Annotated in this window: 44 protein-coding genes, 1 tRNA gene and 1 pseudogene (1 of these 46 cut by a window edge); 29 read left to right on the forward strand and 17 right to left on the reverse strand. The window is 65.9% G+C overall.

All coding sequences use genetic code 11. The features are described 5' to 3' along the window. On the forward strand, nt 1-292 hold a 292-nt coding region (locus tag J3489_RS37870; protein WP_242540295.1), incomplete at its 5' end, for an AAA-associated domain-containing protein. Nucleotides 293-360: 68 nt separating this feature from the next. On the opposite strand, the gene J3489_RS25620 is transcribed toward J3489_RS37870, so the two are convergent. Continuing rightward, on the reverse strand, nt 361-1422 hold the full coding sequence (locus J3489_RS25620; RefSeq protein ID WP_207002851.1) for a sigma-54 interaction domain-containing protein: 1062 nt from the start codon (nt 1420-1422) through the stop codon (nt 361-363). Nucleotides 1423-1830: 408 nt separating this feature from the next. Here J3489_RS25620 and J3489_RS25625 point away from each other — a divergent pair, with 408 nt between their 5' ends. From J3489_RS25625 to otsA, 4 genes are all read left to right on the forward strand, one after another. Continuing rightward, on the forward strand, nt 1831-2094 hold the full coding sequence (locus J3489_RS25625) for a hypothetical protein (RefSeq protein WP_207002853.1): 264 nt from the start codon (nt 1831-1833) through the stop codon (nt 2092-2094). Between the two features lie 167 nt (nt 2095-2261). Beyond that, nucleotides 2262-3683 carry a sigma-54-dependent transcriptional regulator gene (locus tag J3489_RS25630; protein ID WP_207002855.1) on the forward strand — a complete coding sequence of 474 codons (1422 nt, stop codon included), beginning with the start codon at nt 2262-2264 and terminating at the stop codon, nt 3681-3683. Between the two features lie 331 nt (nt 3684-4014). Further along, nucleotides 4015-4233, forward strand: coding sequence for a hypothetical protein (locus J3489_RS25635; RefSeq protein WP_207002856.1), 219 nt, complete (start codon nt 4015-4017; stop codon nt 4231-4233). 200 nt (nt 4234-4433) lie between these two features. Further along, the gene (otsA, locus tag J3489_RS25640; RefSeq protein ID WP_207002858.1) at nt 4434-5855 is read left to right on the forward strand and encodes an alpha,alpha-trehalose-phosphate synthase (UDP-forming); all 1422 of its coding nucleotides are present in this window, start codon (nt 4434-4436) and stop codon (nt 5853-5855) included. A gap of 137 nt (nt 5856-5992) precedes the next feature. Here otsA and J3489_RS25645 read toward each other — a convergent pair whose 3' ends face one another. From J3489_RS25645 to J3489_RS25665, 5 genes are all read right to left on the reverse strand, one after another. Next, complete coding sequence (locus tag J3489_RS25645) at nt 5993-7492, reverse strand: RNA polymerase factor sigma-54 (RefSeq protein WP_207002859.1); 1500 nt, start codon at nt 7490-7492, stop codon at nt 5993-5995. Between the two features lie 220 nt (nt 7493-7712). Next, nucleotides 7713-8165 (reverse strand): PA2169 family four-helix-bundle protein, encoded by a 453-nt coding sequence (locus tag J3489_RS25650; protein WP_207002861.1) that lies wholly within the window; start codon nt 8163-8165, stop codon nt 7713-7715. Nucleotides 8166-8301: 136 nt separating this feature from the next. Next, nucleotides 8302-8886 (reverse strand): hypothetical protein, encoded by a 585-nt coding sequence (locus tag J3489_RS25655; protein WP_207002863.1) that lies wholly within the window; start codon nt 8884-8886, stop codon nt 8302-8304. 417 nt (nt 8887-9303) lie between these two features. Beyond that, nucleotides 9304-10662: an MFS transporter gene (locus J3489_RS25660; RefSeq protein WP_207002865.1), complete on the reverse strand. Its 1359-nt coding sequence runs from the start codon at nt 10660-10662 to the stop codon at nt 9304-9306. Between the two features lie 243 nt (nt 10663-10905). Beyond that, nucleotides 10906-11415: a YbhB/YbcL family Raf kinase inhibitor-like protein gene (locus J3489_RS25665; protein WP_207002867.1), complete on the reverse strand. Its 510-nt coding sequence runs from the start codon at nt 11413-11415 to the stop codon at nt 10906-10908. 270 nt (nt 11416-11685) lie between these two features. Here J3489_RS25665 and J3489_RS25670 point away from each other — a divergent pair, with 270 nt between their 5' ends. Further along, on the forward strand, nt 11686-12018 hold the full coding sequence (locus tag J3489_RS25670) for a YnfA family protein (RefSeq protein ID WP_207002869.1): 333 nt from the start codon (nt 11686-11688) through the stop codon (nt 12016-12018). A 12-nt stretch (nt 12019-12030) separates the two neighbouring features. On the opposite strand, the gene J3489_RS25675 is transcribed toward J3489_RS25670, so the two are convergent. The 3 genes from J3489_RS25675 to tauA are packed head-to-tail and all read right to left on the reverse strand — an operon-like array spanning nt 12031 to nt 14861. Next, the gene (locus J3489_RS25675; RefSeq protein ID WP_207002871.1) at nt 12031-12957 is read right to left on the reverse strand and encodes an ABC transporter permease subunit; all 927 of its coding nucleotides are present in this window, start codon (nt 12955-12957) and stop codon (nt 12031-12033) included. Then, nucleotides 12950-13765 carry a taurine ABC transporter ATP-binding protein gene (locus tag J3489_RS25680; RefSeq protein WP_207002872.1) on the reverse strand — a complete coding sequence of 272 codons (816 nt, stop codon included), beginning with the start codon at nt 13763-13765 and terminating at the stop codon, nt 12950-12952. Before J3489_RS25680 ends, J3489_RS25675 begins: the two co-directional genes overlap by 8 nt. A 34-nt stretch (nt 13766-13799) precedes the next feature. After that, nucleotides 13800-14861, reverse strand: coding sequence for a taurine ABC transporter substrate-binding protein (tauA, locus tag J3489_RS25685; protein ID WP_242540298.1), 1062 nt, complete (start codon nt 14859-14861; stop codon nt 13800-13802). 208 nt (nt 14862-15069) lie between these two features. On the opposite strand from tauA, the gene pdxR reads away from it, so the two are divergent. The 3 genes from pdxR (at nt 15070) to J3489_RS25700 (ending at nt 18800) form a co-directional block, all read left to right on the forward strand. Continuing rightward, nucleotides 15070-16605 carry a MocR-like pyridoxine biosynthesis transcription factor PdxR gene (gene pdxR, locus J3489_RS25690; protein ID WP_207002875.1) on the forward strand — a complete coding sequence of 512 codons (1536 nt, stop codon included), beginning with the start codon at nt 15070-15072 and terminating at the stop codon, nt 16603-16605. 369 nt (nt 16606-16974) lie between these two features. Beyond that, complete coding sequence (locus tag J3489_RS25695) at nt 16975-17385, forward strand: nuclear transport factor 2 family protein (protein WP_207002877.1); 411 nt, start codon at nt 16975-16977, stop codon at nt 17383-17385. After that, on the forward strand, nt 17382-18800 hold the full coding sequence (locus tag J3489_RS25700; protein WP_207002879.1) for an NAD(P)/FAD-dependent oxidoreductase: 1419 nt from the start codon (nt 17382-17384) through the stop codon (nt 18798-18800). The genes J3489_RS25695 and J3489_RS25700 overlap by 4 nt, the downstream gene beginning before the upstream one ends. A gap of 28 nt (nt 18801-18828) precedes the next feature. Here J3489_RS25700 and J3489_RS25705 read toward each other — a convergent pair whose 3' ends face one another. The 3 genes and pseudogenes from J3489_RS25705 to J3489_RS25715 all read right to left on the reverse strand — a co-directional run bounded on the left by J3489_RS25705 (nt 18829) and on the right by J3489_RS25715 (nt 21566). Further along, complete coding sequence (locus tag J3489_RS25705; RefSeq protein ID WP_207002880.1) at nt 18829-19761, reverse strand: bifunctional enoyl-CoA hydratase/phosphate acetyltransferase; 933 nt, start codon at nt 19759-19761, stop codon at nt 18829-18831. A 59-nt stretch (nt 19762-19820) separates the two neighbouring features. Then, nucleotides 19821-20392 (reverse strand): annotated as a pseudogene (locus tag J3489_RS25710) (IclR family transcriptional regulator). Nucleotides 20393-20801: 409 nt separating this feature from the next. Then, entirely contained in the window at nt 20802-21566 is a 765-nt protein-coding gene (locus J3489_RS25715) for an IclR family transcriptional regulator (RefSeq protein ID WP_207002881.1), read from the reverse strand. Between the two features lie 200 nt (nt 21567-21766). Here J3489_RS25715 and sauS point away from each other — a divergent pair, with 200 nt between their 5' ends. The 3 genes from sauS (at nt 21767) to J3489_RS25730 (ending at nt 26336) form a co-directional block, all read left to right on the forward strand. After that, nucleotides 21767-23209 carry an acylating sulfoacetaldehyde dehydrogenase gene (sauS, locus tag J3489_RS25720; RefSeq protein WP_207002882.1) on the forward strand — a complete coding sequence of 481 codons (1443 nt, stop codon included), beginning with the start codon at nt 21767-21769 and terminating at the stop codon, nt 23207-23209. Then, entirely contained in the window at nt 23206-24855 is a 1650-nt protein-coding gene (locus J3489_RS25725) for an AMP-binding protein (RefSeq protein ID WP_207002883.1), read from the forward strand. The genes sauS and J3489_RS25725 overlap by 4 nt, the downstream gene beginning before the upstream one ends. Before the next feature lie 83 nt (nt 24856-24938). Next, nucleotides 24939-26336 carry an MFS transporter gene (locus tag J3489_RS25730; protein ID WP_374193489.1) on the forward strand — a complete coding sequence of 466 codons (1398 nt, stop codon included), beginning with the start codon at nt 24939-24941 and terminating at the stop codon, nt 26334-26336. Between the two features lie 45 nt (nt 26337-26381). Here J3489_RS25730 and J3489_RS25735 read toward each other — a convergent pair whose 3' ends face one another. Continuing rightward, complete coding sequence (locus tag J3489_RS25735) at nt 26382-27293, reverse strand: NAD(P)-dependent oxidoreductase (RefSeq protein ID WP_207002884.1); 912 nt, start codon at nt 27291-27293, stop codon at nt 26382-26384. 227 nt (nt 27294-27520) lie between these two features. On the opposite strand from J3489_RS25735, the gene J3489_RS25740 reads away from it, so the two are divergent. The 4 genes from J3489_RS25740 (at nt 27521) to J3489_RS25755 (ending at nt 32459) form a co-directional block, all read left to right on the forward strand. Beyond that, nucleotides 27521-30475 (forward strand): molybdopterin oxidoreductase family protein, encoded by a 2955-nt coding sequence (locus J3489_RS25740; RefSeq protein WP_207002885.1) that lies wholly within the window; start codon nt 27521-27523, stop codon nt 30473-30475. Further along, the gene (locus J3489_RS25745) at nt 30472-31236 is read left to right on the forward strand and encodes a 4Fe-4S dicluster domain-containing protein (RefSeq protein WP_207002886.1); all 765 of its coding nucleotides are present in this window, start codon (nt 30472-30474) and stop codon (nt 31234-31236) included. The genes J3489_RS25740 and J3489_RS25745 overlap by 4 nt, the downstream gene beginning before the upstream one ends. Before the next feature lie 18 nt (nt 31237-31254). Further along, a complete protein-coding gene (locus J3489_RS25750; protein WP_207002888.1) occupies nt 31255-32217 on the forward strand; it encodes a dimethyl sulfoxide reductase anchor subunit family protein in 963 nt (320 codons plus the stop codon). Between the two features lie 86 nt (nt 32218-32303). Next, nucleotides 32304-32459 carry a hypothetical protein gene (locus J3489_RS25755; protein WP_207002890.1) on the forward strand — a complete coding sequence of 52 codons (156 nt, stop codon included), beginning with the start codon at nt 32304-32306 and terminating at the stop codon, nt 32457-32459. Between the two features lie 63 nt (nt 32460-32522). On the opposite strand, the gene J3489_RS25760 is transcribed toward J3489_RS25755, so the two are convergent. From J3489_RS25760 to J3489_RS25775, 4 genes are all read right to left on the reverse strand, one after another. Further along, nucleotides 32523-32906 (reverse strand): DUF5594 family protein, encoded by a 384-nt coding sequence (locus J3489_RS25760; protein WP_207002892.1) that lies wholly within the window; start codon nt 32904-32906, stop codon nt 32523-32525. Between the two features lie 137 nt (nt 32907-33043). Beyond that, the gene (locus tag J3489_RS25765) at nt 33044-33412 is read right to left on the reverse strand and encodes a hypothetical protein (protein WP_207002894.1); all 369 of its coding nucleotides are present in this window, start codon (nt 33410-33412) and stop codon (nt 33044-33046) included. A gap of 249 nt (nt 33413-33661) precedes the next feature. Continuing rightward, nucleotides 33662-33736, reverse strand: a tRNA-Arg gene (locus J3489_RS25770). Nucleotides 33737-33895: 159 nt separating this feature from the next. Next, entirely contained in the window at nt 33896-34078 is a 183-nt protein-coding gene (locus J3489_RS25775; protein WP_309491427.1) for a rubredoxin, read from the reverse strand. Nucleotides 34079-34288: 210 nt separating this feature from the next. Here J3489_RS25775 and J3489_RS25780 point away from each other — a divergent pair, with 210 nt between their 5' ends. The 13 genes from J3489_RS25780 to J3489_RS25840 all read left to right on the forward strand — a co-directional run. Next, entirely contained in the window at nt 34289-34693 is a 405-nt protein-coding gene (locus J3489_RS25780; protein WP_207002897.1) for a DUF4399 domain-containing protein, read from the forward strand. Between the two features lie 69 nt (nt 34694-34762). After that, nucleotides 34763-36700, forward strand: a complete 1938-nt coding sequence (locus tag J3489_RS25785; RefSeq protein WP_207002899.1) for an ATP-binding cassette domain-containing protein — start codon at nt 34763-34765, stop codon at nt 36698-36700. Nucleotides 36701-37608: 908 nt separating this feature from the next. After that, nucleotides 37609-39648, forward strand: coding sequence for a poly-beta-1,6 N-acetyl-D-glucosamine export porin PgaA (gene pgaA / locus J3489_RS25790; RefSeq protein WP_207002902.1), 2040 nt, complete (start codon nt 37609-37611; stop codon nt 39646-39648). A gap of 18 nt (nt 39649-39666) precedes the next feature. Then, nucleotides 39667-41742, forward strand: a complete 2076-nt coding sequence (gene pgaB, locus J3489_RS25795) for a poly-beta-1,6-N-acetyl-D-glucosamine N-deacetylase PgaB (RefSeq protein WP_207002903.1) — start codon at nt 39667-39669, stop codon at nt 41740-41742. Between the two features lie 51 nt (nt 41743-41793). After that, nucleotides 41794-43170, forward strand: a complete 1377-nt coding sequence (gene pgaC, locus J3489_RS25800) for a poly-beta-1,6-N-acetyl-D-glucosamine synthase (protein WP_207002906.1) — start codon at nt 41794-41796, stop codon at nt 43168-43170. A gap of 16 nt (nt 43171-43186) precedes the next feature. Continuing rightward, on the forward strand, nt 43187-43642 hold the full coding sequence (locus J3489_RS25805) for a hypothetical protein (protein WP_207002907.1): 456 nt from the start codon (nt 43187-43189) through the stop codon (nt 43640-43642). A 27-nt stretch (nt 43643-43669) separates the two neighbouring features. Beyond that, complete coding sequence (gene glmS, locus J3489_RS25810; protein WP_207002910.1) at nt 43670-45499, forward strand: glutamine--fructose-6-phosphate transaminase (isomerizing); 1830 nt, start codon at nt 43670-43672, stop codon at nt 45497-45499. 8 nt (nt 45500-45507) lie between these two features. Then, nucleotides 45508-46767 (forward strand): hypothetical protein, encoded by a 1260-nt coding sequence (locus J3489_RS25815; protein WP_242540301.1) that lies wholly within the window; start codon nt 45508-45510, stop codon nt 46765-46767. A 790-nt stretch (nt 46768-47557) separates the two neighbouring features. Then, nucleotides 47558-50341: a UPF0182 family membrane protein gene (locus tag J3489_RS25820; RefSeq protein ID WP_207002914.1), complete on the forward strand. Its 2784-nt coding sequence runs from the start codon at nt 47558-47560 to the stop codon at nt 50339-50341. A gap of 304 nt (nt 50342-50645) precedes the next feature. Beyond that, nucleotides 50646-52631 carry a DNA topoisomerase IV subunit B gene (locus J3489_RS25825; RefSeq protein WP_207002916.1) on the forward strand — a complete coding sequence of 662 codons (1986 nt, stop codon included), beginning with the start codon at nt 50646-50648 and terminating at the stop codon, nt 52629-52631. 67 nt (nt 52632-52698) lie between these two features. Next, nucleotides 52699-55017 (forward strand): DNA topoisomerase IV subunit A, encoded by a 2319-nt coding sequence (parC, locus tag J3489_RS25830; RefSeq protein ID WP_207002918.1) that lies wholly within the window; start codon nt 52699-52701, stop codon nt 55015-55017. A 169-nt stretch (nt 55018-55186) separates the two neighbouring features. Continuing rightward, nucleotides 55187-55645 carry a CopD family protein gene (locus J3489_RS25835; protein ID WP_207002920.1) on the forward strand — a complete coding sequence of 153 codons (459 nt, stop codon included), beginning with the start codon at nt 55187-55189 and terminating at the stop codon, nt 55643-55645. 772 nt (nt 55646-56417) lie between these two features. Next, nucleotides 56418-57671, forward strand: the 5' portion of a protein-coding gene (locus tag J3489_RS25840) for a lytic polysaccharide monooxygenase (RefSeq protein ID WP_207002922.1). Its footprint extends 324 nt past the window's final position; 1254 of the gene's 1578 nt are visible here — the first part of the coding sequence; the start codon lies at nt 56418-56420; its stop codon lies off the right edge, out of view.

Here is a 57671-nt window from a genome sequence, read left to right on the forward strand (position 1 = left end):
CACGCCGCCGGCGCGCGTGTTCGCCGAGTTCGGCACGCAGGAGCGCAAGATGATGTTCGCCGAGCATCTGCTGCGGCACGTGCCGCTCGCCGCGCGGATCAAGAAGGTGCTCAACGAGCGTCCGGGGCATCGCGCGCCGCGCGTGCGTTTCGAGCAGGAGCTGGAAGACTTCCTGTCGGACCAGGCCGCCGAAGAGACGCTCGACGCGGTCATCAACTGGGGCCGTTACGGCGAGATCTTCTCGTACAACGACCAGACCGAAATCTTCAGTCTCGAAGACGTGGAGTCCTGATGGCAAACGGGGCCGGGGCTTGCACGCGGTCCAGTTTGACGGCATGCCTCGCGGGACATTCTTGTACGCTATTCGTCGCCGGCAGGGGTGTCTTCTTCGTTCTCGTACGAACCGAGGCGGTTGTACAACGTCTTGAGACTCACGCCGAGCGCCTTGGCTGCACGCCGCTTATCGCCGCCGCAAAACTTCAGCGTGCCGAGGATGATCTGCTTTTGCGCGTCGGCGAGCGGCGTGCCGACCCAGATGCTCATCGCGTCGCCCTGCGTCACGGCCTTCTTCGCGCGCGACGCGAGCCGCGGATGTTCGATCTCGATCGTCTTCTCCGCGAGAATGAACGCGCGATAAACGGCGTTCTTCATCTCGCGTACGTTGCCCGGCCACGAGTACGTGCGCAGCGTATCCAGCGCGCGCTTGCTGAAGACCTTGCTCGTGTTTTCCTGCGCGTTCATCTCGTCGAGAAAATGCTGGGCGAGCAGTTCGCGGTCGCCTTCGCGTTCGCGCAAGGGCGGGGCGCGCAACGGAAACACGGCGAGCCGATACATCAAGTCTTCGCGCAAGCCGTTTTCCTTCACGGCGGCCAGCGGATCGCGATTGGTTGCGGCGATCACGCGCACGTCGCTTTGCAATTCGTCGGTGCTGCCGACGCGATAGAACGTGCCCGTCTCGAGCGCGCGCAACAGCTTCACCTGCCGGATCGGCGCCATCTCGGTCACTTCGTCGAGAAACAACGTGCCGCCGTTCGCGTGCTCGAAGTAGCCCGCGCGGCCCTGCACGGCGCCGGTAAAGCTGCCGCGCTCGTGGCCGAACAGTTCCGCTTCGATCAGGTTGTCGGGGATCGCGCCGCAATTCACCGCGACGAACGGCGCATCCTTGCGCGCGCTGCGCTCGTGGATTGTGCGCGCGATCAGTTCCTTGCCCGTGCCGGATTCGCCGACGATCAGCGCCGTGGCGTCGGTGGCCGCAACGCGTTCGATCTGCTCATAGAGTTCCAGCATGGCTGGCGACGAGCCGTAAAGGCTGCCGTAGCACTCGAGGCCTGACGTCTTGCGCGCCGCGCGCTTCTCGGCAGGTTGCGCGCCGCTGTCGCCGGGCGTCTCCCCCGTGGTGTCGAGATCGCTTGAAGCCGCCATGAGAGTAGTCCCGCAGAGGTGAGTCCGAGTTTCAAAGGGCGCTCAGAGCAAGGGTGAACGCATCGTCTCGATCTCAATCTGCCATCGCAAAATGGTTATTTAACCATGCGCGGCGCGGCGCGCTATGTAATTTATGCAGGCATGAAACGTGCTGCTTGTCGAGATTGCAATTTTTTCGGAACTCATCGCGGCCGCAGCACTCCGATTTCGAGATGGGGCGGGAAGGGGGCTTCGCGGCGGCCGGAATATCGGCTGAATCGGTCCTCTTGCGGTTTTCGCCTGGGCCGGGCCGCTATGCTGTGAAAACGATGAAACGCCTCGATGGTCTTGTCCGATGAATGCGGCGCGCCTGCCTCGCTTGGACATCCATGGTCCATGTATCCGCAAAAACAGATCAGGGGGACTCCTATGGCTCGCCCCAGAATCGGCATTTTCGGTGCGCTCGTCGCCGTGGGCGGCATGCTCGCGTGGCACTGGTCGCAGAAGCACCGCGCCTCGCAAACGCGCCTCGTGCAGGACCTGAGCCGCTGGGAAAACGAAGGCGGCGCGGTGGCGGCGTCGACCCAGACGGCGCCTTTGCCGGTGTCCCCGAAACCGGAAAAGTCCCGGCAGGCAAACGGCACGGCAGACGGCGGCAGCGAGCCCGGCGTCTGGCATTTCCCGCACGGCTGAACGGCAAGGCTTGAGCCCTGCTCCGCGTGCGCGGCGGCGCGCCGTGCTGCGCGCAAAATGTTTCATATCGGTGCATTTGGCGTAGACATGCAACAATGGCGCTCAAAAGCGGTACTCGCCGCGCGCATTGTTGTGAAGATAAACCTGCAGACAGCATTCGACCCACTATGCCCCATGTTCTGATTGTCGACGACGACCCGAACACCCGCGATGCGCTCGCGGAGATCATCGGCGCGGACGGTCTGACGACGGCTACCGCGGGCGACCTGCGCGAAGCCCGCATCCAGCTCGTGCGGCAGACGCCGGATGTCGTGTTCACCGATCTGAAGCTGCCGGACGGCAGCGGCGTCGATCTGTTCGAGGACCTCGATCCGCGCTCGGGCGTCGAGATCATCGTCATTACCGGCCACGCGACGGTCGAGTCCGCGGTCAGCGCGCTCAAGATGGGCGCCGCCGACTACCTCGTCAAGCCGGTCAACCTGCAGCGTGTGAAGGCGATTCTCGATCGTCTGCCGCGCCCGGGCGACCTGAAGGCGCAGATCGGCACGCTGCGCGGCGAGCTGCGCAGGATGGGGCGCTTCGGCCTGATGTTCGGCAACTCCCCTGCGATACAGGAGGTCTACGACCAGATCGGCCGCGTCGCGCCGACGGCGGCGTCGGTGCTGCTCGTCGGCGAATCGGGCACCGGCAAGGAGGTCGCCGCGCAGACGCTGCACGAGCTGAGCCTGCGCCGCAAGCACGCGTTCCTCGCGGTCAATTGCGGCGCGATCTCGCCGAACCTGATCGAATCGGAAATGTTCGGCCACGAGCGCGGCTCGTTCACCGGCGCGGACCGCCAGCACAAGGGCTATTTCGAGCGCGCGAACGGCGGCACGCTCTTTCTCGACGAAATCACCGAGATGCCGGCCGAGCTGCAGGTCAAGCTGTTGCGCGTGCTCGAAACCGGCTGCTTCATGCGCGTGGGCACGACCAAGGAGATCGAGACCGACGTGCGCGTGATCGCCGCGACCAACCGCGACCCGGAAGAGGCCGTGCTCGAAGGCAAGCTGCGTCTCGATCTCTATCACCGGCTCAACGTGTTTCCGATCAGCCTGCCGCCGCTGCGCGATCGCGGCAGCGATGTCGGCTTGCTCGCGCAGGCCTTCCTCGACGAACTCAATGACCGCCACGGCACGAAGAAGCACTTTCCCTCGGCCGTGAGGGAGATGATGACGTCGTATCCGTGGCCGGGGAACGTGCGCGAGCTGAAGAACTACGTGCAGCGCGCGTACATCATGGCGAGCCCCGGTTCCGACAGCACGGCGACGGTGCCGCTGCAGATATCGCTGTCGAAGCCGTCGACGGGCACCTCGGTCACGATTCCGTTCGGCACGTCGCTCGCGGAAGCGGACCGGCAACTGATTCTCGCGACGCTCGGGCAGTGCGGCGGCGTGAAGACGCGCGCGGCGGAGATTCTCGGCATCAGCTTGAAGACGCTCTACAACCGGCTCGTCGAATACGGCGACGACGCGAACAAGGCGACATCGGGAGAGGCCGGCGAGGCATCGGCTGCAGAAGGCGAGGCGGGTACGCCGGGTGCATCGCTGTAAGCAGAGAAGTCGAAGGCGGCCGGGTGGCCATGCGGCGATCGCCATGCGGCCGCCCAGCGACTAACCGAGGAGATTGCAATGCGTGCGTTTGAATTCGATGCTTTGCGCCTGCACACGCCCGAGCCGGAGCCGCCGCATCCGGAAGATCCGCCCGAGCCGCCCGCGCCGCCGATCGGCGATCCCCCGGGCGAGGCTTCGCCGCCGCGCGCCGCAATGTACAGGTTACAAATATCGCGCAATTGTTACCTCACGAACTTGCCGCAAGCGTCTAGACTAACTTGTTGATATCCCCCGCTTGGGGCGCTCGGCTTCCTTTCGTTGGAGGCATCACATGAGACACCCAGCCTTGCGGCGCTCCGCGCGCCATGCTCAGAAGCGCGAAATGCGCAGCAGTTCGGGCGGCAGCGCGCCGCCGCAGCCATCCCACGATCCCGCCTCGCAGAACCGGCCGGCACCCAATGCACCGCCAGACGGGGATCACAACCAGGGCGGGGTGCGCCAGGAAGGCCTCGATTATCAGCGTGACCTCGGTTCCGAGCAGGACGCCTAAGTTTTTTTGCAGCCTGGTTTTCGAAGCCTATATTTCCGCATGACGCCGCGCGGCGCCGTGCGGCCCGCCTTCGCGCGTTGCATTTTCATACAACTTTTTCGACCGGCTCAGAGACGTGAGGCACGGGGCTTGCGTAGGCTTTCCATCGAACGAAGTGAAAGCTTCCTTCATGCCATGACAACCGAAGAGGTAAAGCCGTAATGAGCAGACTAATCGTGGTATCGAACCGCGTTGCGCCGACGCAGGAGGGTCGTCCCGCCGCAGGAGGTTTGGCCATTGGCGTTCTCGATGCGCTGAAGGAAACCGGTGGGGTCTGGTTCGGATGGAGCGGCGAGATCGTCGGCGAGGCGGGCGAACCCGTCGTCGAAAAACAAGGCAACGTGACATACGCGACGGTCGGGCTCTCGCGCCGCGACTACGATCAGTACTATCGCGGCTTCTCGAACGCGACGCTCTGGCCGGCGTTCCACTATCGCACCGACCTGTCGCGCTACGACCGGCAGGAATACGCGGGCTATCTGCGCGTCAACGCCATGCTCGCGAAGCAGTTGAAGGCGCTGCTCTTGCCCGACGACATCATCTGGGTCCACGACTATCACTTGCTGCCGTTTGCCAAGTGCCTGCGCGAGCTGAACGTCGCCAATCCGATCGGCTTCTTCCTGCACATTCCGTTTCCGGTTCCGGAGATGCTGCGCACGGTGCCGCCTCATGAAGAGCTCGTGAAGAGCATGTGCAGCTACGACGTGATCGGTTTCCAGACCGAGTCGGACCGGCAGTCGTTCGTCGACTACGTCGAACGCGGGCAGTTCGGCCATGTGAGCGAGGGCGGCATGGTCCACGCGCATGGCCATATGTTCAAGGTCGCTGCCTATCCGATCGGCATCTATCCCGATGCGATCGCCAAGGCCGCGGAACAGTTCTCGGACCGCAAGCCTGTGAAGGTGCTGCGCGATGCGATGCGGGGCCGGCGGCTCATCATGAGCGTCGACCGGCTCGATTACTCGAAGGGTCTCGTCGAGCGCTTCCAGGCGTTCGAGCGGTTCCTGCTCAATGCGCCGGGCTGGCATGGACGTGTGTCGCTCGTGCAGATCGCGCCGCCGACGCGCTCGGACGTGCAGACCTATCAGCGCATCCGGCAGAACCTCGAAGGCGAGGCGGGGCGCATCAACGGCCGCTTCGCGCAGCTCGACTGGACGCCGATCCAATACCTGAACCGCAAGTACGAGCGCAATCTGCTGATGGCGCTCTTCAGGATGTCGCAGGTCGGCTACGTGACGCCGCTGCGCGACGGCATGAATCTCGTTGCGAAGGAGTACGTGGCGTCGCAGGATCCGGCCGACCCGGGCGTCCTGGTGCTGTCGCAATTCGCGGGGGCGGCGGAGCAATTGCCGGGCGCGCTCGTGGTGAATCCGTTCGATCTCTCGCAAACGGCCGAGGCGCTCGAACGGGCGCTGTCGATGCCGCTCGAGGAGCGCCAGGCGCGTCACGCGGACATGATGGCGCCGTTGCGCGAGATGGATTTGTCGAAGTGGCGCGATGCGTTCCTGGCCGATCTCGGGCGCGTCGCGACGGCGGCGACGGTGACGCGCAACGCGGTGAAGTTCGCGAATATCGCCGCTTGAGCTTGACTCGGTGGCGGGCGGACTCGCTCCGGGTCCGCGCTTCGGCGATTCGATTTGAAAGGGGGCGCCGCTTTCGGGCAGCGCCCCCGCTCTTTGCCTGCGGTTCTATCGCCGCATAACGGCTGACTAACTGCAGACTAACGCTGCCGCAGCTGCGCAGGCGGCACCTTCATCAGATTCCGATACTTCGCGACCGTGCGCCGCGCGACGATCATGCCTTCCTGCGCGAGCAGCTTCGCGAGGCTGACGTCCGACAGCGGATCGCGCGCGTCCTCTTGCGCGATCAGCTCCTTGATCAGCGCACGCACCGCCGCGGCCGAGCAGCGCCCGCCGGTTTCGGTCGCGAGCTTGCGCGGGAAGAAGTGCCGGAACTCGAAGATGCCGCGCGGCGTCGCCATGTACTTGTTGCTCGACGCGCGCGAGACCGTCGATTCGTGCAGGCCGAGCTCGTCGGCCACCTCGCGCAGCACGAGCGGCTTCAGCGCAATTTCGCCGTAGTCGAAGAACGCCTTCTGATGCGCGACGATGCACTCCGCGACGCGCTGGATCGTCGTGAAGCGCTGCTCGGCGTTGCGCAGCAGCCAGCGCGCTTCCTGCAGCTGCTGTCCGAGCGGCGAAGCGTTCGTACCGGTCGCCTGCGCGAACATCTCGGCGTACAGGCGGTGAATGCGCGCGCGCGGCAGCACGGCCGGATTGATCGCGACGAGCCACTGGTGCTTCACCTGGCGCACGATCACGTCCGGCACGACGTAGTTGTCGGCGGGATGCACGTACGCTTCGCCGGGCTTCGGGTCGAGCCGCCGCACGAGCGTGCACGCGACGCGCAGCGCGTCGGCCGTGCAGCCGGTCTGCTTTTGCAGCTCGGCGTGCTCGCGGCGCGCGAGGCGTTCGAGGTGGTGTTCCGCGATTTCCAGGGCGAGTGCGCGGCCCGGCGTGTCCTCGGGCAGGGCCTGCAGTTCCAGGCTCAGGCACTCGGACAGCGAGCGGGCGCCGACGCCCGGCTTGTCGAGCGTCTGCACGAGCCGCAGCGCGACGCGCAGCTCGTCTTCGGTCAGCGGAGGTTCGGCTTCGCAGACCTCGGTGAGTTCGGTCAGCGGATCGCGCAGATAGCCGTCGTCGTCGAGCGCTTCGATGATGATCTGCGCGGCGACGCGGTCGCGGTCGTTCAACGGATACACGTTCAAGAGGCTATGCAGCTGCTCGTGCATCGTCGGCTGCGAATGCGCCCAGGTGCCGGGGTCGACGTCGTCCGCGTCGCCGTTGTGCCGCGCGCCGGCGCGCGTCGACCAGTCGTTGGCGAACTCGCCCACGGGTTCGTCCGCATGCGGGTCCGCGTGTTCGTCCAATGAGCCGGCGCTCGCGGCGTCGGCGACGTCAGGCGGCGATTGCGCCGTGGCCTGCGCCGCCGCCGTTGCCTCGGCTTCGTACGCGGGGTGGAACGCCGTGTCGGCGTCGGCGGCGGGCTCGGCGTCTTCCGTCGAGGGTTCGTCGATTTCGAGGAACGGATTCGTGTCGAGCGCTTGCCGCAGTTCGCGCTCGAATTCGAGCGAAGACAACTGCAAGAGGCGCACCGATTGTTGCAGGCGCGGTGTCAGCGCGACGTGCTGCTTGTGATTGAGTTCGAGAATAGGCGGCATCGTGGGCGTCCCGTCGGTAGCAAGGTTCGCTCCTGTCCTGCAATGACCGTACCAGTTTGCGCAACCGCTGATGGGCAGGGACTTTGGATTTCAGCAAACGCGTGAGAAGCGCACTTTTTACAACGCGCCCGGCAAATGTGCGGCGAATGGACTTAAGAAAAGCGGCCGCTCGAATCGGAGCGGCCGCCTCGTCGAGAATGCGCTCGACGGCAGTCGAGCGTTACGGCTTCATCCCGCCATGGTCGGTGCGCAGTGCGCGAATGCGGTCGTGGTTTTGCCGCACGCCCTGATACTGCCGTTCGACGACTTGCCTGACGTCGGCCGGCAGCTCCGCATCGAGCGCCATCCGGTAGTGGTGCTCCGCCATGTCCTCGCCGCGCTCGCATTCGTTGAGGATGGCTTGATCGCTGTGTCCGGAGACGATCGTCTTCACGCCGAACCAGCCGCGATGCAGCGCGCCGCCCATCGACCCATGGTTCTCCGGCTTGCCGCCCATCCCCCGCACGAGGTCCTGCAATTCGCGCGCGGCCCGCGTGCAGTCGTTCGCGCGGCTCGAGAACAGCAGCTTGAGCTGCTGATCGTGCGTGGCTTCGGCGGCTTTGTGAAATTCGCGTTCACCGTCTTTCGACGTCTCCGTGAGATCGTTCAGCACCGCAATAACGTCTGTCGACATGGGGACCTCCACAATCGTGACGACGCGAGACGCGCGTCGGGGGCGGATGTGCTTACACGCATAGGCTGTGCCAGCGACGGGGCTGACGCGCGCCGAGCGCCGAAGCGTTCCGCGCGCATGCCGAAGCCGCCCGCCGCTACGCTTCGCGCTGGTCCATTTCGGCTATCGGCGTCGGCGTCCTGGTCGGATCGAAGTCGGACCAGCGGCCTTGCTGCCAGCGTCCCGTCGCGCGCTCGATCGCCATGCCGCCGGCTTCGCGCAACACCGTCGCGGCTTCGAGCTGGTTTTCCGGGCAGACGTGCACGGCGACGAGCACGCCGGAATCGCGCAATTCGTGGTGCACGGCATGCGCAACCGAGTCGTGGAGCGGCGGGGCGGTGCTCGCCCTGTCGTGCAGCGCCGCGCCGATCATCGACCCGACGTACGCGCCGACGCCCGCGGCGATCACCGCGATCAAGAGCGACGTCGAGATCGTCATGAAGATCGCGACGCCGACGATCGCGCCCGCCACCGCGCCGATCGTGGCGCCGCGGCTCGGGCCCTTGGTGCCGTGCAGCATGGCGGCCGTCGGATGTTCGGACGATTTTCGCGCATGCTGCCCGCGCGGATTCACGAAAAACAGATTGACGTCTTCTTCGACGAAGCCGCGAGTGAACAACTGCTGTGCAGCGGCTTCGGCAGCGGGGAAGGTGGTGAAGCGTCCAGCGACGATTAGTGACATGATGCCTCCCGTCCCCCAAGGGGACTTCCTTCGGGGCGCCGGGCCGCCCCAAGGGAGGCATCGGCCCCCTTGGGGGGAGCTTTGCATGGGACCGGAGTAAGCGCTAAAGCGCTAACTCCGGTCGACAGCGAACGATAGTGAGCGTGGGGGTAGTACATGTTTCCTCCTTGGCATCGTTAAAAAAACTATGCGTAGAGGCCCGGCGCCGCGCCGCAACGTCGCGTGACGAGGGCACAACCTTAGACTGGCGCGCAGCGGGCGAGTGCGGGAAGTGCGGGTTTTTGCGGAGAAAAAAGAGGCTCGCGGTATGGGTATGTGGGACACGGTGCACGACGTGTCTGTCGCGGTGCGCCGTGCCCGCATTCGGCGGACACGTGACTAAGCGACGTGCCTAAGCGACATGCCTAAGCGACATGCCTAAGCGACGTGCGGTTGCATCACACGCAGCGTGCTCACTACCGCTGCCACCGCGGCAAACGCCGCGCCCACATAGAGCGACACTGTCGGCCCGCCGACCGGCGCGATGCCGAAGATCAGCGCGACCAGCGCGGCGCCGAGCGTTTGCCCCGTGAGGCGCGCGGTGCCGAGCATGCCGCTTGCGCCGCCGCTGCGCTCGCGCGGCGCCGACGACAGCAGCGTCCGGTTGTTCGGCGATTGAAAGATGCCGAAGCCGGCGCCGCATAGCGCCATGCGCCAGGCGATGTCGATCGGCGCGGGATGCGGGCCGAGCGCGGCGAGCAGGAGGAGCCCCGCGGTCAGCGCGACGAGCCCGACCCCGCCGAGGAGTCCGGACGAATAGCGGTCCGACAGCACGCCCGAGAGCGGCGCCGCGAAAACGATCGCGAACGGCCAGGGCGTGATCAGCAGCCCCGTTTGCACCTGCGAAAGCCCGAGCGTGTTCTGAAACAGGAACGGCAACGACACGAATGCGAGCATCTGCGCGCAGAACGAACAGATCGACGTGCAGATCGAGAGTGCGAACACCGGGATCTTCAAGAGATCGACGGGCAGGAGCGGCGCGGCCTGCGTCAGTTGCCGGCGCACGAAGAAGTAGCCGATGACCGCTGCCGAGAGCAGCTGCGCGGCCGCGTAGCTCGCATTTTCGCCGTGACCGAGGCCGTCGATCGCGAAGATCACGAGCCCGAACACGAACGCGTTCATGACCGCACTCAGGTAGTCGTAGGGTGACTTGTGGCCGGGATTGGTCGGCAGCGCCTTGACGGCGCCCAGCATCGCCGCGACGCCGATCGGCACGTTGATCGCGAAGAGCCACGGCCAGGTGGCGACCGACAGCACCGCCGAGGCCACCGTCGGCCCCACCGCCGACGACACCGCCACCACCATCGCGTTGATCGCGATGCCGCGCCCGAGCTGCGCGCGCGGATAGATCATGCGCACGAGCGCGGTGTTGACGCTCATGATGCCCGCCGCGCCGAAGCCTTGAATCACGCGCGCAATCGCGAGCATGGTGAGCGACCCGGAGAGCGCGCAGCCGAGCGAGGCGACGGTGAACAGCACGAGCCCCGCGGTGTACACGCGCCGGTAGCCGATGCGGTCGCCGAGCGAGGCGAGCGGCAGCAGTGAGATCGTGATCGACAGCTGGTAGGCGTTGACGACCCAGATCGAGGCAGCGTCGCTTGCGTGCAGGTTGCGCGCGATGGTCGGAAGCGCGACGTTGGCGATGGCGCTGTCGAGCACCGCAAGCGTGATGCCGAGGGCAACGACGACGATGGCCCCATAGCGTTGCGGCAGGGGCAGACCTTGTTCGTGGTCCATCTTGACGGAGGGTTTGGGAAGTGAAAGAAAGCGCCGGATGCCCGGCGGCGGCTTTTGCGAGCGTGCCGCAGAATCGTTGTGCGTGCAACTAAGGCCGGCGAGCGCGGTGCGCTTACAGTCCGCTTTTAAGCGAGTCGGCCGCTGGTGTAGCGGGTCGAACGGGTTGAGCGGGTTGAGCCGGCGAAGCCGATGCGGCGGGTCTCGCGTTTTGCCGCGCAGCCCGCCGCATCGCGCTTGCCGTGCTTATTTGAGTTCGTAAAGACCGATGTAGGTCGTCGAGTCGATTTCGTTCAGATGCGTCATGAAGCGCGCCACCGCGTTGGTCGTTTCGGCCGTAATCGGCAAATTCGCGACCTTCAGCGCGTGCAGACGGTAGATGTAGCGATGCGTCCGGTCGCCGCGCGGGGGCGCCGCGCCGCCGAAGCCCGGCGTGCCGTAATCATTGCGCACCTGCAGCGCGCCGGCCGGCAAGAGGCTGCCGTCCGCGCTGCCCGCGTTGCGCGGCAGCGAGCGCACGTCCGCCGGGAGATTGACCACCACCCAATGCCAGAAGCCGCTGCCTGTCGGCGCATCCGGATCGTGGATCGTGAGCGCGAAGCTTTCCGTGCCTTCCGGCGGCGATTCCCACTGCAGCGCCGGAGAGGTGTTGCCGCCCTCGCCGTCGACGCCGAACGTCTTGTCGTTCATTTCCTGCGCTTTCGTCATGAAGCCGTTGGCGGGAAAGTCGTCGGACCAGATTCTGAAATCTGCCATGGGATGCCTCCTTTAAACAGGGGTTCGAGATGAGGTCGACGCGCGCTTGGGGGGAGACGGAATATGACACGCTGTGTGACACATCGTGACGGGCCTGGCGAACGCGCCGGTGAGCGAATCGAGTGTAGCACCGGTCGTCGCGGCAACGCAGGCCTTGCTCTACCATTAGGCCCGTTCGATTCGAGGGAGGAGGGAGCGCTTGATGACGCCTGTGGTCACTGCCCGGTTCGCCCGGCTACGCAATCACGCAACGATTCTGAGGGGTGTTCGATGAGCACGATCCCGCTGTTTGTGCTCACCGCCGTCGCCGAAATACTCGGCTGCTATCTGCCGTACCGCTGGCTTCGCGAAGGCGCGAGTGCATGGCTCTTGGTGCCCGCGGCGATGAGCCTTGCCGCGTTCGCGTGGCTGCTGACGCTGCATCCGCAAGCGGCGGGGCGCACGTATGCGGCTTACGGAGGCGTTTATATCGCGGTGGCGGTGCTGTGGCTGTGGGCCGTCGACGGCATCCGCCCGACGCCGTGGGACTGGGCCGGCGTCGCGCTGACGCTGTCCGGGATGGCCGTCATCGCGTTTCAGCCCGCCGCCGGCGGAGCGGGCTGATCCGGCGAGGGCTCAAACCTTCCCCTTCCACGGCACGAGGATCTTCTCGACGTAGCGCATCAACATGTCGAAGCACAGCGCGAAGAAGCCGATCACGATGATGCCCATGATCACGACGTCGCTTGCGAGAAACTCGGCGCCGTTGAGCACCATGAAGCCGAGGCCGCTCGTCGAGGCGACCATCTCGGCCGCGACGAGTGTCGTCCAGCCGACGCCGATGCCGATGCGCATGCCCGTGAAGATCTCCGGCAGCGCCGACTTCAGGATCACGTGGAAGATCACCTGCGTGCGCGTCGCGCCCATCGAGTACGCGGCGTGGATCTGCTCCATCGAGACCGAGCGCACCCCGGCGCGCGCGGCGATCGCGAGCGGCGCGAAGATCGCGAGATAGATCAGGAAGATCTTCGAGAACTCGCCGATGCCGAACCAGATGATGATGAGCGGCAGGTAGGCGAGCGGCGGCAGCGGCCGGTAGAACTCGATCGGCGGATCGAAGATGCCGCGCATGAAGCGCGAGACTCCCATCAGCACGCCGATCGGAATCGCGGTCGCGCAGGCGAGCGCGAATGCGCCGAACACGCGCATCAGGCTCACCGCGGTGTGCTGCGCGAGCGTGGAGTTCGCGAAGCCGTCGGTGGCGACCGAGATGAACTTCGCGTACACCGCCTGGGGCGACGGCAGGAAGAGCGGCTTGATCCAGTGCAGGTTGGTCGCGGCGAACCACAGGCCGAGGATGACCGCGACCGTCACGAGGCTCGTCGCGGCGCTGCTGCCCTGGCCGGGCGCGCCGAACGCGTCGCCGGCCTTGACCGGCTTTTTCGCCAGGATGGGCGGCCGGCGGCCCGGCTTGCGCGGCGGCCTCACCTCCGTGCCGGATTCGACTGTTGCGCCGTGATGCAGTGCCGCGTGGCCCCATTGACTCAGTTTCGAACTAAACATGCGCCACCTCTTTATCGGCGTCGTGCATGCGCTCGTCGCCGTAGATGATGCTGAGCACGCGCTCGCGCATCGCGATGAAATCGGGACTCGACTTGACGGCCCGCGCATCGCGGGTCGCGAGAAAACGCTGGTTGAAGTCGAGCTCGTACGTGTGCGTGATCCGTCCCGGGCGCGGCGACATCACGATCAGGCGGCTCGCGAGGAACAGGGCTTCCTCGACGCTGTGCGTGATGAAGAAGAACATCTTGTTGGTCTTCTTCCACACGTCGAGCAACAGCTCCTGGATCGTCTCGCGCGTGAGCGCATCGAGCGCGGCCATCGGCTCGTCCATCAGGAGCATGGCGGGGTCGCAAGTCAGCGCGCGGGCGATGCCGACGCGCTGCTGCATGCCGCCCGAGAGCTGGTAGATCATGTGCCGGTGAAAATCCTGCAGGCCGACGAGCGCGAGATTGCGCTCGGCGATCGCGCGGCGTTCCGCGCGCGGCACGCCTTGCAGCTTGAGGCCGAACTGAGCGTTGTCGATCACGTTGAGCCACGGCAGCAGCGCGTGCTTCTGGAACACGACGCCGCGATCGGCGCCGGGCCCGGCGATCGGCTCGCCGCCGAGCAGCAGCTCGCCCTGGGTCGGCGCGATGAAGCCGGCCATCAGCGAGAGCAGCGTGGTCTTCCCGCAGCCGGATGCGCCCAGCGCCACGACGAAGTCTCCCTGGTCGATCTGCAGGTTGATGTTGTCGAGCGCGTGTACCGCTTCCCCGGCGCGACGGCCCGGGAACATCACGCTCACGTCCTTGACGGTCATGCTTTCCATCTGGTTGCCTCCTCGTTGAACGGCGGCGGTGCGCTCACTTGAGATTCATGGCGGCCTCGGCATAAGCCGGGGTTACGAATTTCGCATAGTCGGGCAAGACCGCGCCGATCTGCTTCTGGTCCTTCAGGAAGGTCGACGTGTCCTTGAGCGCGAACGCGGCGCGGCTCGTTTGGCCGCCGCCGAGCCATTGCGCCGAGGCCTGCTCCGAGAGCGTCGGGAACGCGTACAGCGCGAGCGACCCCGGCACGTCGGAGGGCGAGCCGCCGATCATCTTCGCGATCGCGGCCGCCTGCGGCGAGCTCGCGTTCCATTGCGCGGGTGCACTGCGGTATTGCGCGTCGGCATCGGCGATCGCCTTCACGAATTTCGCCATGAAGTCCCTATGATCCTCGCCCCATTTGCGGTCGACCGCAATGCCGTCGAAGGTCGGCTTGCCGAGCTTCGACAGCTCGCCCGAGGTGATCAGCACCTTGCCCGTCTTCTTGAGTTCGGCGAGTGCCGGATCCCACACGTAGGCCGCGTCGATGTCGCCGCGCTCCCACGCTGCCACGATCTGGTTCGGCTGCATGTTGAGGATCTTTACGTCTGACGGATTGATGCCCCAGTGCTGGAGCGCGAACATCGTGTGGTAGTGCGTCGTGGAGACGAACGGCACGCCGAGGGTCTTGCCCTTGAGGTCAGCCGGCTTGGCGATGCCCGAACCGTTGCGCACCACCATCGCTTCGGCCTGGTTGATGTTGTCGAGAATCCAGAAGAGCTGCAGATCGACGCCCTGGCTCACCGCGGCCGCGAGCGGGCTCGAGCCGATCACGCCGATCTTCACGTCGCCGGACGCCATCGCGGTCGCGACCTTGGCGCCCGATTCGAATTGCCGCCAATTGATTTTGTATCCGGTGGCCTTTTCGATCGAGCCGTTGGCAATGGCGACGACCCACGGGTCGACGATCTGCTGGTAGGCGATCGTCACTTCCTTGTCGTCCGCGTAGGCCGGGCGCAGCACGAGCGAGGCCAGCACGCCGAACAGCGCGGCCAGGGCGCCGATCGACAGCGCAAGGCGGCGCCAGCATGCGGGTTGGGGGTGGGCGAAACGGGTCATGGCAGGTCTCCTCTCGTGGGGCGCGCGATGGTTTACAAGGGCCGGCTCTGGGCGCATACGACGGGCATGTACCAGTCGCGCAGGCCGGTGTGATTCGAGTATCGTCATTAAAAAATGCCGTGGGTTAGTGCCAGACGCGGCCGATCGCTGAGTCCACATCCGCGGGTGCCGGGGCGGTTCCAGCCAGGGAGAATCAAGGAGATAGCGCATGGCAAGCAGGGTCTCGTCGGCGTTGTGGGCGCAGCGTTTCCAGCGCACGTCCGGCACGAACATGAGCCTGCAAGGCCAGATCCGGCAGATGCTGGTGGCCGCGATTCTCGATGGCCAATTGCCGCCGGATGCCGCGCTGCCGTCGAGCCGCGAGCTTGCCGATCAGCTGAGCGTCGCGCGCAATACGGTCGTGCTCGCGTACCAGCAGCTCGTCGAGGAGGGCTATCTGACCTCGCGCGAGCGCAGCGGGCACTTCGTGAATCCGGCGATGCTGGAGGGGCAGAGCACGTTCGCCGCGCCGCGCGAGGAAGGCGGCGTCGCGGCGATCGAGGAGCGCGCGCGGCGCGCGGTGCCCGATTGGGGCGCGCGCATTGCACGGCGGCCATCGTCGCAGCGCAACATCGTGAAGCCGGCGAATTGGCAGAACTACGAATATCCGTTCATCTACGGGCAGTTCGACCAGGACCTCTTTCCGACCAACGACTGGCGCGAGTGCTGCATGAAGGCGCTATCGGTGCTGGAGATCCGCAACTGGGCGCCCGATCTGATCGGCGGCGACGACGATTCGCTGATCCAGCAGATCCGCACCCGCGTGCTGCCGCGGCGCGGCGTGTTCGCGATGCCGGACGAACTCGTCGTGACGATCGGCGCGCAGCAGGCGCTGTACCTCGTCGCCGATTTGCTCGCGAACGAGCGCACGGCGATCGGCTTCGAGAACCCCGGCTATCCCGACGCGCGCAACGCATTCGCGCAGCGCCGTGCGCGGCTCGTGCCGCTGGCGGTCGATGCGGGCGGCGTGCGTGCCGAAGAGGATGCCGGCGTGCTCGCGCAATGCGACTACGTGTACGTGACGCCGAGCCATCAATGCCCGACCACCGCGACGATGCCGCTCGCGCGGCGCCATGCGCTGCTCGCGCTCGCGCAGGCGCACGATTTCGTGCTGATCGAGGACGACTACGAGAGCGAGAACAACTTCTCGGGCACGCCGACGCCGGCCTTGAAGAGCCTCGACGAAGCGGACCGCGTGATCTACATCGGCAGCCTCTCGAAGACTTTCGCGCCGGGCCTGCGGCTCGGCTATGTCGTCGGGCCGCGCGAACTCGTGCAGGAACTGCGCGCGCTGCGGCGGCTCATGATCCGGCATCCGGCGGCCTACATTCAGCGCGCGTTTGCGAGCTTCCTGTCGCTCGGGCACTACGACGCGCTGCTGCGGCGGCTCGCGCATGCGTACAAGGAGCGCGCCCGCGCGCTCGCGGCCGCGCTCGACGCGCACCTGCCCGAAGTGCGCTACGTGCCGATCATGGGCGGCGCATCGTGCTGGGTCGAAGGGCCCGCCTGGCTCGACGCGACGCTGCTTGCAGCCGACGCCCAGGCGCACGGCGTGCTGATCGAGCCCGGCGATGTGTTCTTCATCGCGGGCGAGGAGCGCCGCAACTGCTTCCGCATGGGCTACTCGTCGATCAAGCTCGAGAAAATCGAGGCCGGCGTGCGCGTGCTTGCCGAACTCGTGCGCGCGCAGCGGCCCGCGTCCTGAATGCCGGGCGGCCGGGCCCATGCGCCGCTGGCCCAAGCGAATCCCGCCCTCTGGAACTACCGAAGACTCCTCGCGTTATCTAACGTGTCAATCAGAGTCGACGCGCGAGCGCAGCCATGCCTTTGCTGCCTCACGCGTCGCGCCGATCAGCAACGAGGAGACAGAGATGAACGACCCCCACGCTCACATACGTTCGCTGTCGACCGGAGTTAGCGCTTTAGCGCTTACTCCGGTCCCATGCAAAGCGCCCCCCGAGGGGGCCGATGCCGTCCACGGCCGGCTTTGCGAAGCCGGCCGGCTGCGCAGGCGCGGAGCGGTGCTCCGCGAATTCCCTGCTACGCCCCTCGGGGCGGCCCAGCGGGAGGCATCATGACAAACACGCTAGACGAAGCCGCCGGGGTCACCGCCGATACGCTCGCCGCGTTTTCCGACGCCTTCAATCGCCACGACGCCGATGCGCTGATGCGCTTCATGACCGAAGACTGCGTGTTCGACGCGGCTGCGGGACCCGAGGTCCACGGCACGCGCTTTGCCGGCCGCGAGGCGGTGCGCGCCGCGTTCGAAGCCGTCTTCGCAACCTTTCCCGACGCGCGCTGGAGTCAAGGCCGGCATTACGTCGCGGGCGCGCGCGGCGTATCCGAGTGGGTGTTTACGGGCACGCACCGCGAGGGCTGGCGCATCGAGGCCGAAGGGTGCGACCTGTTCGAGTTTCGCGACGGCCTGATCGCGGTGAAACGGGCGTTTCGCAAGGAGCGTCCGCGGCTTGGGGAGGCATCATGAAACACGGGGCGATCCATCTGGAACGGACAAGCACGTTCGCCCGCTCGCCGGCCGGCGACACCCGCTACGACCCGACCTACGATCCGCTCGTGGCGAACGGCCCGGGCCAAGGCAAGCAATACGCGCCGACCTACTGGGCGGCGAGCGCCGGCGCGCCGCCGCCCGACGACGGCCCGGTGACGCAGGACATGGACGTCGACGTCGCGATCATCGGCGGCGGCTACACGGGGCTTGCGACGGCGCTCTTTCTCGCGCGCGAACACGGCATCCGTGCGGTCGTGCTGGAGGCGAACCGCGTGAGCTGGGGCTGCAGCAGCCGCAACGGCGGGCAGGGGCAGAACGCGTCGGGGCGCTTGACGCGCTCGCAATGGGTCGAGCGCTGGGGCAAGGACGTCGCGCTGAAAATGCACGACGAGATCCGCGAGGGCTTCGACACGTTCAAGTCGCTCGTCGCGAGCATCGACTGCGACCCGCAGCCGGGCGGCCACTTCCTGATTGCGCACCGGCCGCGCATCATGGAGCACCTGGCCGCCGAAGCGAAGGTCTGGAAGGACGTGTTCGGTTATCCGTCGCAAATCGTCGATGCGGACACCTTGCGCCGCGAGTACGTCAACGATGCGGAGGCGGCCGGCGCGCTGCATGAGCCGGAGGGCATCGGCGTCCATCCGCTGAAGCTCGCCTATGGCTATGTGCGCCTCGCACGCGAGGCGGGCGCCAGCGTGCACCCCGGCAGCCCCGTGGTCGGCTGGCAGACCGTCGACGGCGTTCATCATCTGCGCACGCCGGGCGGCACGGTGCGCGCCCGCGCGGTCGGCATCGCGACAGGCGCCTATACGGCGCCGGGGCTGCATCCGTCGCTCACGAGCCGCGTCATGCCGATCCTCTCGAACTCGATGGTGACGCGGCCGCTCACCGAAGCCGAGCTGGCCGCGTGCAACTTCCGCACGACGCAAGTGCTGACCGATACGCGCACGCTGCGCTTCTATTACCGGCGCTTGCCGGACAACCGTGTGCAGATCGGCAGCCGCAGCGCGATCACGGGGCGCGACGCGCCGAATCCGCGGCATTTCGAACTGCTCGTGAACGGCTTGCAGCGCAAGTTTCCGGCGCTCGAGGGCATTGCGATCGATTACTCGTGGTGGGGCTGGGTCGACGTGAGCCACGACATGATGCCGCGCGTGTTCCAGCCGGACCCGAAAGAGACGGTCTACTACGCGCTCGGCTATGGCGGCAACGGCGTGTCGTATTCGGCGCAGGCGGGGCGCCGGATGGCTGAAAGGATTGCGGGCAAGGGCGCGCGGCAGGAACTGCCGATCTTCGCCTCGCCGCTGCCTGGGCATCTGTTCGCGCCGTTCCGGCGGCTCGGGCAGCGGATGCTGTATCACTGGTACTACCTGCGCGACGAGAAGCCCTGATTTCGCGTTGATTCGAGCGCGGCCTGCCTCAGGCCGCCACCGCTTGCGGCTTGCGCACGGCGAGCACGCCGAGCGCCACCGACGCCAGCCGCGAAAACTCCGAATCCGCCCGGCTCGTGAGCACGACCGGCACCTGCGTGCCGAGCACGAGCCCCGCGCACTGCGCGTGTCCGAGGTAGACGAAGGACTTGTAGAGCGTGTTGCCGGTTTCGAGATTCGGTACGAGCAGGATATCGGGGCTGCCCGCGACCGGCGACGCGATCTTCTTGATGCGCGCCGATTCCGCGGAGATGGCGTTGTCGAACGCGAGCGGCCCGTCGAGTTCGCCGCCGGTGATCTGGCCGCGATCGGCCATCTTGCAGAGCGCGGCCGCATCGACGGTGCCGCGTATCGCCGGGTTCACCGATTCGGTCGCCGACAGAATTCCCACGCGCGGATGCCCGATGCCGATCGCGTGCGCGAGATCGATCGCGTTCTGCACGATGTCGCGCTTCACGAGCAGGTCCGGTTCGATATTGACGACGCAGTCGGTCATCATCAGCGGATGGTCGACATCGGGCATGTCGAATACGAACGCATGCGAGATGCGCCGCGCGGTGCGCAGGCCGGCCTCGCGGCTCACGAGCACGCTCATCAGCGCGTCGGTATGGAGGCTCCCCTTCATCAGCATATCGGCACGGCCCGCCGCGACGAGCGCCGCCGCCGCGTGCGCGGCGGCGGCCGGATCGTCGGGCGTGTCGACGATCTCGGCGTGCGCGAGGTCGAGGCCGCCTTCTTCCGCTATCTGCGCGATCCGCGCCTTCGGCCCCACGAGCACGATCTGCGCGAGTTTGCGCTCGGCCACTTCGAGGCTCGCGTGCAGCGCGTGGATCTCGCACGGATAGATGACGGCGAGCACGGCGTGCGCGCAACGCGCCGCTTCCTCGATCAGCTGATTCAGATATCGGTAGTCGTGGGCCATCTCGGTTCCCGCTTGGGACGCCAGGGCGCTTTCTCGCGCTAAAAAAGCGCGAACAGACCCTAGAACGTCGTCGCCAGTTCCTGCGCCGCTTCCTGCAGGCGCGGAACGAATTCCAGCGCACGCGACAGCGGCGTGCGCGCCACCGGCGCATGAATCGCGATCGCCGCGATGCAAGTGCCGTTCGCGTCCATCAGCGGCGGCGCCACGCAGGCGATGCCGGCCACAAACTCTTCGTTGTCGATCGCGATGCGTTTGTGCGCGGTGCGGTCGAGCTCGGCCTCGAGCAACTCGGGGTCGGTGATCGTGTTCGCCGTGAAGCGCTCGAGCTTCATCGCACGCACGAGCGGCGTGCGCTGCTCGTGCGGCAGCATGGCGAGCAGCAGCTTGCCGCTCGCGCTGCAATGCGCGGGCACGTGCGAGCCCGGCTTCAGGTCGAGCCGCAGCGGCCACGGCGCTTCCATGCGGTCCAGATACAGCACTTCGGTGTCGTGCAGCATCGTCAGATTGCAGGTCTCGCCGAGGTCCGCGAGGAGTCCTGCGCGATATCCGCGAGCGACACGGGGCCTGCCGCATTGACGAGATGTTCGAGCAACGCGAAGGCGCGCAGCGTCGGAGTGTCCGCCTTGTTCATGTCTGCCGTTCCGAAAAATGGATCGACGACATTGCACCGGGCGGCCCCGCCAAGGCTTGCCGCTGCAGCTACCTGGCCTGTGCTCGCGAAATTCCGTTCCAATGCATTCCATTTTTCAGAATGCCCGGAAGTGCTGCGCGAAGTGGCAGGAACCGCATTAGCATCGGGCTCTTCGCGTGGAATCGACGATGTGTGCAGCGTGTCCATGGCGTGAACTATGGTTAAGGTTTTTATTTTTGTCAATAAAATGTACCGATAAATTGTTTGCGGTTTTCGAGCCGTCCTCGTAGACTACGAAAAAACAATAAGCAGAACGTTTTGTTCCAAATTTACGGGGTCGATGCCGGTGCGCAAGCTCGCGAAGTACAAGGACTACGTCTGGGCGTTGTGCTCAACCGCGGCCGGCGCGTCACGCGGCGAACGTCTTCGCCGTTTCCTCGGCCGCGTGGCGCAAATCCGGCTCGAACGCGAGCAGGTCGTCGAGCGACAGGCGCCCGACTGGCGCCTGCACCGCGATCGCCGCGCACGCGCGATTGCGTCCGAGCATCACCGGCACCGCGATCGCGATGAGCCCTTGCAGGTGCTCCTGATCGTTGATCGACAGCAGGCGCCGGCGCGTGACCGCGAGCTCGCGGCGTAGCACGTCGCGATCGGTGATCGTTCGCTCCGAGTACGCGCGCAGCGGCAGGGTCTCGATCATCCGCTCGCGCCGGTCCTTCGGCAGAAAGCTGAGCAGCAGCTTGCCGCTTGCCGAGCAGTGCAGCGGCACGTGCGAGCCGGGCTGCAGATGCATGCGCAGCGGCCATTCCGTCTCCACGCGGTCGACATAGACGACGTCGTTGCCCGAGAGCATCGTCAGATTGCAGGTTTCGCCGATTTTCTCGACCAGCTGCTCCAAGAGCGCATGGCGCGCAGCCGCGGGCCCGGCGTGCATCAGCACGTTGACCGCGAGCGCGCGCACGCGCGGCGAGCATTCGTAGAGACGGTCGCCCGCCCCGCGCGTGATGAGCCACGCATCCATCAATTGCACGAGGATGCGGTGCACGGTCTGCTTCGGCAGCCCTAGCGCCTGCACGAGTTCCGTCAATGCGAGCGGGCGCTGCGCTCCGGCGAGCGTTTCCAGCACGCGAAAGGCGCGCACTGCGGCCGCGTTCGATTGATTCGACGTCGACATACCTGCTTCCCCTCGTAGTTCACCGAGATTCGATTCTGCATCGGAAAACGCATTTTTCGGGACTATGAAAAGTCCCGAAAAACGAACTTTCCGATTCTGGCGCGCACCCAGCGAGCGAACCTTCGAAAAACGGGACACGCAGCCGCGTGCGCTTCACTAGATTCTCTTCAACGTCAGTCTTCTTTAGCGGAGCAAAACAGATGAACACCAGAGATCGCCACGCAAGCGTGGAGGGGGAACCGGCCGCGGCGGCGCAGGACATCGTGACGGCGCTCGTCGCGCGCTCGCGTGCGGCGCAGCGCAGGTTCGAAGGCGCGGGGCAAGACGCGCTCGATACGGCTGCCGCGGCGGCCGCGTGGGCCATCATGGAGCCCGGCCGCAACCGCCGGCTCGCGGAGCTTGCGGTGCGCGACACGGGCCTCGGCAATGCCGACGACAAGTTCCGCAAGAACTATCGCAAGACGCTTGGCCTCCTGCGCGATCTGCGCGGGCAAAAGACCACGGGCGTGATCGCACGCGACAGCGAAAACGGCATCGTCGAGATCGCGCGCGCGGCAGGGGTGGTCGCCGCGGTCACGCCGTCGACGAACCCCGCCGCGACGCCCGCCAACAAGATCGTCAACGCGCTCAAATGCGGCAACGCGGTGATCGTCGCGCCGTCGCCGAAGGGGTATTCGGCCTGTGCGCTGCTGCTCGAATTCGTTCATGAGCAGCTTGCCAAGGCCGGACTCTCCGCCGATCTCGTCCAGATGCTGCCCGCGCCGATCAGCAAGGAGGCCACCGCCGAGCTGATGCGGCAGGCGGATCTCGTCGTCGCGACCGGCTCGCAGGCCAACGTGCGGATGGCCTACGCGAGCGGCACGCCCGCGTTCGGCGTGGGGGCGGGCAACGTGGCGTCGATCGTCGCGGCGTCGGCGAACCTCGATGACGCGGCGCGCAAGATCGCGATCTCCAAGACGTTCGATAACGCGACAAGCTGCTCGTCCGAGAACAGCGTCGTGATCGAGGACGCCGTGTACGAGCCGATGCTGCGCGCGCTTGCCGAAAACGGCGGCGTGCTGCTCGACGGCGCGCAAAAGGCGCGGCTGCAAGCGGCGATGTGGCAGGGCGGCAAGTTGTCGGCTCACTGCACGGCGAAGTCGGCCGAGGAGATCGCGCGCATTGCGGGGCTCGGCGCGATCGCCGAAAAAACGCCCGCATTCCTGATGGTGACCGAAGCGGGGTGCGGCGCCGACTACCCGTTCTCCGGCGAAAAGCTCGCGCCGGTGCTGACCGTGTATCGCGCGAGCGACTTCGACAGCGCGTGCAGCATCGTCCGCGAAATCTACGCTTACATGGGCGCGGGGCATTCGGTCGGACTGCATTCGGCCGATCCCGATCAAGCCGTGCGGCTCGGCATGACGCTGCCGGTCGCGCGCGTGATCGTCAATCAAGCGCATTGCCTCGCCACCGGCGGCAACTTCGACAACGGCTTGCCGTTTTCGCTGTCGATGGGCTGCGGCACCTGGGGGCGCAACAGCTTTTCGTCGAACCTGAACTTCCGCCATTACCTGAACGTCACGCGCGTCGCGTATCCGATCGAGGAGCGCGTGCCCGAGCTCGACGACCTGCTCGGCGATTTCTTCGCGAGGTTCGGCAAATGAGCACGACCGTCACCCCGATCGCCACCCCGGTTGCAGCGACCCCTGCGGCCGGCGCGGCCGCCACGGTCCGCGAGCTGATCGACGAGCGCGCCGCACAGTGTCCCGCGAAGCCGTTCCTGCTCGCGTGCCGCGACGACGGCGGCGCAAGCGTCGAGGACGGGACTGAGACGCGCGCGCCTGCCGCCGCGCTCACGTTCGGCGAGCTGCGCGAACACTGCCGCGCGCTCGAAGCGCAGTTCCACGCCGCGGGACTGCGCCCCGGCGACGCCGTCTCGGTCTTCATGGGCAACGGCATCCAGACCGCGCGCCTGTTGCTCGCGGCCATGTACAGCGGGCTCGTCGCGAATCCGCTGAACCTGCTGTGCCAGCCGTCGCAGTTGCGCTATATCGTCGAGCATTCGGATACGCGCGCGATCTTCGTCGCGCCCGACACGCGCGAGGCCGCGGCGAACGCACTCGCGCAGTTGCGTGCGGAAGGGGTCGCGCGCGAGATCGCGCTGATCGAGACGCAGGCCGACGCCGAGGCGCTGCCGGTGTTCGCGCCGGCGGAGCGCGATGGCGCATGCCGCGCTCTGCCGCTCGATCGCGCCGCCGAGCCGGCCGCTGCCGACGTCGCGCTGCTCATGTACACGTCCGGCACGACCGGCGCGCCCAAGGGCGTGCTGCTCACGCACCGCAACCTGCTCGCGAACGCGCGCAACATCACGGCCGAGCACCGCCTCACCGCCGGCGACCGCGTCCTCGCCTCGCTGCCGCTCTATCACATCAACGGCCTCGTCGTGACGCTCCTCGCGCCGCTCTATCACGGCGGCTCGGTCGTGATGGCGCCGCGCTTTTCGGCGCGCACGTTCTGGCGCGACGCCGCGCGCCACGGCTGCACGTGGATCAACGTGGTGCCGACGATCGTCGCGTATCTGCTCAACGGCGGCGAGGAGGGCGCGTCCGATCTGCGCTCGCTCAGGTTCTGCCGCAGCGCGTCGGCTGCGCTGCCCGCCGAGCATCACCGCGCGTTCGAGGCGCGCTTCGGCATCGGTCTCATCGAAACCATGGGCCTCACCGAGACCGCCGCACCCGCGTTCAGTAATCCGTACGACCCGTCGCGGCGGCGCATCGGCAGCATCGGCCTGCCGGCCGGATGCGAGGCGAAGGTGATCGACCTGAACGGCAGCGAGTGCGCGGCCCACGCGTGCGGAGAGATCGTGCTGCGCGGCGAGCAGGTGATGCGCGGCTACTACAAGCGTCCCGAAGAAACGCGCGCCGCGTTCACCGCCGACGGGTGGCTGCGCACCGGCGACCTCGGCTACCGCGACGCCGACGGCTACTTCTACATCAACGGCCGTGCGAAGGAACTGATCATCAAGGGCGGCGAAAACATCGCGCCGCGCGAGATCGACGAGGCGCTGCTCAAACATCCCGGCGTGCTGGAGGCGGCGGCGGTCGGGGTGCCGGACGCGGCGTACGGCCAGGAGATCGTCGCCTTCGTCGTGCCGCGCGACCGTTCCCGCCCGCTCGATATCGACGAGCTGCGCGCGCACTGCCTGCGCGAGCTCGGCCGCTACAAGACGCCGAAGGAGTTCCGTTTCGTCGACGACCTGCCGCGCGGGCCGTCGGGGAAGGTGCAGCGGCTCAAGCTGCTGCAGACCTGATCCGCGATTGATGCGGTACTGATACACGGCAGACGCAGGCAACGAACGTCATCGAAGACGTCGAAACAGGAGACACCATGCAAATGCAGACCCATCCGCGCAGTCCGCGGCGCGTGAAGACGCGCCACATCATCCTCGGCGTCATGTGCCTGATGTATTTCATCACGTACATCGACCGCGTCAACATCGCGGTGGCCGGTCCGCTGATCCGGCACGAGATGGGTCTCACGTCGGTCGAGCTCGGCCTCGTGTTCTCCGCGTTCGCGTATCCGTACGCGGTGATGCAGATCGTCGGCGGCTGGCTGTCGGACAAGTTCGGGCCGAAGCTCGTGCTCACCGTGCTCTCGGTGATCTGGGGCGCCGCGACGTTCGCGACGGGCTTCGCCGGCAGCGTGACGATGCTCGTCGCGCTGCGTTTCGCACTCGGCATCGGCGAAGGCGGCGCGTTCCCGACCGCCACGCGCGCGTTCACCTACTGGATGCCGGTGGCCGAGCGCGGCTTTGCGCAGGGCATCACGCACAGCTTCGCGCGCTTGGGCGGCGCGGTGACGCCGCCGCTCGTGCTCGCGGTGGTCGCCGTGGGCGGCTGGCGCGACGCGTTCCTGCTGCTCGGCGTCGCGAGCCTCGCATGGACCGTGCTCTATCTCTGCGTGTTTACGAACTCGCCCGAGCAGAATCGCCGCTGCACGCCCGAGGAAACGGCCGAGATCGGTTATCGCAAAGGTGACTGCGACCGCGCGAAGCACACCGCGACGCCGTGGCGCAAGCTCGTGCGCCGCATGTGGCTCGTGACCTTCGTCGACTTCTGCTATGGCTGGATGCTGTGGGTGTACCTGACCTGGCTGCCGTCGTACCTGAAGGAGTCGCGCGGCTTCGATCTGAAGCAACTCGCACTCTTTACCGCGCTGCCGCTGCTCGCGGGCGTGATCGGCGACACGCTGGGCGGCGTCGTCTCGGACAAGATCTTCAAGGCCACCGGCAAGCTGCGCTTCGCGCGCTGCGTGGTGCTCGTGACCGGCCTCGGCGGGTCGCTCGCGTTTTTGCTGCCGATGGTTTCCGCCGCCGATCCGATCATGGCCGTGGTGTTTCTGTCGGCATCGTTCTTCTTCCTCGAAATCACCAACCCCGTGCTGTGGACGCTGCCGCTCGACATCGCCGGCAAGTACGCGGGCACCGCGGGCGGGATGATGAACACGGGCTTCGGCGTCGCCGGGATGCTGTCGCCGGTCGTGTTCGGCTACCTGATCGAGCGGACCGGCAGCTACAACGTGCCGTTCACGATCTCGGCGGGGCTGCTGGCGGTCGGGCTCGTCGCGGCGCTCTTCATCGATACGAGCAAGACCGTCGATGCCGACGAAGCGCGCGAAGAGGAGGCGGGCGTCGCGCTCCCCGGCGCCATCGGCGGCGTGTTGAATGCGGCGGGGCCGGCGGTGCCGCTCGAGCGGCACCCGTTGCGGCGGCCGCTGCGGTGGTGGAAATGAAAGCGGCGCCGCGCGCGCAGCTTCGAGGCAGGCGCGGTCTCGCGCTCAACCGCCCAGCTTGCGCAGCCGCCAGATCAAGCTGGACGTATCGAGCCGGTTTCCGCCGAGTGCCTGCACGTCGCCATAGAACTGATCGATGAGTGCCGTGACGGGCAGCGGCGCGCCATTGCGCTTCGCTTCGTCGAGACAGATGCCGAGGTCCTTCCTCATCCAGTCGACCGCGAAGCCGAAATCGAACTGGCCTTCGATCATCGTCTTGCCGCGGTTTTCCATCTGCCAGCTCGTGGCCGCGCCTTTGCCGATCACGTCGAGCACGCGCGTCATGTCGAGGCCCGCGCATTCGCCGAAACGGATCGCTTCGGCGAGACCCTGAACGACGCCCGCCACGGCGATCTGGTTGACCATCTTCGTGAGCTGGCCCGCGCCCGCGGGCCCGAGCAGCGTCACGGCGACCGCGTAGTGCGCAAGCGTCGCGGCGACGCGCTCGAACGCGGCGGCATCGTCGCTGCCGCACATGATCGTGAGCTTGCCGTTCTTCGCGCCGGCTTCGCCGCCCGATACCGGGGCGTCGATGAAGGCGATGCCGCGCGCTTGCGCCAGCGCCGACAGTTCGCGCGCGACGTTGGCCGAGGCCGTCGTGTGGTCGGTGAACACCGTGCCTTGCGCCATGCCCGCAAATGCGCCGTCGTCGCCGAGGGTGACGCTTCGAAGGTCGTTGTCGTTGCCGACGCAGGCGAGCACGAGATCGGCGCCGCTCGCGGCTTCGCGCGGCGTACGGGCAGCTGCGCCGCCGAATTCGGCCACCCATTGGCCGGCTTTCGCGGCAGTGCGGTTGTAGACGGTCACGTCGAGACCGGCACGGGCGAGATGCCCGGCCATCGGATAGCCCATCACGCCCAGGCCGAGAAACGCGACGCGCCGGACGGCGGCGCGGGAGGAAGTGGTCGGATCGCTCACGAGCGGCTCCTTCAAATGGACAGAGGAAGGCGCCAATTATGTCAGCGCGCGGGAACGCTCGCAGACGCTGGCGGGTCGGCTTACGGTTCCCAAACTATCGCCTCAGCCGATGATTTGAATTTGAAATAGTGATTTTTCTTTTGCCGAATGGCCTAATAAGATTCGCTCATATGCTTATACCGTTGCTCCGTCTGGCGAAGCGCGGTACGGCGCTAGAAGGAGGTCAGATGGAACACCGAGCCCGAACGCAGAACGAAAAGCTCGAGGTCAAGACCACGACGTGCTACATGTGCGCGTGCCGCTGCGGAATCCGCGTGCATCTTCGCGATGGCGAAGTGCGCTACATCGACGGCAATCCGGAGCATCCGCTCAATCAAGGCGTGATCTGCGCGAAGGGCTCGTCGGGGATCATGAAGCAGTACTCGCCCGCGCGCCTCACGCAACCGTTGAGGCGCAAGCCCGGCGCCGAGCGCGGCACGGCGCAGTTCGAACCGGTCTCGTGGGAGGTGGCATTCGAGACCCTCGAAAAGCGCCTCGCCCATCTGCGGGCCACCGATCCGAAAAAATTCGCGCTCTTCACCGGCCGCGATCAGATGCAGGCGCTCACCGGCCTCTTCGCGAAGCAGTTCGGCACGCCCAACTACGCGGCGCACGGGGGCTTCTGCTCGGTCAACATGGCGGCCGGGATGATCTACACGATGGGCGGCTCGTTCTGGGAGTTCGGCGGCCCCGACCTCGACCGCGCGAAGCTGTTCTTCATGATCGGCACCGCGGAAGACCATCACTCGAACCCGCTCAAGATCGCGCTTTCGAAATTCAAGCGCGCGGGCGGGCGCTTCATCGCGATCAACCCCGTACGCACGGGCTACGCCGCGATCGCGGACGAATGGGTGCCGATCCGTCCCGGCACCGACGGCGCGCTCTTCATGGCGCTGATCCGCGAGCTGATCGAGACCGAGTCGTATGACCGCGAGTTCGTCACGCGCTACACCAACGCCGCCGAACTGCTCGACATGGACGCCGAGCGCAACACATTCGGCCTCTTCGTGCAGGACCCCGAGACGCCCGTCGGCAATCCGCTCTTTCCGCAGAATCGCATGTGGTGGGACCCGGCGGCCGAGCGCGCAGTGGTGCATCACGCGCCCGGTGTCGCGCCCGCGCTCGACGGCCGCTATGCGCTTGCCGACGGCACGCCGGTCGTGCCGTCGTTCGCGTTGTTGCGCGAGCAAGTGGCCGAGTGCACGCCCGAGTGGGCGGCCGAGATCACCGGCATTCCCGCCGGCACGATCCGCCGCCTCGCGAAGGAGATGGCCGACACCGCCCGCGACCACAAGATCACGCTGCCGATCCAATGGACCGACGCGTGGGGCGAAACGCACGACACCGTCACCGGCAATCCGATCGCGTTCCACGCGATGCGCGGGCTCGCCGCGCATTCGAACGGCTTCCAGTCGATCCGCGCGCTGTCGATCCTGATGTCGATCATGGGCACGATCGACCGGCCCGGCGGGTTCCGGCACAAATCGCCGTATCCTCGTGCGGTGCCGCCGTCGGCGAAACCGCCGAACCATCCGGACATGGTCAAGCCGGACACACCGCTTTCGACCGGCCCGCTCGGCTGGCCCGCCGCGCCCGAGGATCTCTTCATCGACGACGCCGGCCGCCCCGGCCGCATCGACAAGGCGTTCTCGTGGGAGTACCCGCTCGCGGTCCACGGGCTCATGCACAGCGTCATCACGAACGCGTGGCGCGGCGACCCTTACCCGATCGACACGCTTTTCATCTTCATGGCGAACATGGCGTGGAACTCGTCGATGAATACGGTCGAGGTCCGCAAGATGCTCACCGACAAGCAAGCGAACGGCGAGCACAAGATTCCGTTCATCGTGGTCTGCGATGCGTTCCAGTCCGAGATGACCGCGTTCGCCGATCTGATCCTGCCGGATACGACCTACCTCGAGCGCTATGACGCGATGTCGTTGCTCGATCGGCCGATCTCCGAATTCGACGGCCCCGTCGATTCGGTGCGCGTGCCGGTCGTGCCGCCGACGGGCGAATGCAAGCCGTTCCAGGAAGTGCTGATCGAACTCGCGAGCCGGCTGAAGCTCCCTGCGTTCACGACGGCCGGTGGCGGGCGCAAATTTCGCGACTATCCGGACTTCGTCGTCAACTTTCAGACCGCGCCCGATTCGGGCATCGGCTTCCTCACCGGCTGGCGCGGCAAGGACGGCGACAAGGCGCTCGTCGGCGAGCCGAATCCGAACCAGTGGGAGCAGTACGCGAAGAACAATTGCGTGTTCCATTTCACGCTGCCTGAAACGATGCAGTACATGCGCAACTGCAACGGGCCGTACTTGAAGTTCGCGGTCGAGCATGGCTTTCGCAAGTTCGGCGAGCCGATCGTGATCCAGCTCTACTCGGACGTGCTGCAGAAATTCCGGCTCGCAGCGCTTGGCAAGACGGAAGGCCGCCAGCCGCCCGATCACTTGCGTGCGCGCATCCAGCGCTATTTCGATCCGCTGCCGTTCTGGTATCCGCCGCTCGAAAACGCAGCGACCGACACGGATCGCTATCCGCTTGCCGCGATCACGCAGCGGCCGATGGCGATGTACCACTCGTGGGATTCGCAAAACGCGTGGCTGCGGCAGATCCACGGCGAGAACTACCTGTTCATGAATCCGCGCATGGCGCAGGAGAACGGCATCGAGGACGGCGGCTGGATCTACGTCGAATCGCAGTGGGGCAAGGTGCGCTGCATGGCGCGCTATAGCGAAGCGGTCGAGCCCGGCACGGTGTGGACCTGGAACGCGATCGGCAAGGCGGCGGGCGCGTGGAACCTCGGTCCCGACGCGAACGAATCGAAGCGCGGCTTTCTGTTGAATCACTTGATTACGGACGAACTGCCCGATCAAGCGACGGACGCGGCAGCCGGGGCGAGGATGTCGAATTCCGATCCGGTCACGGGGCAGGCGGCATGGTACGACGTGCGCGTGCGCGTCTATCCGGCCGAGGCCGACGCCGACCACACGCTGCCGCAATTCGCACCGATGACGGCGCTGCCGGGCTCGACGGGCGCGAACGTCGTAGAGCGCGTCGTGCAGTCGTACTTCGCGGGACGCGGCGAATTTGCCAAGCGCTTGATGCGGGCGGTGAAGCCTGCCAAGCAGGGGGACGCATCATGACTCAAATGGCCCTCGTGATCGACTTGAACGTGTGCGTGGGATGCCACGCGTGCGTGACGAGCTGCAAGGAATGGAACACGTCGGGCGAGGCGGGCAGTCTCGCGGATTTCCGGCCGTACGACGAAGATCCGTCGGGGACGTTCTTCAACCGCGTCCAGACCTACGAAACCGGCGAGTTTCCGCTAACCGACACGATTCATTTTCCGAAGTCGTGCCTGCACTGCGAAGACCCGCCGTGCGTGCCCGTTTGCCCGACCGGCGCGAGCTACAAGCGCAAGGAGGACGGGCTCGTGCTCGTCGATTACGACCGCTGCATCGGCTGCAAGTACTGCTCGTGGGCGTGCCCGTACGGCGCGCGCGAGATCGACGAGGAGCGCCGCGAGATGACGAAGTGCACGCTGTGCGCCGACCGCATCAACAACGAGGCGCTGCCCGAGCGCGACCGCAAGCCCGCGTGCGTGCTCGCGTGTCCGACTTCGGCGCGGCTCTTCGGCGACATCCACGATCCGGAGTCGGTCGTGTCGAAGGCGATCCGCGAGCGCGGCGGTTATCAGTTGATGCCCGAGTGGGACACGCGGCCGTCGAATCACTACTTGCCGAGACAGAAGACCGAGTCGACGTCGTGCGGCGGCGGATCGTGCTCGTGCAAATCGGCGAGCGATATGCAGGATGAGCAGGATGCGTCGATCGACGCGCAGCTCGAACGAGGGCAATTGCATCTGGCCGCGGCGGCGACGCGTGTGATGGCGGCTGGTCAATAGAGGTTGGGAGTGACGTAGATGAGACCTGCATTTTCGGTGGTGTTCCTGACGACGCTGTGCGGCGCGGCGCAGGGGCTGTTGATCGCGTTAGTCGGCGTGGAAGTCGCCGGGCGGCTCGGCTGGACGGCGGCGAGTGCGATGACGTCGCAGCATTTTTATGTCGCGGGCGCGGCGCTCTCGGTCGTGCTCGGCGCGCTGGGCTTGCTCGCATCGTTCTTCCATCTCGGGCATCCGGAACGCGCGTGGCGTGCGATCGCGATGTGGCGGACGTCGTGGCTGTCGCGCGAATGTCTCGCGCTGCCCGCGTTTCTCGCTTGCGCGTTCGCGTATGGCGTCGCGCATTGGCTCGGCTCGCCCTTGGCGCTCGCGATCGGCATTCTCGGCGTGCTGGCAGGCGCGGTGCTCTTCGTCTGCACGTCGATGATCTACGCGTGCCTGCGCTTTTTGCAGGAGTGGGCGACGCCGCTCACGACCGTCAACTTCGTGCTGCTCGGCTGCGCATCGGGATTCACGCTGGCAGCGGCGTGTGCCGCGTGGCTCGCGCCCCCGCTCGTCGGCGCCCTCGCGCCGTGCGCGTGCGTGCTGACGCTGGCGGGCTGCGCGAGCCGGGTCGCGTCGCTCATGCGCAATGCGCGGCTGCGTCCGAAGTCGACACTGCAAAGCGCGACCGGCATCAAGGGGCCGAACGTCGTGCAGAAGTCGCGCGGTTTTACGGCTCAATCGTTCAACACGCGTGAGTTCTTCCACGGCCAGACGGCGAGCACGGTGCAGACGGTCAAGTGGGCGTTTCTGCTCGGGGCGTTTGCGGTGCCGTTCCTTTTGACGGCGCTGGGGGCGGCGGCGGCGTCATCGGTGGCATCGTCGATCGGCCTGCTCGGCGCGGCGTTCGTGATCCAGTATGCGGGGCTCGTCGCCGAGCGGTGGTTCTTCTTCGCCGAAGCGCGCCACCCGCAGAATTTGTATTACGGACGCGCTTCGTAAGCGTGGCGCGGCCTGCAAAATAGATCGCCTGGCGGCGGCAACGCTCGTAAAATCGAGAAAGCCGCCGTCAGATCAGGGAGACTGCAATGCCTGATTCATCCATCGATTTCATGCTGGCGCTCGTTGTCTTCGTGTGCGCCGCCTTTCTTGCTGCGACGCGGTATCAGACCGAACACCCATTGAACGACTTGCGCCGTTGGCTCGGTGCGCATCATCCGCATTGGATGCACCGGCGGCATTGAGACCATCACGGCGCGCCGTTCTGCGCGTGCGTGGCGGCTTAAGCTGGCCTTTAAGTTGGCCTCTTATGCGCCGAAGTCGAGGCCGCCGATCAGAATCGACGGTTCATTCTGGGTGCGCGTCGCGAAATCGATCGAACGCGCGTCCTGCCAATTCCGCAGCTTGCGAGGAATCGCGTTGAGGTAGCGCTGAAAGCGCAAGCGTCCCTCGGGGTTCGTCAGCAGGTTTTCGATTTCGTCGTCGTCCCACGTCAGGTCGACGTTGAGCGGGTGAGGGAAGCGCCTCAGAGGCTCGTTCATTTCCCCGAATAGCCGGAGTCGCGTCGGGCGGCCAACGCCCTCCGACGCGATGATTTTCGCGCGCACTTGCGCGTCGAAAAGCCCGCTGATCGTCTCCACGATGCGGGGCGCAAATTCGGTTTCGAAACGGCGGACCAGTGCAACGTCCATGCGGGTTCTCCGTGCGTCGGCAGATGCTAGCACGGGGATGCTGCTACGCTTCGTCAGGTTGCGAGGCGCGCATGCGCCGAGGGTTCGTGATGGGCTGCTTGGCGCGCCCGCCGGGACGCGGGCGCGCTTGTAATGGGCTAGCGGCTTGAGCCGCCGTGTCCGCCGCCGCCGTGGCCGCCGCCGTGGCCGCCCCAGCCGCCGCTCGTCCAGACTCCGCCATGGTCGCCGCCATGGCCACCCCAGCCGCCGCCGTGAGTGTGAAAGCCGCCGCCCATGCCGTGATCGTGGTCGTGGTCGTGATCGTGGTGGTGGAAGGAGCCGCAACAGCCGCCGACGATGCCGATGCCGCCGTACGCAAACCCGGGCTCGTACTCGGGGCCGTAGCCGTAGTAGCCGTAGTAGCCGTCGGGGTAGTAACCGTAATCGGGATAGCCGTAGCCGGGAGCCTCCGTGACGCAGCCCGCGAGGGCGGAAACCAACCCGAAAATTGTGATGAGCCTCAACATGATTTCGCTCCCATCTATCTCCTAAGAAAGGAAATCGGGTAGCGGAGTTCGATGGCAATTGTGTCCGGAGGTTACTGGCTTCCAGATGGCGGGAACATGGCAGGTTTGACTGTCTGACCATGTTCCGGCTTTTCCGTCACGTGCCGCTGCGTGCCAGCGCTGCGCCGGGGAACGGGGACAAAAGCAAAAAACCCCGCGGTGGTGAGACACGCGGGGCTGCTCAGGAAACTGGGGGCTGCGGAGCTTGTTTGGTCCCCCTGACAGGAATCGAACCTGTATCTAGCGCTTAGGAGGCACTTGTTCTATCCATTGAACTACAGGGAGAGGACCGTTTTAGCGACTGAGCGCAGTGCGATCAACTGCAGCTTAGTCTTGCTCCGCGGATTCGCAATGCCGGAGCGTCGGGCTCAGGCAGCGAGCGCAGAGTATAGCAAATCCCTTCAACTCCAAGCGGCCGCGGGGCCGCGACAGGTCTGGGGGCACTCAGAACTCGACCGCCGCAAATTCCGCCTTGCCCACATCGCAAAGCGGACAGCGCCAGTCGTCGGGGATGTCGGAAAAGCGTGTGCCCGGCGCGATGCCTTCGTCGGGCAGGCCGTCTTGTTCGTTATAGACCCAACCGCAAATCAGGCAGACCCAGCTCTTGTATTCGATCACTTCGCTCACGGAGTTCTCTTTCAAATGAATGCATTGGAACGCTCTGGCCCTTCGTGAGGACGTCGAGCGAAACGCGCGATTTTAACGGATTTCGCGAGGCGTCCCGCGAGCGCAGCCGTCGCGGCGCTCGCCCGCAAAACCACCGTCTTGGCTGAGCCATTCCATTTCGCAAGCCCAGTGTATGCTGTCCACCCGGCTTGGTTCCTCCAGGAGAAAACGATGGACAAAAACAAGTGGATCACAAGCGCAGTGTTCGCGGGGCTGCTCGCGGCGTCGGCCGGGGCGCGAGCCGACTCGCGCGTGTTCTTCGTCGCGCCGAAGGATGGCGTGACCGTGAGCAACCCGGTGCATGTCGTGTTCGGGGTCGACGGCATGACGGTCGCGCCGGCCGGCACGATGACGGAAGGCACGGGCCACCATCATCTGATCATCGACGGCGGACCGGTGCCCAAAGGGACCGTCGTCCCCACCGACGAGACGCACATCCATTACGGCAACGGGCAGACCGAGACGGACGTGAGCTTGCCGCCGGGCGACCACACGCTGACGATGCAATTTTCCGACGGCGCACATCGCTCGTATGGCCCGGAAATGAGCCAGACCATCACGGTTCATGTGAAGTAAGCGAGGCGGCCGCGCGCCGTGCGACCGGTACAATGAGCGTTTTGGTTTTCTCCTAAAGCCGCTCTTCCCATGTCGCTTTATTCCATCACCGGCGCGCAGCTCGCGTTCGGTCACGTTGCGTTGCTCGATCACGCCGATTTCTCGCTCGAAGCCGGCGAGCGCGTCGGCCTGATCGGCCGCAATGGCGCAGGCAAATCATCGCTCTTGAAGATCGTCGCGGGCCTCACGAAGCCCGATGACGGCCTCGTCACGCGGCAGCAGGAGCTGTCGACCGTCTATGTGCCGCAAGAGCCCGAGTTCGACGCGGACGTGTCGGTGTTCGACACGGTCGCGGCCGGCCTCGTCGATGCGCGCGCGCATCTCGACGAATACGACGCCGTCGCCCATCGGCTCGCCGAAACGCCCGAAGGGGCCGAGCACGATGCGCTGCTCGCGCGCATGAATGCGCTGCAATCGTCGCTCGACGCAACCGACGCCTGGAACTGGCGCACGCGCGTCTCGACGACGCTCGCGCAAATCGGGCTCGACGGCGAGGCGCGCGTCGGCGCGCTGTCCGGCGGGATGCAAAAGCGCGTCGCGCTGGCTCGCGCCCTCGTCGTGCAGCCGGACGTGCTCTTGCTCGACGAGCCGACCAACCACCTCGATTTCGACGGCATCCGCTGGCTCGAAGAGCTGCTGGCGGCGCAACGTGCCGGGCTTTTCTTCATCACGCACGACCGCGCGTTCCTCGACCGCGTGGCGACGCGTATCGTCGAACTCGACCGGGGCCGGCTGCTCTCGTACCCGGGCAATTTCTCCGCGTACCAGACGCGCAAGGCGCAGCAACTGGAAGTCGAGCGCGTCGAGAACGACAAGTTCGACAAGCTGCTCGCGCAGGAAGAAGTGTGGATTCGCAAGGGCGTCGAGGCGCGCCGCACGCGCAGCGTCGGACGCATCGCGCGGCTCGTGCAGATGCGCCGCGAGCAGGCCGAGCGGCGCAGCGTGCAGGGCAACGTGAAGCTCGACGTCGGGCAGGGCGAGAGGTCCGGCAAGATCGTCGCCGAGCTGACCGACGTGACGAAGCGCTACGGCGTGCGCACGGTCGTCAACCGGTTTTCGACGACGGTCATGCGCGGCGACAAGATCGGCTTCGTCGGCCCGAACGGCGCGGGCAAGACGACGCTCCTCAAGCTGATCCTGGGCGCATTGGCGCCGGACGAAGGGACCGTGCGCGTCGGCACGAACCCGCAGGTCGCGTACTTCGATCAGATGCGCTCGCAGCTCGATCAGGAAAAAAGCCTCGCTGATACGATCAGCCCGGGCAGCGACTGGGTCGAAGTCAACGGCACGAAAAAGCACGTGATGAGCTACCTGGGCGACTTCCTGTTCGCACCGGAACGGGCGCGCTCGCCCGTGAAGTCGCTGTCGGGCGGCGAGCGCAACCGGCTCTTGCTCGCGCGCCTCTTCGCGCGGCCCGCTAACGTGCTCGTGCTCGACGAGCCGACCAACGACCTCGACATTCCCACCCTCGAACTGCTCGAAGAACTGCTGACCGACTACGAAGGCACGGTGCTGCTCGTGAGCCACGACCGCGCGTTTCTCGACAATGTCGTGACGTCGGTGATCGCGTCGGAAGGGGCGGGGAACTGGCGCGAGTATGTCGGCGGCTTCACCGACTGGCAGGTGCAAAGCGAGCGCTCGCAGCAGATCGCGGAGCAGGCGGCGGCGAAGGACGCAGCGAAAGAGGCGCCCAAAGACGCCGCTCCGAAGGAAAGCGCCGCGGGCCGCAATGCGCAGCGCACGGTCAAGCTGTCGTTCAAGGAGCAGCGCGAGCTCGAGGCGCTGCCCGGGAAGATCGCGGCGCTCGAGGCCGAACAAAAGACGATCGGCGCGCAACTGGAAGACGGGTCGATTTTCGCGAAGGACCCGCAGGAAGGGGCGCGGCTCACCGAGCGCTACGCCGCGATCGACGACCACCTGCTCGCCGCGCTCGAGCGCTGGGAGGAGCTGGAGGCCAAGCGCAAGTAGAGAGGCGCAAGTGCGGGCGGACGGGCACGATGCATCGATGCTCGATGCTTCGCACTGTGCGATACCGAACGGCACGATCGCATAGTCTTCGTTAGCGCTCCGAATTCAAGCGACGGCGCAGACGCTCCGTCGCCAAGCATTGAGTTCGTGGCTGCAACTAAATAGAAACCCGCATCGATCTGCTGCGGGCAACTCGACATACGTCTGACACAACATCGCGAACACCGCTTCCGATGGTCTTCGCCCCTTTTTCGGGCGACATCGCCTCATTCCACGCTGCATTGCCGCATTAATCCAGTCTGCGGGCCACCCCACCAAGCGGCAGCAATAGCGTGAGGTATTTGCGTGCGCTGAGCGCTCTCACGCGCTACACCTGCTGACTCCGGGGGCGATTTCCGAGCGGTTTCAGCCCATCGTTGCGACATCGTCGAGCGGAAATTCCAATAAGAACTATTCGACTCGCTTTCGACCCCAAAATGATCGACGACGCCTCGCCATTATCGTTTCCCCCGAGGGTGTTCTTTCTCGAACCGCGCGGTTTCGAACATTTTCTGCCGAAAGGCGGATAAGCGCCTCGACGATTCGCCGCAGCCCCCGTTTCAGCGCCGCAACGTTTTTGCTGATTTCTGCTGCGGTGCGGGGTGCCGGTTTCCACCGGATCATTGCGCCAAATGGTCAGCCGAGGGGTTGGTACGGACCTCGCTTACTGCGTCGCGGCAATAAACGGCGGCGCGCTCGCAGGGCGTTCGTATGGCGCTCGATCGGAGCGCAGACCGTCGATCAACACGGCTGAGTGCCGGACAAGCGATTTCCCGTAGTCATTTCTTGGTTGGACGCCACGAAAGCTTTTCGTTCGGCGCCGGGGACTCGCTTTGTCTGGACAAGTTGCGCCCAACACGCGAGGACCCATGAAAGCCAAACGCACACGAGGCACGAGACGCAACGCGCACACCGCACTCAAGGCGACGGCCTTGTTGGTTGTGCTCCTGGCGCGCGATTACTGCGCGGCCGACCCCGTTATTCCGCCCGCTTCGTCGGGCAAGGTCACGGCAGGCGTGGTGCTCACCGAGCGCGATCAGTACCGGCAGCGGGTGTTCGAGCTGGCCGGCGCAGGGTCGCCGCAGCTCGCGCTCGAGCAGGCGAAAACGCGTCCCGACGCGTTCGCGGTCAAGGACCTGATGCAAATCGAAGCGCTCGTCGTCGCCGACGAAGTGCGTTGGGGCCGCCAGCAGGCGCTCGCCTCCGACGAAGCCGACCGCCTCGCGCAAACCGAGGCGGCGCTCAAGCATATCGACGCATTCCTCGCGCGCATTCCCAATGGCGGCGACTACGCCGACGTGCGCCGCTCCGTGCAGGCCGAGCGTGTCGAAGCGCTGCAAGGCCTCGGGCGCATGACGGACGCGATTGCGCAATACGAGGCACTGCTGCGCGTGAACGAGCCGCTCCCGGCGCGCACGCACGCGGCGGCGGGCGAGGCCTATACGTACCTCGACAGTCCGAAGCAAGCCGCGCGCGCTTACGAACTCGCGCTGAAGACGCCGCTCGATCCGATCAAGCGGTCGACCGAACCGCATGCCTTGAAGCGCATCGACATCGACGAAGGGCTGTTCTTCTCGTACCTCGACCAGGGCCGTTTCGACGACGCGAAGGCGTTCCTGCAGTCGATCAAGAAGACGACGCCGGTCTACGCCGACCTGTCCGACGACCCCGAGGAGGTGAGCGAAGACTACAGCCGTGTGAAGAAGCTCGAAGCGCAATACCTGCTCTACACGAACCGCACGAAGGAAGGCATCGCCGCGCTGGACGATTTGCGCCACGATGCCCCGTTCGACCCGTCGCTGATCAGCGCGCGCTCGGACGCCGCGCTCGTGCAGGAACGTCCGCACCAAGCCGAGAAGCTCTACCAGGACACGCTCGTCGACCACCCCGGCGATATCGAAACGCTCGCCGGGCTCGGCAAGACCGAGATCGAGCTCAATCAATACGACCGCGCGGCCGCGATCAACGCCGAGTTCGCCGAGCGCTTCCCCGACAGCAACACGGTCAAGAATTTCCAGCGCGATTTCGCGGCGTACCGGAGCCCGCAGCTGATCGTCGAAGGCAACGGCCAGAAAGGCAACTCGACGCTCGCCGACAACGACTGGGGCGTCGACACGCAGCTCTACTCGCAGCCGATCGCCGACTACTGGCGCGTCTTCGCCCACCAGTTCAGCGGCCGCGCCGACACCGGCGACGGCGGCCGCGTGAGCCGCGTGCGCAACGGCGTCGGCGGCGATTTCCGCTACTACGGGTGGGACGCCGCGGCCGAAGTCGACCACTCGACCGGACCGCAAGGCTACACGGGCGTGGCAGGCACTGTCGCGTTCCAGCCGAACGACCACTGGAAGTTTTCGACCGGCATCGACACCAACGACAACTCGCTGCCGTGGAAGGCGTACCAGGCGGGCGTCACGGGCCGCACCGCGAGCGCCGATGCGCGCTATCAGTTCGACGACTACCGCTACTTCGATCTCGGCTACGGCGTGTCGCGCTACAGCGACACGAACCTGCATCAGCAGTGGAACGGCACGTGGTACGAGCGGCTCTTGAACACGCCGAAGTACGAAATCTCGATGTGGGTCGATCTCGATACGAACGGCAACACGCTCGCGAATACCGCGTACTTCAACCCGCACCGCGACATGACCGCCCAGCTCACGACGATGTTCCAGTGGACGCCGTGGCGCAACGTCGACAAGTCGTTCAGCCAGCGCGTGTACGCGACGGTCGGCGGCTACCGCCAGACCGACATCGGCAACAGCCTGCTCTGGGAAGTGCGGCTCGAGCAGGCCTGGCAGCTCGGCCCGCATGCGTCGCTCGCCTATGGCGTGGGCGTCGCGAGCCAGCGCTTCGACCACAGCCGCGACATCAGCAAGCTCATCTATCTCAACCTCAACGTTCCGCTCTAACCGGTCACCCCCACCATCATGGACAAGCTCACTCGCCGCCGCTTCCTCGCTTTTGCCGCCGCGATGTCCGCGGCGCCCGTCGCTCATGCCGGCACCGCGCTCGACCTGCTGCCGCCGCCGGACAAGGACGACGGCCTCACGTTCCGCGTGCTCGCGATCCACGACGTTCGCGACGACCTCATGGCCGACATCGGGTCGGTGGCCGACACCTGCGCGATCAGCACGGCGACGCTGAACACGATCTTCGCGTGGCTGAAGGCGAAGGACTTCCATCCCGTGAGCGTCGACCAGATCGTCGCGTCGCGCAACGGCGGGCCGCGCCTGCCGCCGCGCGCGGTGCTGCTCAGTTTCGACGATGCGTACACGAGCCAGTACGCGAAGGCGTTTCCGCTGCTCAAGGCGTACGGCTATCCGGCGATGATCGGCGTCGTCACGCGCTGGACCGAAACGCCGGCGGGGCAGCCGATCCGGATCAGCCTCAGGTCGCTGATGCCGCCCGGCTACTTCATGAGCTGGGACAACCTGCGCGAGATGGCGGATTCCGGTCTCGTCGAAATCGCGTCGCACACGCACGACATGCATCACGGCGCGATCGCGAATCCGCAGGGGAACCAATTGCCGGCCGCGAGCGCGCATCTCTACGACGCGAGCCTGAAGCGCTACGAGACCGACGACGAATACCGCGCGCGCATCCATGCGGACCTCGGCCGCAGCGCCGACCTGATCCAGCAGCGCACGGGCGTGAAAGTGCGCTCCGCCGTGTGGCCGTACGGCATGTACAACGCGGCGTTGATCCAGGCGTCGCAGTCGCTCGGCATGCAGGTGCACTTCACGCTCGACGACGGCCCGAACACGCCCGACGTGCCGCTCACGAAGATTCGCCGCTTGCTGGTTTCGTACGACTGGGACGTCGGCACGATGATCGGCCAGTTCCGCACGGCGCGCGCGTATCGCGGCGAGCACGATCCGGTGGAGCGCGTCGTCGATGTCGCGCTCGACGACGTGTACGACCCCGATCCCGCCAAGAGCGAGGAAAAGCTCGGACGGCTGCTCGACCGCATCAAGGACCTCGAACCGAAGTCGGTCTACCTGCAGGCGTATTCGGACCCGAGCGGCACCGGCTTCGCGCAGGCGCTCTACTTCCCGAACCGGCACATGCCGATGCGCGCCGACTTGTTCAACCGCACCGCGTGGCAACTGATCACGCGCGCGGGCGTGCAGGTGTATGCGCGCCTGCCGCTGCTGTCGTTCGCGTTGCCGGCCGGGCATCCGGCGGCGGCACACGTGGTGCAGACGTGGCAGGGCGCCGACCCGGCGAGCGATACCGGTTTCCGTGCGAGTTTCGACGCGGCGGGCCTGCCGCGCCTCTCGCCGTTCGACGCCGACGCGCGCGACGTAATCGGCGACATTTACGACGACCTCACGCGCTACGCGAGCTTCAACGGCGTCGTGTTCGGCGCGGACGCGACGTTGGGCGAATACGAGGATGCGAGCGAAGCGGCGCTCTCCGAATACGCGACCTGGGGACTGCCCGCCGACATCGGCCAGATCCACGCCTCCGACGCGCTGCTGCAGCGCTGGTCGCGCGCGAAGACCGCGCATCTCGTCGCCTTCACGAAGGCACTCGCCGAACGGGTGCGCGCGTACCAGGGCGGCGGCAACGTGCTGACGGTGAGGAGCGTGCCGGCCGTCGCGGCGCTCGATGCGAACGCGGAGCGCAAGTTCGCGCAGAACCTCGACGCCTTCATCGCGAACTACGACTTCGTCGCGCTTGGCGCTCACCCGGGCCCGGCGGGCGAGCGCACCACCGACGCCTGGCTCGACGCGCTGTCGCAGCAGGTGCTCGAGCATGCCGGCGCGGCGAAGAAAACCGTCTTCGAGCTGCAGACCGTCGAGCGCCGCGCGGACGGCAGCGCGCAGCCGGTCGCGACCGAAACGCTGCGCGCGCAGATGAAGCGCTTGAACACGGCGGGCGTGGTGCATCTCGGCTACGCGACCGACGACTTTCTCGACAACCGCCCGGACACGGTCGCGCTGCGCGACGTGATGTCGATTCAGGATTCCGTACGGCTGAAGCCGGGCATGCCGGTCTGATGGCCCGGCGCACCCCGAAAACGACAGCGAAAAAAACGCGACGAGGAAACCATGAAAAACGTACTGGGCGTGATCTCGAATTTCGTCTTCTACTACCCGCTTCTGATGGCGTACCTGTGGATGATCGGCGGCCTGCTGCATTACTTTCTGATCGAGCGCCGCGAAGCCCACCTGAGAGCGGGCGACATGCTCGGCGAATACCCGAAAGTCGCCGTCGTGGTGCCGTGCTACAACGAGGCCGACAACGTGCGCGAAGTGATCGCGTGCCTCGACCAGCTCGACTATCCGAACTACTCGATCATCGCGGTCAACGACGGCAGCCGCGACGAGACGGGCGAGATCCTGAACGCGCTCGTCGACGTCTATCCGAAGCTCGTCGTGATTCACCAGAATCAGAACGAAGGCAAGGCGATCGGGCTCACCACGGCCGCGATGCTCACCGACGCCGAGTTCCTGATGTGCATCGACGGCGACTCGCTGCTCGACGCGGAAGCGATCCGCTGGATGCTGCCGCATTTCCTCAAGGACCCGAAGGTGGGCGCGGTGACGGGCAACCCGCGCATCCGCACGCGCACCTCGCTGCTCGGGCGGATGCAGGTCGGCGAGTTCTCGTCGATCGTCGGGCTCATCAAGCGCACGCAGCAGATGTACGGACGCATCCTCACCGTGTCGGGCGTGGTGTCGATGTTCCGCAGGAAGGCGCTGCGCGAAGTCGGCTACTGGAGCTCCGACATGCTGACCGAGGACATCGACATCAGCTGGAAGCTCCAGGTCAACGACTGGCTGATTCATTTCGAGCCGCGCGCCTTGAGCTGGATCCTGATGCCCGAGACCTTCCGCGGCCTCTACAAGCAGCGGCTGCGCTGGGCGAAGGGCGGCATTCAGGTGCTCTTCAAGTACGCGAGCGCGATCGTGCGGCGGCGCCAGGTGCTGATGTGGCCGATCTTCATCGAGTACGCCGTCAGCATCGTGTGGGCGTACTGCATGCTGCTCACGATCGTGCTGATGGCCGCCACCGCGCTCTTCTCGCTGCCCGAGGCGTGGCGCTTCGCGATGGTGCCGCGCGGGGCCGGCGTGTTCCTGTTCGCGACCTGCTGCCTGCAGATCTTCATCGGCTGCCTGCTCGACCGCCATTACGACGCGCGGCTCTTGCGCTACTTCATCGACACCGTCTGGTACCCGATCGCCTTCTGGGCCATCAGCATGATCGCGGCCGTCATCGCGCTGCCTAGCGTGCTGCGCCAGCGGCGCGGCAAGCGGGCGCGCTGGGTCAGCCCCGATCGCGGCATTCGCGCGAGCGGCCCGGCCGCGGCCGCGCTCGCCGCGGCGCCTCTGCCCGCAGACGGAATGGCAAGCGCCGCCGCCAGCGACGATCAAGCGCAACACCGCAGTCCACTCGATGCAGGTCCGCATCGGCAACTTTCCTAACCAGGAGGCAACTGTCATGGATTACCCGATCATCGATGTATCGAAACAATCGGTGCAGCAGTTCGAAACCGAATGCAGCCACGCGCAGGCCGTGCGCTACGTCGCGTGGTATCGCGTGATACGGCCTGCGGTCGTGCTGGGCATGTGGCTGTTCGGCGCGTGGTACGTCAACGGGTGCCTGGCGCATGCGAGCCCCGAGGAACTGTCGCTGCAAGCGTTCCTGCCGAGCATCCTCGGCATCGGCGCGATGGCCTGGACGCTTTCGCTCTGGACGCTCTTTCGCCGAATCGAGCGCCACCTGAACCCGGTGCGCCAGGAGCGCGTGCCCGACATGGCGCCGCCCGTCGCGTTCTTCCATCAGGAACTCGGCGACGGCGCGGCACGCTGCATGGTCGCCTATCACGACGACGACGGTTTCATCTCGCACGTCATGTCGATGTCAGAACACGTCAAGCAAGCCGAAGCAGCCTAAAAATCACGTTACGGGGAGGAACGCATCATGTGCGGAATTGTGGGAGCAGTGGCGGAATGCGACGTCATGTCGGTGCTGACCGAGGGCCTGAGGCGCCTCGAATACCGCGGCTACGATTCGTGCGGCGTCGCGGTCCTGCAGCATGGCGAGCCGCGGCGCGTGCGCAGCGTCGAGCGCGTCGCGGATCTGGCCGAGCGAATCGGGCAGGAGGGCTTGGCGGGCACCATCGGCATCGCGCACACGCGCTGGGCCACGCACGGCGCGCCGGTCACGGACAACGCGCACCCGATCTTCTCGTGCGGGGAGATCGCGCTCGTGCACAACGGCATCATCGAGAACCACGAAACCTTGCGCGATGAGCTGAAGGAGCTTGGCTATGTGTTCGAATCGGATACCGATACGGAAGTCATCGCGCACCTCATTCACTACACGCGCGCGCAAAGCGCAACGGGCGACCTCGTCGCAGCCGTGCAATGCGCGCTGCGGCGGCTGCGCGGCGCTTATGCAATCGCGGTTTTCGCGAAGAATGAGCCGCCCCGCGTGATCGGCGCGCGCGCAGGCTCGCCGCTCGTGGTCGGTTTCGGCCGCGACGGCCACTATCTCGCCTCCGATACGATGGCGCTCGCCGGCACGGCCGGGCAGTTCATCTACCTCGAAGAGGGCGACATGGCCGTGCTCACGGCCGACGACGCGCACCTCTTCGATCGCGATGGCCGCAGCGTCGAGCGCGAGCGCCGCGCGCTGCCGGCAAGCAGCAACGCGTCCGATCTCGGCCCCTACCGGCACTACATGCAAAAGGAAATCTTCGAGCAGCCGGGCGTGATCGCCGACGCGACCGAAAACATCCGCAAGATCGTGCCGGACCTGTTCGGCCCGAACGCCGAGCGCGTGTTCTACGCGATCGATTCGCTCCATATCCTCGCGTGCGGCACGAGCTACTACTCGGGGCTGACCGCGAAATACTGGCTCGAATCGATTGCGGGCCTGCCGACGCAGGTCGAAGTCGCGAGCGAGTATCGCTACCGCGACAGCGTGCTGAACCGCAAGACGCTGTTCCTCGGCATTTCGCAATCGGGCGAGACGGCCGATACGCTCGCCGCCCTCAAGCACGCGCAGCACCTCGGGCACAAGTATTCGCTCGCGGTGTGCAACGTCGCGCACAGCTCGCTCATGCGGCAGACGATGCTGCAATACCAGACGAGCGCGGGGCCGGAAATCGGCGTCGCGTCGACCAAGGCGTTCACGGCCCAGCTCGTCGCGCTGTTCCTGCTCGCGTTGACGCTCGGCAAGGTGCGCGCTCGCCTGTCCACGACGCGGGAGGCCGAGTACCTCGACCAGCTGCACCACCTGCCCGCCGCGCTCAACAGCGTGCTCGCGCTCGAGCCGCAGATCATCGCGTGGGCCGATGCGTTCGCGCGCAAGGACCACGCGCTGTTCCTCGGCCGCGGGCTGCACTATCCGATCGCGCTCGAAGGGGCGCTGAAGCTCAAGGAGATTTCGTACGTGCATGCCGAGGCGTATCCCGCGGGCGAACTCAAGCACGGGCCGCTCGCGCTCGTCACGGGCGACATGCCGGTCGTCACGATCGCGCCGAACGACGCGCTGCTCGAAAAGCTCAAGTCGAACATGCAGGAAGTGCGCGCGCGCGGCGGCGAGCTGTACGTGTTCGCCGACGCCGATTCGCAGATCGCGAGCAGCGATCACGTGCACGTGATCCGCATGCCCGAGCACTACGGCAAGCTCTCGCCGATCCTGCACGTCGTGCCGCTGCAGTTGCTCGCGTATCACACGGCCTGCGCGCGCGGCACCGATGTCGACAAGCCGCGCAATCTCGCGAAATCGGTGACGGTCGAATGAGGCACGCCATGCGCAGACTGCTCGTTGCCTCCGCCCTCGCCGCAGCCTGCGTGGCGGCGGTCTCCGTAGCGACGGCCGCCGCAGCCGCTGCGGCGGGGACCGCCGCCCACGCCCACGCGCACGCCCGCGTGCCGCGCGCCGACTCGCGCCTGCGCGTGCCGCACGGCGATTTGCGCGCCTACATGCACGGCATCGGCGCGGCGTCCGACGGGCATGGCGGCACCTATGTGTTTTTCAGCAGCTCCGGCTTGCCGCCGCGCGGGGCAGGGCGCGACGGCAACTGGACACACGACGTCTACGTCGCGCACTGGACGCCAGAAATGGCCAAGCTCTCGAAGCCGCGCGTGTTCATCCGCCGGCCCGAGGCGCAGGAGCCGGTATCGATCGCGCAGAGCAGCGCCGGCAACATCATGGTGACGTTCGAAGACGGCTGGAACACGCCGGACGAAGTGAGCCAGCGCTACGGCGTCTACTCGCGCCTGCTCGGCCCGGTGCGTCCGTATCCGATCGACGTCAAGGCCGGCGGCCACTCGGGACACGCGGCGGCGGTCGGCTCGCGCTTCGTCGTCTTCTATTCGGACGACTGGGTCGACGGCGGCGGCGTCGACAATCTCGGCACCGGCCGCGGCGTCTACGTGAAGACCTACGACGCTAACGGCACGCTTCGGAACTTCGTCCCCGTCGCGCCGTACGTGCGCGAGTGGTGGCCGATGATTGCGGGCTCGCCCAAGCGGGCGCTGCTCGTCTGGCAGCAATACGTGAACGGGCAGACCTACGCGCAACTGAAGGTGGCGGCGTTCGACCCGGTCGACGGCACGTTGGGCGAGACGCGCGTGATCGCGCCTCACCTGCAGTACTACACGTATGCGGCGGCTTATGTGCCTGCGCTCGACCGCTTCGTCGTCGCCGCGAGCGACGCGAGCGGACACGGCTTCGCGCAATTGATCGACGAAGACGGCGCGCCCGTGGCGACGCTTGCCTGCATGCCGTCGACGGTGCGCGAAGCCGGCATCGCCGTGATCGGCGAGCGGGCTTTTACGCCTTCGCAGGACGGGCGTCTGCTCGAATTGCAGATGAGCGCGTCGTCGATCGAACTCGCGGCGACGCAGCCTTCGCCGATCAAGTGGTGGTACATGGGGAGCCTCGGGCTCGTGCGCTCGGACTCGCGCCTGCACTGGGTTTCGCTGAGCCCGGCCGGGCTGCAGGAGGCGGATTTCGACCTTGCCGCCGCGCGGCCCGCCACGGCGGCGGACCGGTGTCAGCCGTAGGCTGCGGCGTACTTCGTCCTAAACCCGGGGGCAGGTCACGAATGTTTGAAGGCGGAATGCGAGCCTCAAACCGACGACTTCGACTCTTTGAGGGCGGAACGTCAGCCTCAAACCGAGGACTTCGACTTTTTGAGGGCGGAACGTCAGCCTCAAACCGACGACTTCGACTCGTTGAGGGCGGAACGTCAGCCTCAAACCGAGGACTTTGGATGTCTGAGGGCGGAACGTGGGCCTCACACCGTGGAGTTTTCCACGCTTTGAGAGTGGAATGCGAGCCTCAAACCTCGGAGTTCGACTGTTTGAAGGCGAAGCGCGAGCCTCACACCATGGAATTCGAATGTTTGAGCGTGGAGCTCGCGCCTCACACCGCGGAATTCCGCTGTCGAAGTGGAGAACATGAGGGGCAGGCCGGCGAATTTGCAGCTACGTGGGCGCGCTATGGACGTTCACGATGTCGGATTGTCGAAGGTGTATGAAAAGACCTCACCTGATCGACGCGGCGGGCGAAGAAAGGGTTTTGTGACTCTGTATCCGAGTTCGAATGATGTAGTCAAAAGCATGAGAATCGGATTTCGGACCAGTCCTATATGCTGCTGAGTTATAACTCGACTAGTTAGGGTGGCGCTTGGCCCTTGCGGCAGCTTCGCCCGGTCATGTCGTCGATGTGTATGGCTAGCGAACCGGCCGCGGGCCGGCGGGAGGCGTGAGGGATTGAAGCCCGAAGGGGCGCGACTGCGTAGCAGGCTCGATGCGCAGCACGAATTCCCGGCACGCCAAAGGAGCACGGTCGATGCGGACGAAAGCGAAGCCGGGCGCACGCGCGACACGCAACGTTATCGTCGTTGCGGCGGCGGTCGCGTGTCTGATTGTGATCGGGCGCATTACCGGCATTCTGGTCGATTGGCTGTGGTTCGGCTCGATCGGCTATGGCAGCGTGTTCTGGACGGTCTTCTGGGCGAAGCTCCTCGTCTTTGCCGCCGTGTTCGCGGCATCGGCTGCGGCGGTCGCGGCGTCGGGCTTGGTTGCGCATCGCTATGCGAGCCCCGTCGGTGCCATGCAGGTGATCGGCGCGTCCGAGGACGCGCCGCCCGACCTCACCGAACTGGCGAGCCGGATCGCGCCGCGCGTTCCGTGGCGCATGGGCATTGCCGGCGCAGCCGTGCTGATCGGGCTTTTCATTGCCGCGAGCAAAGTGTCGAATTGGGACATCGCGCTGCGCTTTCTTCACCAGGTGCCCTATGGCGCGCGCGATCCGATCTTCGGCGAGGACATCAGCCTCTATCTGTTCTCGCTGCCGGTCTTCATCACGCTCAAGAACTGGCTGCTGCAACTGCTGTTGGCCTGCACGGCCGTTGCGGGCGCCGTTTATGCGGTGCGGGGAGACATCGAGTTCGGGCCGGCGCCGCGCTGGCTCTCGCCTGCCGCCGCGGCGCACGCCTCGGCGCTGCTCGGCGGGTTCTTCGCGCTGAAGGCGTGGTCCTACGTGCTCGACCGCTATCTGCTGCTGTATCGCGACAACGGCGTCGTGGCCGGGGCGAGCTATACCGACATCCACGTCGAACTGCCGGTGCTGTGGCTGCTGATCGGAATCGCCGCGGCAGCGGCCGTTGCGTCGTGGATCAACATGCACCGGCGCGGCTGGCGGATTCCCGCCGCCTCGGCGGTGGCGCTGTTCGGCAGTTCGTTTGCGCTCGCGATCGTCTACCCGGCGCTCTTCGAGCGCTTCTACGTGAAGCCGAGCGAGCTGCAGCTCGAAACACCCTATATCGCGCACAACATCGCGCTGACGCGGGAGGCTTACGGCTTGTCGAAGATCGAGGTCAAGCCGTTTCCGGCCGAGGAGGGGCTCAGCCTCGCGTCGCTCGACGCCAATCGCGCGACCATCGACAACATCCGCCTCTGGGACGTGCAGCCGCTCATGAGCACCTACGCCCAATTGCAGGAGATCCGCACGTACTACAAGTTCTTCTCGGTGGACATCGACCGTTACCGGCTCGATTCGGGCTACCGGCAGGTGATGCTGTCCGCGCGCGAGCTGGACCCGACGCTCTTGGCCGCGAACGCGCAGACCTGGGTGAACCTGCATCTGCTGTTTACGCACGGCAACGGCGTCGTGATGTCGCCGGTGACGGAGAAGTCCGCCGAAGGATTGCCCTCGCTCTATCTGCAGGACATTCCGCCCGTCGCCACGGGCGGGCCGCTCATTCGCGAGCCGCGGCTCTACTTCGGCCAGGGCGGGCAGGACTATGTGATCGTGAAGGGCAGCACGCCCGAATTCGATTACCCGAAGGGCAAGGACAACGTCTACACGCGCTATAGCGGGCGCGACGGCGTCGCGATCGGCGGCGTCGCGCGGCGCACGCTCTTTGCGTGGCAGCTCGACGATCCGAACATCCTGTTGACCGGCTACATCACGAACGAGAGCCGGATTCTGCTCCACCGCAACATCCAGGACCGGGTGCTGACGATCGCGCCGTTTCTCGCGCTCGACCACGATCCCTACATCGTCGCAAGCGGAGGGCGCCTGTACTGGATTCAAGATGCGTACACGACGAGCCGCTGGTTCCCGTATGCGAAACCCGGCCTCGCCGACGGCTCGAACACCATCCGCAATTCGGTCAAGGTGGTGATCGACGCGTACGACGGCACGGTCGATTTCTACGTCAGCGATCCCGCCGACGCGATCCTGCGCACGTACCGGCGCATCTTCCCGAGCCTCTTCAAGCCGCTCGGCGCGATGCCGCCGGACCTGCAGCAGCACATCCGCTACCCGGAAGACTTGTTCCTGATCCAGGCGCAGCTTTATCGCGCGTATCACATGGACGCGCCGGAGGTGTTCTACAACCGCGAGGACCTGTGGCAGTTCCCGCGCGAGCTGGCCGGCATCGACGACGGCAATGCGGCCGCCGGCGCGCCGATGACGCCGTACTACACGATCATGCGGCTGCCCGGTGAATCGAAGGCCGAATTCGTGCTGATGCTGCCGATGGTGCCGAGCCAGCGCGAGAACATGATCGCGTGGCTCGCGGCGCGTTGCGATCCGCCCGAGTACGGCAAGCTCGTCGTCTACAGCTTCCCGAAGGAAAAGCTCGTGTTCGGGCCGTTCCAGATCGAGGCGCGCATCCAGCAGAACACCGAGATCTCGCAGCAGATCTCGCTGTGGAACCAGATGGGCTCGCGCGTGATCCGCGGGCATCTGCTCGTCGTGCCGATCGAGAACTCGATCCTCTACGTGTCGCCGCTTTACTTGCGCGCGGCCTCGGGCCAATTGCCGGAGCTCAAGCGCGTGATTGCCGCTTATGGCGACCGGGTCGTGATGGAGGAGACCTTGAGCGAGGCGCTGGCGGCCTTGTTCAAGGAGACGGCGCCGGCCGCGGCGGCGTCGCCCGCCGGTGCGTCGGGCGCCGTGTCAGGCGCGGCCGACGCACAGGCGCGCGATGCGCTCGCCCACTACCATCGCGCGCTCGAGCGGCTGAAGGCCGGCGATTGGAGCGGGTTCGGCGCCGAGCTCGATGCGCTCGGGCAGTCGCTCGAAGCGCTCTCCGGCGGCCGCGGCGGGCAGGGCCGGCCATGAGCGCGTTGCGCCGCAAAGGCCGCCGAACCTTCCATCTGTAAGGCCAGTCCGGCTGTTCGGCAAATTGCCCCCCGACCCGAAACCAGTAAAATACGCCGCGACTCGTGCGATCGGACTGTGCGCGGGTGGCGGCGCGTCCCACGCCTGCCGGTCGAGCGCGCAAGAACCGTCTGCGCGCCCATTTCCAGCGCACGCCCGCCATCCCGTTGATCCGATTCGCCTTTTTTGAACTTTCAACGGATTGTCCACGCAGATGTCCACACAGCCTGTGGACAAACCGAACCGACGGACCCCAAGAGAAGTCATGTCCACGAAAAAGCCAAGCGCTGCCTACAGCGAAGCGTCGATCAAGGTCCTCAAGGGCCTGGAGCCGGTCAAGCAGCGGCCCGGCATGTACACGCGCACCGAGAATCCGCTGCACATCATTCAGGAAGTCATCGACAACGCCTCCGACGAAGCCCTCGGCGGCTACGGCCGGCAGATCACGGTGACGCTGCATGCCGACCACGCCGTGTCGGTCGAAGACGACGGCCGCGGCATCCCGTTCGGCCTGCATCCCGACGAAGGCGTGCCGGTCGTCGAAATCGTTTTCACGCGGCTCCATGCGGGCGGCAAGTTCGACAAGGCCGCGGGCGGCGCCTACACGTTCTCGGGCGGGTTGCACGGCGTCGGCGTGTCGGTGACGAACGCGCTTTCCACGCGGCTCGACGTCACGGTCTGGCGCGACGGCAAAGTCGCCGAGATCGGCTTTGCGAACGGCGATGTCGTGAAGCCGCTCGAGACGCGCGCCGCGGCCCGCACCGACAAGAAATCCGGCACGCGCGTTACCGCGTGGGCCAATCCCAAATACTTCGATTCGCCGAATCTGCCGCTCGCCGAGCTGCAGCGTCTGTTGCGCTCGAAGGCGGTGCTGCTGCCGGGCGTCGAAGTCGTGCTCGTCAACGAAAAAACCGGCGAGCGCCTAAGCTGGAAATACGAAGACGGCCTGCGCGGCTACCTGCTCGAAGGCATGGCCGGCAGCGACCTCCTGATTCCGCTCTTCGAAGGCGAGCGCTACGCGGAAAACTCGCGCTCGAACGAAGACACCTTCGCCGAGGGCGAGGGCGCGGCGTGGGTCGTCGCGTGGAGCGAAGAAGGGCCGCTCACGCGCGAGTCGTACGTGAACCTGATTCCGACGCCCGCGGGCGGCACGCATGAAGCGGGCTTGCGCGACGGTCTCTTTCAGGCGGTGAAGAGCTTCGTCGAGCTGCACAACCTGCAGCCGAAGGGCGTGAAGCTGCTCGCCGAAGACGTGTTCACGCGCGTGTCGTTCGTGCTGTCGGCGAAGGTGCTCGATCCGCAGTTCCAAGGGCAGATCAAGGAGCGCTTGAACAGCCGCGACGCGGTGAAGCTCGTGTCGGCGTTCGCGCGTCCCGCGCTGGAGCTGTGGCTGAACCAGCACGTCGAGCACGGCAAGAGGCTCGCCGATCTCGTCATCAAGCAGGCGCAGGCGCGCACGCGCGCGGGCCAGAAGGTCGAGAAGCGCAAGAGCTCGGGCGTGGCCGTGCTGCCCGGCAAGCTCACCGACTGCGAATCGACCGACATCGTGCGCAACGAGCTGTTCCTCGTCGAGGGCGACTCGGCGGGCGGCTCCGCGAAGATGGGCCGCGACAAGGAATACCAGGCGATCCTGCCGCTGCGCGGCAAGGTGCTCAATACGTGGGAGACCGAGCGCGACCGGCTCTTCGCGAACAACGAAGTGCACGACATCTCGGTGGCGATCGGCGTCGATCCGCACAGTCCCGACGACACCATCGACCTTTCGAACCTGCGCTACGGCAAGATCTGCATTCTCTCGGACGCGGACGTCGACGGCGCGCATATCCAGGTCTTGCTGCTCACGCTGTTCTTCAAGCACTTCCCGCAGCTGATCGAGCGCGGCCATGTGTGCGTCGCGCGGCCGCCGCTCTTTCGCGTCGATGCGCCCGCGCGCGGCAAGAAGCCCGCGCAGAAGCTCTATGCGCTCGACGAAGGCGAGCTCGAAGCGATCCTCGACAAGCTGCGCAAGGACGGCGTGCGCGACACGCAATGGACGATCAGCCGCTTCAAGGGTCTCGGCGAAATGAGCGCCGAGCAGCTGTGGGACACGACGATGAACCCCGACACGCGCCGCCTGATGCCGGTCGCGCTCGGCGAGCTCGACTACGATGCCACCGTTTCGCGGATGACGATGCTGATGGGCAAGGGCGAAGCGGCGTCGCGCCGCAGCTGGCTCGAAGAGAAGGGTAACGAGGTGGAAGCGGATATCTGAGCGACGCGGTTTGTCAGCGCCGCGGCTTTCGCCGAAGCGCCCCACCTGAACACGGACACGAATTTCGATGGATCAACAAGACGATCTCTTCGCCGCGCCGGCCGTGCCGGACAGCGATTCCCTGACGCTCGGCAACTACGCCGAGCGCGCCTATCTCGACTACGCGGTGAGCGTGGTCAAGGGCCGCGCCTTGCCCGACGTCTGCGACGGCCAGAAGCCGGTGCAGCGCCGCATTCTCTTCGCGATGAACGAGATGGGCCTCGCCGCCGATGCGAAGCCGGTGAAGTCGGCGCGCGTCGTGGGCGACGTGCTCGGCAAGTACCACCCGCACGGCGACCAGTCGGCCTACGACGCGCTCGTGCGTCTCGCGCAGGACTTCTCGATGCGCTATCCGCTCATCGACGGCCAGGGCAACTTCGGCTCGCGCGACGGCGACGGCGCGGCGGCGATGCGCTACACCGAAGCGCGCCTGACGCCGATCGCGAAGCTGCTGCTCGACGAGATCGACCAGGGCACGGTCGATTTCATGCCGAACTACGACGGCTCGTTCGAAGAGCCGAAGCTCTTGCCCGCGCGCCTGCCGTTCCTGCTGTTGAACGGCGCGTCCGGGATCGCGGTCGGCTTGGCGACGGAAATCCCCTCGCATAACCTGCGCGAAGTGGCCGCGGCGGCGGTGGCGATGATCCGCCATCCGAGCAAGCTCACGCACGCCGAGCTGATGCAGCTCATGCCGGGGCCCGACTTCCCGGGCGGCGGCCAGATCATTTCGAGCGAAGCGGAAATCTCGGCGGCCTACGAAACCGGGCGCGGCAGCCTCAAGGTGCGCGCGCGCTGGAAGATCGAAGACCTCGCGCGCGGCCAGTGGCAGCTCGTCATCACCGAGCTGCCGCCGAACGCGTCGTGCCAGAAGGTCCTCGAAGAAATCGAGGAATTGACCAATCCGAAGGTCAAGCTCGGCAAGAAGACGCTGACGCCCGAGCAACTGCAGATGAAGCAGACGCTGCTCGCGCTCGTCGACGCCGTGCGCGACGAATCGGGCAAGGACGCGCCGGTGCGGATCGTGTTCGAGCCGAAGTCGCGCACCATCGACCAGACCGAGTTCGTCAACTCGCTGCTCGCGCACACGAGCCTCGAATCGAACACGTCGCTGAACCTCGTGATGATCGGCGCCGATGGCCGGCCGCGCCAGAAGGGGCTCGTCGAGATCCTGCACGAGTGGGTGGGCTTCCGCCTCGCGACGGTCACGCGCCGCACGCAGCATCGCTTGGGCAAGGTCGACGATCGCATCCATATCCTCGAAGGGCGGATGATCGTCTTCCTGAACATCGACGAGGTGATCCGCATCATCCGCGAAGCGGACGAGCCGAAGGCCGCGTTGATGTCGGCGTTCGGCCTTTCCGAGCGGCAGGCGGACGACATCCTCGACATTCGGCTGCGTCAATTGGCGCGGCTCGAGAAGATCAAGATCGAGCAGGAGCTCGAAGCGTTGCGCACCGAGAAGGCGAAGCTCGAAGAGCTGCTCGGCAGCGAATCGGCGATGAAGCGCCAGCTCATCAAGGAAATCGAAGCCGACGCGAAGCAATACGGCGACGAGCGCCGCACCTTGATCCAGCAGGAAAGGCGTGCGACGTTCGAGGCGAAGGTCGTCGACGAGCCGGTGACGGTCGTCGTCTCGCAGCGGGGCTGGGTGCGCGCGCTCAAGGGCCACGGGCTCGATCCGGCCGGCTTCACGTTCAAGGACGGCGACGGCCTCTACGCGGCGTTCCAGTGCCGCACGCCCGATACGCTGATCGCGTGGGGCAGCAAGGGGCGCGTCTATTCGGTCGCGGTCGCGACGCTGCCGGGCGGACGCGGCGACGGCGTGCCGGTCACGTCGCTGATCGAGCTCGAATCGGGCACGCACCTCATGCACTACTACGCGGCGCCGGCGGAGCAGGCTTTGTTGCTCGCATCGAGCAACGGCTTCGGCTTCATCGCGAAGGTCGGCGACATGGTGAGCCGCGTGAAGGCGGGCAAGTCGTTCATGACGATCGACGAAGGCGCCGCGCCGCTCGCGCCGATGCCGATGCTGCCGAATGCGCAGCAGGTGGTCTGCCTGTCGAGCGGCGGCCGCCTGCTCGTGTTCGGCGTCGACGAGATGAAGACGCTCTCGGGCGGCGGACGCGGCGTCACGCTGATGGCGCTCGACGCGGACGAAAAGCTCGTGCAGGCCCTCGCGATCAACGGCGCGGGTGTCGTGCTGGTCGGCACGGGGCGCGGCGGCAAGGCGCAGGAAGAACGGCTCGCGGGCGCGGCGCTCGAACCGCACGTCGGCAAGCGCGCCCGCAAGGGGCGCGCGCCGGATACGAAGCTCAAGGTCGGCGGGCTGCGTCCGGTGCTGGCGTGATGATCGCGTGATGCCGTCGTGAGGCATTCGTGACATCAGCGCGGCGCACAATGAACTGTGCGCCGCGCGAGCGGTCGAACGCCCTCGACGCAGCGGTCCAGACTGTTCGCAAATCGTCCCGCATACCCCCGTAGTCCAATAAATCGAAGAACTGAAAGGAAGGCTCACCATGTCCAAAGCCATCGATGTCGCGTTGTTCCTGCACTTGCTCGGCGTGGCCGTGTGGGTGGGCGGCATGGTGTTCGCGAATTTCTGCCTGCGCCCGGCGCTCTCCGACTTGTCGCCGCAACTGCGCTTGCCGCTCCTCGAAGCGGTGTTCGCGCGCTTCTTCAACTGGGTGGCGGGCTCGGTGCTCGTGATCCTGCTCTCGGGCGGCTTCCTCCTGATGCAGTTCGGCGGCGCCCATGCGGTGTGGCCGCTGCACGCGATGGCGGCGCTCGGCATCCTGATGATGCTGATCTTCGGGCACCTGCGCTTTGCCGTGTTTCCGCGCATCCGCCGCGCCGTGCAGGCGCAGAAATGGCCCGACGGCGCGCGCGCCGTCGGCACGGTGCGGCGCCTCGTCATCATCAATCTGGTGCTCGGGGTCGTGACGGTGGGACTGGCGGTGCTTTCGCGCGGGTTTTAAACGGCATCGCGATCTTTCCATCAACTGATCGCTGGACCGCATTCGCGCCGTTATTGTCGCTTTTCGCTCCCGAATCGGCCGCCCGGCGCGTGGCTCGTACGGGACCGTTTGCCCGCAGGCGCAAACGGCACGCCCCCTTCGCAAGCGTTTCCTAATCCCCCGCATATGACGGCTTTGCCGGCTCCCCGTCTTTTTTAGACAAACGGCCGGGAGCGGTCGGAGCGGGGACCCATTCCGGCGTCTCGGTGCCATCGAGTATGGCGCGCACGTGTTCAACCGTGCGGACTCTTGTTTCGTTCAACTTGTTGATCATCCGTAGATGATCAACCCCTTTCCATAGCCTGCCGCTCACCGGCAGTCGACCCCTTGCGGATCTCGCTTCACGCAAGTTCGCGTTGAGCCGGTGACGCAACGCGATCGCCGCAATCGACACGCCTGGCCCTTGGCACGCCGCGATCACCTGAGCCTTGAATTCGCGTGACTTTTGCCATTCACGGGACATCACCGGATGGCGACGTGTTGCACTTCAGATTTGAGGCCGCCGCCTTTCAGATTGCATTGAGGATTATTTGCCAGCGATTGCTGCGCTGAAAGAATACGCCTCATCCGTCAACTAGGCGGCTAACGGTGGACACCAACACCGGACTGCTTGCCCGGATATCCGTTGTGGCAGTTCCTGTCATTTTTCGTTGCGAGGCGCCGTCTTATGTGGCGCGCTGCCGGGTGTGCCCTCCAACGCACGATCCAATTTACATTTGCAAGGACACGTTTGATGGCTGATTTGAAAACCTCTCCGAAGAAGCTCGCGAAAATCGTGGCCCCCGGCCTCGCGCTCACGCAACTCGCGGCGGCTGCGATGCTGCTGGCCCCTGGTGCCGCGTCGGCACACGGGACGCTGGAATTCCCGCCGAGCCGGGAATACGTCTGCTACGGGGGGTCTGATAGTAAAGGATGCGAAAAGTTTGGCACCCAAAAATATGAGTGGCGAAGCAATCTTCAAAGTTCAGCTGGAGGCGACCATACCGGCGTGGTTCCCGATGGGACACTCTGTGCAGGCGGCAAGGGCGGCGCCTGGGCGGCACTGAATATGACTACGGAGTGGAAGCGCACGGTCATCACCCCAGATGCGAACGGCAATGTTACGTTCAAGTACAAGCAAACCGCTCCGCATGCGACTGCATATTTCAAGAGCTACATTACCAAGGATAGCTACGATTTCAGCCGTCCGCTTCAGTGGAACGATCTGCAACTGATCGGCGAGGTTGGCAAGCAAGGCGCCGAATCCTCGACGAATATGCCGGTCAAGATTCCGGCGGGCATGACGGGTAAGCGGATTGTCTATAACGTCTGGCAGCGCAGTGACAGCCCGGAGGCGTTCTACGCCTGCGCCGACGTGGAGGTGACGGGCACTTCGTCGCCATGGAAAGACATCGGCGATATCCGTGGTGGTAAGAAGGACGTCGGAACTGTCTTGTCGCTGCGTGTCTTCGACAAGACGCGCGGCAGCGATCTGGAAAAGCACAGCATCACCATTGACGCCGGCAAGACCGCTGCCTCCGAATGGATCTATGCCCTGGCCAAGGACGTAAACGCAAAGTCGCAAAGGGTCAAGATCGGCAAGATGGGCACTGACGGGCAGATCACTCCCGTTAAGGCGGCCGATGGGAACGACATCTTCGGCAATGGCAAGGAGTACAACTTTGCCATCGACGCGACCGATCCTGGCAGCGACAACGGCGGTGGTCACCTGCCGGGCAGCAACCAGCCGCCTGTCGCCAAGATCAGCGGCCCGGCAGAGGTTGACTCCAGTGCCGCGGTCACCCTGTCCGCCAGCGACTCGACCGATCCGGACGGCGACACGCTGACCTTCGGCTGGACCGTCCCGGCCGGCATCACTGCGACCAAGAACGGCCCGACCATTTCCTTCACCGCGCCGAAGTCGAACGAAGCGAAGTCGTACACGTTCACCGTTACGGTCGACGACGGCAAGGCGAGCGCGAAAGCCAATCACACGGTCACCGTCAAG

Origin of the sequence: Trinickia mobilis (genome assembly GCF_017315705.1) — a bacterium.
Taxonomy (GTDB): Bacteria; Pseudomonadota; Gammaproteobacteria; order Burkholderiales; family Burkholderiaceae; genus Trinickia_A; species Trinickia_A mobilis.

What these genes read in the sequence shown, in the direction of transcription:
- J3489_RS25620 (WP_207002851.1), bottom strand. Translation starts at nt 1,422, where the DNA reads ATGGCGGCTTCAAGCGATCTCGACACCACGGGGGAGACGCCCGGCGAC.
- J3489_RS25625 (WP_207002853.1), top strand. Translation starts at nt 1,831, where the DNA reads ATGGCTCGCCCCAGAATCGGCATTTTCGGTGCGCTCGTCGCCGTGGGC.
- J3489_RS25630 (WP_207002855.1), top strand. Translation starts at nt 2,262, where the DNA reads ATGCCCCATGTTCTGATTGTCGACGACGACCCGAACACCCGCGATGCG.
- J3489_RS25635 (WP_207002856.1), top strand. Translation starts at nt 4,015, where the DNA reads ATGAGACACCCAGCCTTGCGGCGCTCCGCGCGCCATGCTCAGAAGCGC.
- otsA (WP_207002858.1), top strand. Translation starts at nt 4,434, where the DNA reads ATGAGCAGACTAATCGTGGTATCGAACCGCGTTGCGCCGACGCAGGAG.
- J3489_RS25645 (WP_207002859.1), bottom strand. Translation starts at nt 7,492, where the DNA reads ATGCCGCCTATTCTCGAACTCAATCACAAGCAGCACGTCGCGCTGACA.
- J3489_RS25650 (WP_207002861.1), bottom strand. Translation starts at nt 8,165, where the DNA reads ATGTCGACAGACGTTATTGCGGTGCTGAACGATCTCACGGAGACGTCG.
- J3489_RS25655 (WP_207002863.1), bottom strand. Translation starts at nt 8,886, where the DNA reads ATGTCACTAATCGTCGCTGGACGCTTCACCACCTTCCCCGCTGCCGAA.
- J3489_RS25660 (WP_207002865.1), bottom strand. Translation starts at nt 10,662, where the DNA reads ATGGACCACGAACAAGGTCTGCCCCTGCCGCAACGCTATGGGGCCATC.
- J3489_RS25665 (WP_207002867.1), bottom strand. Translation starts at nt 11,415, where the DNA reads ATGGCAGATTTCAGAATCTGGTCCGACGACTTTCCCGCCAACGGCTTC.
- J3489_RS25670 (WP_207002869.1), top strand. Translation starts at nt 11,686, where the DNA reads ATGAGCACGATCCCGCTGTTTGTGCTCACCGCCGTCGCCGAAATACTC.
- J3489_RS25675 (WP_207002871.1), bottom strand. Translation starts at nt 12,957, where the DNA reads ATGTTTAGTTCGAAACTGAGTCAATGGGGCCACGCGGCACTGCATCAC.
- J3489_RS25680 (WP_207002872.1), bottom strand. Translation starts at nt 13,765, where the DNA reads ATGGAAAGCATGACCGTCAAGGACGTGAGCGTGATGTTCCCGGGCCGT.
- tauA (WP_242540298.1), bottom strand. Translation starts at nt 14,861, where the DNA reads ATGACCCGTTTCGCCCACCCCCAACCCGCATGCTGGCGCCGCCTTGCG.
- pdxR (WP_207002875.1), top strand. Translation starts at nt 15,070, where the DNA reads ATGGCAAGCAGGGTCTCGTCGGCGTTGTGGGCGCAGCGTTTCCAGCGC.
- J3489_RS25695 (WP_207002877.1), top strand. Translation starts at nt 16,975, where the DNA reads ATGACAAACACGCTAGACGAAGCCGCCGGGGTCACCGCCGATACGCTC.
- J3489_RS25700 (WP_207002879.1), top strand. Translation starts at nt 17,382, where the DNA reads ATGAAACACGGGGCGATCCATCTGGAACGGACAAGCACGTTCGCCCGC.
- J3489_RS25705 (WP_207002880.1), bottom strand. Translation starts at nt 19,761, where the DNA reads ATGGCCCACGACTACCGATATCTGAATCAGCTGATCGAGGAAGCGGCG.
- J3489_RS25715 (WP_207002881.1), bottom strand. Translation starts at nt 21,566, where the DNA reads ATGTCGACGTCGAATCAATCGAACGCGGCCGCAGTGCGCGCCTTTCGC.
- sauS (WP_207002882.1), top strand. Translation starts at nt 21,767, where the DNA reads ATGAACACCAGAGATCGCCACGCAAGCGTGGAGGGGGAACCGGCCGCG.
- J3489_RS25725 (WP_207002883.1), top strand. Translation starts at nt 23,206, where the DNA reads ATGAGCACGACCGTCACCCCGATCGCCACCCCGGTTGCAGCGACCCCT.
- J3489_RS25730 (WP_374193489.1), top strand. Translation starts at nt 24,939, where the DNA reads ATGCAGACCCATCCGCGCAGTCCGCGGCGCGTGAAGACGCGCCACATC.
- J3489_RS25740 (WP_207002885.1), top strand. Translation starts at nt 27,521, where the DNA reads ATGGAACACCGAGCCCGAACGCAGAACGAAAAGCTCGAGGTCAAGACC.
- J3489_RS25745 (WP_207002886.1), top strand. Translation starts at nt 30,472, where the DNA reads ATGACTCAAATGGCCCTCGTGATCGACTTGAACGTGTGCGTGGGATGC.
- J3489_RS25750 (WP_207002888.1), top strand. Translation starts at nt 31,255, where the DNA reads ATGAGACCTGCATTTTCGGTGGTGTTCCTGACGACGCTGTGCGGCGCG.
- J3489_RS25755 (WP_207002890.1), top strand. Translation starts at nt 32,304, where the DNA reads ATGCCTGATTCATCCATCGATTTCATGCTGGCGCTCGTTGTCTTCGTG.
- J3489_RS25760 (WP_207002892.1), bottom strand. Translation starts at nt 32,906, where the DNA reads ATGGACGTTGCACTGGTCCGCCGTTTCGAAACCGAATTTGCGCCCCGC.
- J3489_RS25765 (WP_207002894.1), bottom strand. Translation starts at nt 33,412, where the DNA reads ATGTTGAGGCTCATCACAATTTTCGGGTTGGTTTCCGCCCTCGCGGGC.
- J3489_RS25780 (WP_207002897.1), top strand. Translation starts at nt 34,289, where the DNA reads ATGGACAAAAACAAGTGGATCACAAGCGCAGTGTTCGCGGGGCTGCTC.
- J3489_RS25785 (WP_207002899.1), top strand. Translation starts at nt 34,763, where the DNA reads ATGTCGCTTTATTCCATCACCGGCGCGCAGCTCGCGTTCGGTCACGTT.
- pgaA (WP_207002902.1), top strand. Translation starts at nt 37,609, where the DNA reads ATGAAAGCCAAACGCACACGAGGCACGAGACGCAACGCGCACACCGCA.
- pgaB (WP_207002903.1), top strand. Translation starts at nt 39,667, where the DNA reads ATGGACAAGCTCACTCGCCGCCGCTTCCTCGCTTTTGCCGCCGCGATG.
- pgaC (WP_207002906.1), top strand. Translation starts at nt 41,794, where the DNA reads ATGAAAAACGTACTGGGCGTGATCTCGAATTTCGTCTTCTACTACCCG.
- J3489_RS25805 (WP_207002907.1), top strand. Translation starts at nt 43,187, where the DNA reads ATGGATTACCCGATCATCGATGTATCGAAACAATCGGTGCAGCAGTTC.
- glmS (WP_207002910.1), top strand. Translation starts at nt 43,670, where the DNA reads ATGTGCGGAATTGTGGGAGCAGTGGCGGAATGCGACGTCATGTCGGTG.
- J3489_RS25815 (WP_242540301.1), top strand. Translation starts at nt 45,508, where the DNA reads ATGCGCAGACTGCTCGTTGCCTCCGCCCTCGCCGCAGCCTGCGTGGCG.
- J3489_RS25820 (WP_207002914.1), top strand. Translation starts at nt 47,558, where the DNA reads ATGCGGACGAAAGCGAAGCCGGGCGCACGCGCGACACGCAACGTTATC.
- J3489_RS25825 (WP_207002916.1), top strand. Translation starts at nt 50,646, where the DNA reads ATGTCCACGAAAAAGCCAAGCGCTGCCTACAGCGAAGCGTCGATCAAG.
- parC (WP_207002918.1), top strand. Translation starts at nt 52,699, where the DNA reads ATGGATCAACAAGACGATCTCTTCGCCGCGCCGGCCGTGCCGGACAGC.
- J3489_RS25835 (WP_207002920.1), top strand. Translation starts at nt 55,187, where the DNA reads ATGTCCAAAGCCATCGATGTCGCGTTGTTCCTGCACTTGCTCGGCGTG.